Annotated in this window: 50 protein-coding genes, 1 tRNA gene and 2 riboswitches (1 of these 53 only partly in view); of the genes, 23 read left to right on the top strand and 28 right to left on the bottom strand. The window is 39.7% G+C overall.

The annotated features are described in order from the left end of the window. Positions 1 to 51: 51 nt before the first annotated feature. The 3 genes from ABVZ64_RS03490 to deoD form a co-directional block, all read right to left on the bottom strand. Positions 52 to 1254, bottom strand: coding sequence for a class I SAM-dependent rRNA methyltransferase (locus tag ABVZ64_RS03490; RefSeq protein ID WP_352399665.1), 1203 nt, complete (start codon positions 1252 to 1254; stop codon positions 52 to 54). Between the two features lie 246 nt (positions 1255 to 1500). Next, entirely contained in the window at positions 1501 to 2682 is a 1182-nt protein-coding gene (locus ABVZ64_RS03485) for a coenzyme F420-0:L-glutamate ligase (protein WP_352399664.1), read from the bottom strand. A gap of 269 nt (positions 2683 to 2951) precedes the next feature. Then, complete coding sequence (deoD, locus tag ABVZ64_RS03480; RefSeq protein ID WP_352399663.1) at positions 2952 to 3671, bottom strand: purine-nucleoside phosphorylase; 720 nt, start codon at positions 3669 to 3671, stop codon at positions 2952 to 2954. Positions 3672 to 3887: 216 nt separating this feature from the next. Then, positions 3888 to 4056, top strand: a riboswitch (Lysine riboswitch). 241 nt (positions 4057 to 4297) lie between these two features. Between deoD and ABVZ64_RS03475 the strand changes: the two genes are divergently transcribed. Continuing rightward, complete coding sequence (locus tag ABVZ64_RS03475; protein WP_352399662.1) at positions 4298 to 5938, top strand: Na+/H+ antiporter NhaC family protein; 1641 nt, start codon at positions 4298 to 4300, stop codon at positions 5936 to 5938. A 119-nt stretch (positions 5939 to 6057) separates the two neighbouring features. Here the strand turns inward: ABVZ64_RS03475 and ABVZ64_RS03470 are convergent, their stop codons facing one another. Continuing rightward, the gene (locus ABVZ64_RS03470) at positions 6058 to 6465 is read right to left on the bottom strand and encodes a bacteriohemerythrin (protein ID WP_352399661.1); all 408 of its coding nucleotides are present in this window, start codon (positions 6463 to 6465) and stop codon (positions 6058 to 6060) included. Positions 6466 to 6860: 395 nt separating this feature from the next. Here ABVZ64_RS03470 and ABVZ64_RS03465 point away from each other — a divergent pair, with 395 nt between their 5' ends. After that, positions 6861 to 7697: a deoxyribonuclease IV gene (locus tag ABVZ64_RS03465; RefSeq protein ID WP_352399660.1), complete on the top strand. Its 837-nt coding sequence runs from the start codon at positions 6861 to 6863 to the stop codon at positions 7695 to 7697. 2 nt (positions 7698 to 7699) lie between these two features. After that, positions 7700 to 8167, top strand: coding sequence for a methylated-DNA--[protein]-cysteine S-methyltransferase (locus ABVZ64_RS03460; protein WP_352399659.1), 468 nt, complete (start codon positions 7700 to 7702; stop codon positions 8165 to 8167). Between the two features lie 96 nt (positions 8168 to 8263). Here the strand turns inward: ABVZ64_RS03460 and ABVZ64_RS03455 are convergent, their stop codons facing one another. Together ABVZ64_RS03455 and ABVZ64_RS03450 are read right to left on the bottom strand one after the other, a co-directional pair. Next, a complete protein-coding gene (locus ABVZ64_RS03455) occupies positions 8264 to 8776 on the bottom strand; it encodes a folate family ECF transporter S component (protein ID WP_352399658.1) in 513 nt (170 codons plus the stop codon). A gap of 150 nt (positions 8777 to 8926) precedes the next feature. Further along, positions 8927 to 9026, bottom strand: a riboswitch (THF riboswitch). Between the two features lie 65 nt (positions 9027 to 9091). Further along, complete coding sequence (locus ABVZ64_RS03450; RefSeq protein ID WP_352399657.1) at positions 9092 to 9664, bottom strand: hypothetical protein; 573 nt, start codon at positions 9662 to 9664, stop codon at positions 9092 to 9094. A gap of 205 nt (positions 9665 to 9869) precedes the next feature. On the opposite strand from ABVZ64_RS03450, the gene ABVZ64_RS03445 reads away from it, so the two are divergent. The 6 genes from ABVZ64_RS03445 to ABVZ64_RS03420 all read left to right on the top strand — a co-directional run bounded on the left by ABVZ64_RS03445 (position 9870) and on the right by ABVZ64_RS03420 (position 12959). Continuing rightward, positions 9870 to 10595 carry an ABC transporter ATP-binding protein gene (locus ABVZ64_RS03445; RefSeq protein ID WP_352399656.1) on the top strand — a complete coding sequence of 242 codons (726 nt, stop codon included), beginning with the start codon at positions 9870 to 9872 and terminating at the stop codon, positions 10593 to 10595. Then, positions 10585 to 11508 (top strand): SufB/SufD family protein, encoded by a 924-nt coding sequence (locus tag ABVZ64_RS03440; RefSeq protein WP_352399655.1) that lies wholly within the window; start codon positions 10585 to 10587, stop codon positions 11506 to 11508. The genes ABVZ64_RS03445 and ABVZ64_RS03440 overlap by 11 nt, the downstream gene beginning before the upstream one ends. A gap of 20 nt (positions 11509 to 11528) precedes the next feature. Further along, positions 11529 to 12053: a signal peptidase I gene (gene lepB, locus ABVZ64_RS03435; protein WP_352399654.1), complete on the top strand. Its 525-nt coding sequence runs from the start codon at positions 11529 to 11531 to the stop codon at positions 12051 to 12053. Between the two features lie 15 nt (positions 12054 to 12068). Next, positions 12069 to 12446: a hypothetical protein gene (locus ABVZ64_RS03430; protein ID WP_352399653.1), complete on the top strand. Its 378-nt coding sequence runs from the start codon at positions 12069 to 12071 to the stop codon at positions 12444 to 12446. A 12-nt stretch (positions 12447 to 12458) separates the two neighbouring features. Continuing rightward, positions 12459 to 12662 (top strand): PF20097 family protein, encoded by a 204-nt coding sequence (locus tag ABVZ64_RS03425; protein WP_352399652.1) that lies wholly within the window; start codon positions 12459 to 12461, stop codon positions 12660 to 12662. Positions 12663 to 12752: 90 nt separating this feature from the next. Further along, on the top strand, positions 12753 to 12959 hold the full coding sequence (locus tag ABVZ64_RS03420; RefSeq protein ID WP_352399651.1) for a DUF1858 domain-containing protein: 207 nt from the start codon (positions 12753 to 12755) through the stop codon (positions 12957 to 12959). A gap of 131 nt (positions 12960 to 13090) precedes the next feature. On the opposite strand, the gene ABVZ64_RS03415 is transcribed toward ABVZ64_RS03420, so the two are convergent. Further along, a complete protein-coding gene (locus ABVZ64_RS03415) occupies positions 13091 to 13759 on the bottom strand; it encodes a hypothetical protein (protein ID WP_352399650.1) in 669 nt (222 codons plus the stop codon). Between the two features lie 20 nt (positions 13760 to 13779). After that, positions 13780 to 15699 carry an ATP-binding cassette domain-containing protein gene (locus tag ABVZ64_RS03410; RefSeq protein ID WP_352399649.1) on the bottom strand — a complete coding sequence of 640 codons (1920 nt, stop codon included), beginning with the start codon at positions 15697 to 15699 and terminating at the stop codon, positions 13780 to 13782. Between the two features lie 139 nt (positions 15700 to 15838). On the opposite strand from ABVZ64_RS03410, the gene ABVZ64_RS03405 reads away from it, so the two are divergent. The 4 genes from ABVZ64_RS03405 (at position 15839) to ABVZ64_RS03390 (ending at position 19371) form a co-directional block, all read left to right on the top strand. Further along, positions 15839 to 16540: a redox-sensing transcriptional repressor Rex gene (locus ABVZ64_RS03405; protein WP_352399648.1), complete on the top strand. Its 702-nt coding sequence runs from the start codon at positions 15839 to 15841 to the stop codon at positions 16538 to 16540. Positions 16541 to 16601: 61 nt separating this feature from the next. Next, a complete protein-coding gene (locus ABVZ64_RS03400) occupies positions 16602 to 17192 on the top strand; it encodes a LysE family translocator (RefSeq protein ID WP_352399647.1) in 591 nt (196 codons plus the stop codon). A 188-nt stretch (positions 17193 to 17380) separates the two neighbouring features. Further along, the gene (locus ABVZ64_RS03395) at positions 17381 to 18733 is read left to right on the top strand and encodes an MATE family efflux transporter (protein ID WP_352399646.1); all 1353 of its coding nucleotides are present in this window, start codon (positions 17381 to 17383) and stop codon (positions 18731 to 18733) included. Between the two features lie 65 nt (positions 18734 to 18798). After that, positions 18799 to 19371: a helix-turn-helix domain-containing protein gene (locus ABVZ64_RS03390; protein ID WP_352399645.1), complete on the top strand. Its 573-nt coding sequence runs from the start codon at positions 18799 to 18801 to the stop codon at positions 19369 to 19371. Between the two features lie 71 nt (positions 19372 to 19442). On the opposite strand, the gene ABVZ64_RS03385 is transcribed toward ABVZ64_RS03390, so the two are convergent. The 6 genes from ABVZ64_RS03385 to ABVZ64_RS03360 all read right to left on the bottom strand — a co-directional run bounded on the left by ABVZ64_RS03385 (position 19443) and on the right by ABVZ64_RS03360 (position 25379). Beyond that, positions 19443 to 20261, bottom strand: a complete 819-nt coding sequence (locus tag ABVZ64_RS03385; RefSeq protein WP_352399644.1) for a MerR family transcriptional regulator — start codon at positions 20259 to 20261, stop codon at positions 19443 to 19445. Between the two features lie 142 nt (positions 20262 to 20403). Further along, complete coding sequence (locus tag ABVZ64_RS03380; RefSeq protein ID WP_352399676.1) at positions 20404 to 21108, bottom strand: ABC transporter ATP-binding protein; 705 nt, start codon at positions 21106 to 21108, stop codon at positions 20404 to 20406. 1 nt (position 21109) lies between these two features. Further along, positions 21110 to 21970, bottom strand: coding sequence for an ABC transporter ATP-binding protein (locus tag ABVZ64_RS03375; RefSeq protein ID WP_502892578.1), 861 nt, complete (start codon positions 21968 to 21970; stop codon positions 21110 to 21112). Next, positions 21945 to 23033, bottom strand: coding sequence for a branched-chain amino acid ABC transporter permease (locus tag ABVZ64_RS03370; protein WP_352399643.1), 1089 nt, complete (start codon positions 23031 to 23033; stop codon positions 21945 to 21947). The genes ABVZ64_RS03375 and ABVZ64_RS03370 overlap by 26 nt, the downstream gene beginning before the upstream one ends. A 3-nt stretch (positions 23034 to 23036) precedes the next feature. Next, entirely contained in the window at positions 23037 to 23924 is an 888-nt protein-coding gene (locus tag ABVZ64_RS03365; protein WP_352399642.1) for a branched-chain amino acid ABC transporter permease, read from the bottom strand. Positions 23925 to 24146: 222 nt separating this feature from the next. Continuing rightward, positions 24147 to 25379 (bottom strand): ABC transporter substrate-binding protein, encoded by a 1233-nt coding sequence (locus tag ABVZ64_RS03360; RefSeq protein WP_502892576.1) that lies wholly within the window; start codon positions 25377 to 25379, stop codon positions 24147 to 24149. Positions 25380 to 25809: 430 nt separating this feature from the next. Here ABVZ64_RS03360 and thyA point away from each other — a divergent pair, with 430 nt between their 5' ends. Both thyA and ABVZ64_RS03350 read left to right on the top strand, forming a co-directional pair. Further along, a complete protein-coding gene (gene thyA / locus ABVZ64_RS03355; protein WP_352399641.1) occupies positions 25810 to 26640 on the top strand; it encodes a thymidylate synthase in 831 nt (276 codons plus the stop codon). A gap of 13 nt (positions 26641 to 26653) precedes the next feature. Further along, a complete protein-coding gene (locus tag ABVZ64_RS03350; RefSeq protein WP_352399640.1) occupies positions 26654 to 27145 on the top strand; it encodes a dihydrofolate reductase in 492 nt (163 codons plus the stop codon). Between the two features lie 65 nt (positions 27146 to 27210). On the opposite strand, the gene ABVZ64_RS03345 is transcribed toward ABVZ64_RS03350, so the two are convergent. Continuing rightward, positions 27211 to 28416: a CCA tRNA nucleotidyltransferase gene (locus tag ABVZ64_RS03345; protein ID WP_352399639.1), complete on the bottom strand. Its 1206-nt coding sequence runs from the start codon at positions 28414 to 28416 to the stop codon at positions 27211 to 27213. A gap of 382 nt (positions 28417 to 28798) precedes the next feature. Between ABVZ64_RS03345 and ABVZ64_RS03340 the strand changes: the two genes are divergently transcribed. The 4 genes from ABVZ64_RS03340 (at position 28799) to ABVZ64_RS03325 (ending at position 33397) form a co-directional block, all read left to right on the top strand. Beyond that, positions 28799 to 28871: transfer RNA gene (locus ABVZ64_RS03340), tRNA-Lys, on the top strand. Positions 28872 to 29037: 166 nt separating this feature from the next. Beyond that, a complete protein-coding gene (locus ABVZ64_RS03335; RefSeq protein WP_352399638.1) occupies positions 29038 to 30024 on the top strand; it encodes a YutH/CotS family kinase-like spore coat protein in 987 nt (328 codons plus the stop codon). Between the two features lie 197 nt (positions 30025 to 30221). Next, positions 30222 to 31652, top strand: coding sequence for a PEGA domain-containing protein (locus ABVZ64_RS03330; protein ID WP_352399637.1), 1431 nt, complete (start codon positions 30222 to 30224; stop codon positions 31650 to 31652). A 14-nt stretch (positions 31653 to 31666) separates the two neighbouring features. Continuing rightward, positions 31667 to 33397: a phospho-sugar mutase gene (locus tag ABVZ64_RS03325; RefSeq protein WP_352399636.1), complete on the top strand. Its 1731-nt coding sequence runs from the start codon at positions 31667 to 31669 to the stop codon at positions 33395 to 33397. Between the two features lie 153 nt (positions 33398 to 33550). On the opposite strand, the gene putP is transcribed toward ABVZ64_RS03325, so the two are convergent. The 11 genes from putP to ABVZ64_RS03270 form a co-directional block, all read right to left on the bottom strand. Beyond that, positions 33551 to 35101: a sodium/proline symporter PutP gene (gene putP / locus ABVZ64_RS03320; protein WP_352399635.1), complete on the bottom strand. Its 1551-nt coding sequence runs from the start codon at positions 35099 to 35101 to the stop codon at positions 33551 to 33553. A 334-nt stretch (positions 35102 to 35435) separates the two neighbouring features. After that, positions 35436 to 36038, bottom strand: a complete 603-nt coding sequence (locus ABVZ64_RS03315; RefSeq protein WP_352399634.1) for a TetR/AcrR family transcriptional regulator — start codon at positions 36036 to 36038, stop codon at positions 35436 to 35438. Positions 36039 to 36054: 16 nt separating this feature from the next. Next, positions 36055 to 37263: a Card1-like endonuclease domain-containing protein gene (locus ABVZ64_RS03310; protein WP_352399633.1), complete on the bottom strand. Its 1209-nt coding sequence runs from the start codon at positions 37261 to 37263 to the stop codon at positions 36055 to 36057. A gap of 29 nt (positions 37264 to 37292) precedes the next feature. Continuing rightward, on the bottom strand, positions 37293 to 37697 hold the full coding sequence (locus ABVZ64_RS03305) for a GerW family sporulation protein (protein WP_352399632.1): 405 nt from the start codon (positions 37695 to 37697) through the stop codon (positions 37293 to 37295). Continuing rightward, positions 37690 to 38694 (bottom strand): hypothetical protein, encoded by a 1005-nt coding sequence (locus tag ABVZ64_RS03300; RefSeq protein WP_352399631.1) that lies wholly within the window; start codon positions 38692 to 38694, stop codon positions 37690 to 37692. The genes ABVZ64_RS03305 and ABVZ64_RS03300 overlap by 8 nt, the downstream gene beginning before the upstream one ends. A 1-nt stretch (position 38695) precedes the next feature. After that, positions 38696 to 39379, bottom strand: a complete 684-nt coding sequence (locus ABVZ64_RS03295) for a TIGR01906 family membrane protein (protein WP_352399630.1) — start codon at positions 39377 to 39379, stop codon at positions 38696 to 38698. Next, entirely contained in the window at positions 39363 to 39689 is a 327-nt protein-coding gene (locus ABVZ64_RS03290; protein ID WP_352399629.1) for a hypothetical protein, read from the bottom strand. Before ABVZ64_RS03290 ends, ABVZ64_RS03295 begins: the two co-directional genes overlap by 17 nt. A 111-nt stretch (positions 39690 to 39800) precedes the next feature. Beyond that, on the bottom strand, positions 39801 to 39971 hold the full coding sequence (locus ABVZ64_RS03285) for a hypothetical protein (RefSeq protein WP_352399628.1): 171 nt from the start codon (positions 39969 to 39971) through the stop codon (positions 39801 to 39803). A 4-nt stretch (positions 39972 to 39975) separates the two neighbouring features. Further along, positions 39976 to 40341 carry a sulfite exporter TauE/SafE family protein gene (locus ABVZ64_RS03280; protein ID WP_352399627.1) on the bottom strand — a complete coding sequence of 122 codons (366 nt, stop codon included), beginning with the start codon at positions 40339 to 40341 and terminating at the stop codon, positions 39976 to 39978. Next, a complete protein-coding gene (locus ABVZ64_RS03275) occupies positions 40338 to 40691 on the bottom strand; it encodes a TSUP family transporter (RefSeq protein WP_352399626.1) in 354 nt (117 codons plus the stop codon). Before ABVZ64_RS03275 ends, ABVZ64_RS03280 begins: the two co-directional genes overlap by 4 nt. 89 nt (positions 40692 to 40780) lie before the next feature. After that, positions 40781 to 41173 carry a hypothetical protein gene (locus ABVZ64_RS03270; RefSeq protein ID WP_352399625.1) on the bottom strand — a complete coding sequence of 131 codons (393 nt, stop codon included), beginning with the start codon at positions 41171 to 41173 and terminating at the stop codon, positions 40781 to 40783. Between the two features lie 475 nt (positions 41174 to 41648). Here ABVZ64_RS03270 and malQ point away from each other — a divergent pair, with 475 nt between their 5' ends. Together malQ and asnB are read left to right on the top strand one after the other, a co-directional pair. Beyond that, positions 41649 to 43229, top strand: a complete 1581-nt coding sequence (gene malQ, locus ABVZ64_RS03265) for a 4-alpha-glucanotransferase (protein ID WP_352399624.1) — start codon at positions 41649 to 41651, stop codon at positions 43227 to 43229. A gap of 80 nt (positions 43230 to 43309) precedes the next feature. Next, complete coding sequence (asnB, locus tag ABVZ64_RS03260) at positions 43310 to 45139, top strand: asparagine synthase (glutamine-hydrolyzing) (RefSeq protein ID WP_352399623.1); 1830 nt, start codon at positions 43310 to 43312, stop codon at positions 45137 to 45139. Positions 45140 to 45175: 36 nt separating this feature from the next. Here asnB and ABVZ64_RS03255 read toward each other — a convergent pair whose 3' ends face one another. Continuing rightward, a complete protein-coding gene (locus ABVZ64_RS03255; protein ID WP_352399622.1) occupies positions 45176 to 46099 on the bottom strand; it encodes a DMT family transporter in 924 nt (307 codons plus the stop codon). Between the two features lie 376 nt (positions 46100 to 46475). Here ABVZ64_RS03255 and ABVZ64_RS03250 point away from each other — a divergent pair, with 376 nt between their 5' ends. Together ABVZ64_RS03250 and ABVZ64_RS03245 are read left to right on the top strand one after the other, a co-directional pair. After that, positions 46476 to 47645, top strand: coding sequence for an iron-containing alcohol dehydrogenase (locus ABVZ64_RS03250; protein ID WP_352399621.1), 1170 nt, complete (start codon positions 46476 to 46478; stop codon positions 47643 to 47645). 118 nt (positions 47646 to 47763) lie between these two features. Then, positions 47764 to 48135 carry a CPCC family cysteine-rich protein gene (locus tag ABVZ64_RS03245; RefSeq protein ID WP_352399620.1) on the top strand — a complete coding sequence of 124 codons (372 nt, stop codon included), beginning with the start codon at positions 47764 to 47766 and terminating at the stop codon, positions 48133 to 48135. Positions 48136 to 48355: 220 nt separating this feature from the next. Here ABVZ64_RS03245 and ychF read toward each other — a convergent pair whose 3' ends face one another. Beyond that, positions 48356 to 48357, bottom strand: a 2-nt sliver of a protein-coding gene (ychF, locus tag ABVZ64_RS03240) for a redox-regulated ATPase YchF (RefSeq protein ID WP_352399619.1). The gene runs 1096 nt beyond the window's last position; only 2 of the gene's 1098 nt are visible here; the start codon falls outside the window, past its right edge; its stop codon straddles the right edge of the window (only 2 of its three bases are visible, at positions 48356 to 48357).

Below are 48357 nucleotides of genomic sequence, written 5' to 3'. Positions count from 1 at the left end.
TGCACGCATCGCCCGTTCTTTATCCAAATTCAACACTTAAAAGGTATTTACTTAGGGATTTTGGCAAACTTGGAAAATATAAAATTTTAAGTAATAGGATTCGTCCGCTGCCCAAAGAATAGGATGGTCGGGTGATTGTGTACGATATTCTACCTGACGTAAGCGTTTATGCACATTGTTTGCTGCCTGGCCTATGGTTTGGGTGAATAACTCATAGCTCATAAAATGGGAGCAGGAGCAAGTTGCTAAAAAACCTCCATCTTTGATTAGTTTCATGGCTCTAAGATTAATTTCTCGGTAGCCTTTTACGGCATTCTTAATGGAATTTCTGGATTTTGTAAAAGCAGGAGGATCCAAAATAATTACATCAAATTTTCTTCCTTCAGCCTCAAGGCGGGGGAGTAACTCAAAAACGTCCTCGCACTGGAAATGAACCACATCTTCTAGGCCATTTAGCGTTGCATTTTCCGTTGCCTGATCCACAGCAAGTTGAGATGCATCTATACCCAGAACGCTTTTTGCACCTGCAATACCTGCGTTTAAAGCAAAGGAGCCTGTATGGGTAAAGCAGTCTAAAACGTCAGCACCTTTGCAAAGCTTATGAATGGCGGCGCGGTTATATTTTTGGTCGAGGAAAAAGCCTGTTTTTTGTCCATCTGCAACGTCAACAATGTATTTTACACCGTTTTCCACGATTTCTACTTTGGTATCGAAAGGCTGACTTAGGAACCCCTTTGTACGTTCCATGCCTTCTTGAAGGCGAACTTTTGCGTCGCTTCTTTCATAGATGCCTTGGATTTTAACGCCATCTTTTTCTAAGGTTTCAACCAGAAGTGTGATGATCGTATCTTTCATTTTGTCGATTCCTAAAGCCAAGGATTGTACAACTAAAATGCCAGCGAACTTGTCAATAATTAAACCGGGTAGAAAATCTGCTTCGCCAAAAATAAGGCGGCAAGAGGAAGTATCAACGGTTTTTTTGCGGTATTCCCAAGCTGCCTCCACACGGCGACGCAGGAAATCATTATCAATAACGGTATTTTTATCTCGGGTCACCATACGGATGGTTATTTTAGAGTTTTTATTGTAAAATCCTGTTCCCAGGGGATAGCCATCAAAATCCAAGACCGAAACCAATTCACCATTGGTAATATCTTCGCTGGCAGTGGCTATCTCATTGTCGAAAATCCAAAGGCCGCCGGCCTTCAGCATACGACCTTCGCCTTTTTTGATTGTAACTACGGGTATGTTCATGGGGAGGGTCCTCCTTAATCTATATGGTTAAAAAAGGAGTGTATAAAAACACTCCTTTTAGAGTGTCGACAAAGTCAACACATTTTACTCTTTTAAAATACTATTTTCTATTTTTATATTTGGAGGTGGCTTTTGGATAAACAAGGAGACAAGTTTTTTGTCTCTATCCTTTAGGCCATTTCTCAAGGGTTTATTGCTTTTACGAGGGGAAAGGAGTGTTAAAAACACTCCTTTCGTCACAGTCAATCAGTTTGCAAAGTTGTTGAAGTAATTCTGAACCAACACGATAGGTGTACCTTTGTCACCACTACCGCTAGTCAAATCACAAAGGGAACCAATCAGGTCTGTAAGGCGGCGTGGTGTTGTGCCTTCAGAAACCATGTTGCCCTTTAAGTCAGTTTCTTTTTCTTTGATACGATGACGAATTGCTTCTTCTAGCTCCGCGCCGGAAAGATCTGCAAAGTCGTTATCTGCTAAATATTTTAACTTTACTTCATTTGGTAAGCCTAGGAGGCCTTCTGTGTAACCAGCGCCAACAACGGGGTCGGCTAATTCCCAAATTTTACCAACTGGATCTTTGAATGCGCCGTCGCCATAAATCATAGCTTCAACTTTAATGCCTGTGCGTGCAATCAATTCTTTCTGAATCTGTTCTGCAACTTCCTGTGCGTTTTTTGGGAAAAGCTTAACAGTTGTTTCTGTTGCTTTATTGGAGCCCAGTAAGCCGTAAGAAGGGTTGAAACCACTGCCATTTACGGATTCATTCAAAATTTCGCTAAGGGTACATACTTTGTCGCCACCTGCAGCTAAGATACGACGTTTGGAACGTTCTCTTGTATGGATATCACAGCAAAGTACGTTTTTGGTAAACTTCACGATTGCTTCGGGGTGATTAGCAAAAATGATCTCTGCTTCTGCGCCTTCTTCTTCAATCAATTTTTTGTAGTAATCTACATAATCAACGCCTGTGAAAGGGTGCTTGATGTAACCGAATGCGTTTCTGTATGCATCTAATGTCAATATATCTGTGTAAGGATTAATACCGCTATCATCCAAAAGGTCCATATCAAAAAGGTGGTTACCAACTTCATCAGAGGGATAGCTTAACATAAGAACAACTTTTTTTGCTCCTTTTGCAATGCCTCTTAAGCAGATTGCAAAACGGTTTCTGCTGAGGATGGGGAAAACAACACCGATTGTTTCGCCGCCTAATTTTGCTTTTACATCTGCTGCAATGTCTTCTGTGGAAGCGTAGTTGCCATCTGCACGAGCTACCACTGCTTCTGTTACGCATACTACGTCGCGATCCTGAAGTTTGAAGCCGTCAGCAGTTGCTGCAGCTAAAACGGAATCTGCCACGATTTTTACGATATCATCGCCTTGACGAATGATGGGTGCTTTAATACCTCTGGAAATTGTTCCTGCCATTTTGAAAAACCTCCTAAAATTGTTCATTTCAATCTTGTGGGCTTTGCCCAAATTTTATAAAATCCTATGAAATTTGCATAAAAAAATCCCGTAAGACGGGATTGAAGGCAAGTTTCTTTTTTAGTTCGGGTGTGAAGCATTATTTCAATCACCGACAGGAGTCATTTTATCAGACAAAAGGTCGGGTTGTCAATGTTTTCGGGGGTTTTGGTCATTTGGAAATAAAATAGGGGTATCAGTTTTTCTGATACCTCTATTGTTGTATACAATTATTTTTTATCCATCTTGACTGCGGTCTCCAAAGCGATTTCCATCATCTGGGTAAATGTTGTCTGGCGTTCTTCTGGAGTGGTTTCTTCACCAGTTAAAGGCTTATCTGAAATAGTAACCAGAGCCAATGCACGCTTACCTAATCTGGTTGCATTCATGTACAAAGCAGCAGCTTCCATTTCTACGCAGAGAATACCCATCTTTGTCCAATTTTTCATCACGTCGGCACGGTCATCATAGAAGGTATCAGAGGATAAAATATTACCCACTTTTAAGTCCTTCCCAAGTTCCTTGGCACAGTCTACAGCTGCAGTTAACAGGTCGAAGTCTGCCAAATTGCACAGGTTTCCTAGAACTTCATACTGTGCGCCGTAGTTGGAGTTTGTGCTTGCACCCATTCCAGCAACGATGTCACGCAGCTGTAATTTATCGTTAAATGCACCTGCAGAGCCGATGCGAATAATATTTTCTACGTCGTAGAAAGAATACAGCTCATAGCTGTAAATGCCCATGGAGGGCATACCCATGCCACTGGCCATTACGGACACCTTTGTGCCCTTATATGTGCCTGTGTAACCTTGAATTCCTCTAACGTTATTGACTAAAACAGCGTCCTGCAAAAATGTTTCGGCAATGAACTTTGCACGCAAGGGATCACCAGGCATCAAAACGGTTTTTGCAAAATCTCCTTTTTCGGCAGAAATATGTGGTGTTGCCATAAGAAACTACCTCCTTAATTTTCGTTATGATACAGTTTTGCTTTTTTTCTTCTTTACTATACCATTTATTTGGAAATAATGGAATAGTCCTTCCGAAAAAGACGATTTGACAATGAAAAAACATGGGAAATCGGTGTTTTTCATGAAAAAGACTTGACTTTGGGTGGGGGGTATGGTATGTATGAAGGACAGTCGGTTTTAGCCGACGGAAAATTTATGTAAGATAGAGGTGCGTTGCTCATCAGTAGTCCTTCAGCAAACGTCAAGGTGACGGAAGGGGAAAGGGATCATCGCCGAAGTCAAGTTTCTCTGCCTTGGGAGGACTTGGCTGGTGCATTGCAAAAAATGTAATGTGCTGTCACTTATGTGGAGCGCTATCGGAAACTCGGAACATCCAAATGACATTAGGATTATTCTGAAGCCATGCGCCGCATGGCTTTATTTTTTTGCTTCTGGGCAATAATAAGTTTAGAATTCAGGGGTGAAAAACTTGCAATGCTTGCGGATAGAACAGTTGTTGTCGTTCCGTTGGTATGCGGTGATTTTGAAGCACAATCTTGTCTTGAAGTTTCCAAAGCGAAGGGTATTATTCATCTATTTTTATGGTTCCAGAAAGGGGAAGGGATATGAGAAACACAAACAAAAACCCTATGATCAACAAGATCGCAGTGTTTTTGCTTTTAGCAATGGCAATGACATTTACTGTGTTTGCCGGCGAAGCAGAGGCAGGGGAAGTAAGTAACATGTACGCAACATTTTGGTCATTGGTGCCACCGCTTGTAGCAATTATTTTGGCACTGATCACAAAAGAGGTTTATTCCTCATTGTTTGTAGGTATTATCGTGGGTGCGTTATTCCACAGTAATTTCAACCTTAAGCAAGCTTACCTGACAATCTTTACAAATCAAACTGACGGCGGTTTGCTGGCAAAGTTGGCTGATAGCTGGAATGTTGGTATTTTGATTTTCTTGGTCGTATTGGGTATTATGGTATCTTTGATGAACAAAGCAGGTGGTTCTGCGGCTTATGGGGCATGGGCTCGAGATAGAATCAAAACAAGAAAAGGTGCCTTGTTATCCACCTTTATGCTTGGTGTTTTAGTATTCGTGGATGACTACTTCAACTGTTTAACAGTAGGTAGCGTTATGCGCCCTGTAACAGACACACACAAGGTTTCCCGTGCGAAGCTGGCTTATATCATTGATGCAACAGCAGCACCTATTTGTATTATTGCTCCAATTTCCTCTTGGGCTGCAGCAGTTGCAGGTGTGGTTGAGGGTGTAAATGGTTTGGATTTATTTATCCGTGCCATTCCATATAACTTCTACGCACTATTGACAATAGTTGCAATGCTTACATTGACAATTACAAACTTTGACTTTGGTCCTATGCGTTTGCATGAAAAAAATGCCCAGGAAAAGGATGATCTTTACACAACCGATTCCAGACCTTATGCAGACTCTGAAGATAATGTTGTGACAGGTAAGGGCAAGGTTATTGACTTAGTTTTACCCGTTATCGTATTGATTGCTTGTTGTGTAACAGGTATGATTTATACTGGTGGTTTCTTTGAAGGGGAATCTTTCATCAATGCATTTGCTGGCTGTGATGCCTCCGTAGGTTTATTGTTGGGTTCCACTGCAGCGCTGTTGATTACGTTCTTATTGTACATCCCACGTCGTGTATTGTCGTTTACTGAGTTTATGACTTGCTTGCCTGACGGCTTTAAGGCAATGGTACCTGCGATTTTGATTTTGACCTTTGCATGGACATTGAGTGGTATTACTGGATTGTTGGGTGCAAAAGAATTTGTGGCAGGTCTGTTGGCAAGCAATGTTGGAATGCTTCAGATTTTATTACCTGTAATCGTGTTCATGATCGCAGTTTTCTTGGCGTTTGCAACAGGTACATCTTGGGGTACTTTTGGTATCCTCTTACCAATCGTAGTTCCTATTTTGGATCCTACAAGCGAATTATTGATTATTACAGTGGCTGCAACATTGGCTGGCGCAGTATGTGGTGATCACTGCTCACCTATCTCTGATACAACAATTATGGCATCGACAGGTGCTCAGTGTGATCATATTAACCATGTTTCCACACAGTTACCTTACGCTTTAACAGTTGCTGTGGTTTCAGCAATTAACTATATTTTGGCAGCAGCAATTCAGAACTGGATGATTAACTTGCCTATCGCAATCATTTCTATGATTGCAACAATCTTAATCATCAAAAAAATATATGATGCGAAAGAAAAGAGAGTATAAGTCAAGTTCTCTCTATCAGAAAAAGCAGATGGATCAACCATCTGCTTTTTTATAACATAAAATAAAAGGACGTGAAGGAGTTATTTGAAAAACCCGTAGCGTCCTTTTGTTTATGTATCTTAGCCTTTTTGTTCTAATATATGTTTGGCAACCTTCACGTCTTCCCGTTTTATGTGGTTGATGAGCCACCCTCCCAATTGCATATTAATTTCTCCAACCAATTGGATGGTGGGCCCGTTGGCTTTCAAACGGTTGGTAATGTCATCTACTACTTTGATAAATCCCTCGTGATATTTTTTGTGATTTTCAAAGTCGGGATATTTATATTTTTGCTGCAAAACCTGTTCGTGGGCAAAGTGGGTTTTGGTGTAGTGATTTAAAAAGTCCATAGTATTGGCAATTTCATTTCGTCCTTTTCCAGAGGAACATGCCTCTAAGAGGTTGTTAATTGCCTGAATTAACTCTTTGTGTTCGGTATCAATCTGTGTATTTCCTGTTTCCAAGTCTTTTGTCCATGTGAAAGCCATGATGTACCTCCTTTTATTTTTAAATAAATTATTTTTATAAATATGAAAAAGATTCCAATTTATCTTTTGTTTATATCCTACCACATTTACATCCATCTGCAAAGGGTTTAAATGAAGTAATTTATAATAATTATTATATAATAGTATTATTTTATAAATTGTAAAGTTTAACTAGAAAAGATCACAAGATAGCCTCAGAATGCTTGCGAAAACCCATCCTTTCCAGTAATATAAAAAAAAACAACAAAAAACCCACCATTTTTTGTTAAAGGTCTTGAATATAGCTATATTTGCGTTGCATTTGCAAAAAAGGACCATACTATTGTTTGGAGGCACCTATGAAATTTGAATTTTGTGCAACGTGTTTGATTTTATTGAATTAGGAGGAATGAGATATGTTTTGGTTAGGTTGTCATTTGTCAGCATCCAATGGATATCTGGCTATGGGAAAAGAGGCGGAAAAGATTGGGGCAAATGTGTTTCAGTTTTTTAGCAGGAATCCCAGAGGAGGAAGTGTGAAGGCCTTGGATAAAGGAGATATTGATGCTTATATTACTTTTGCTAAAGAAAAAGGCTATGGCACGTTGTTGGCTCATGCGCCCTATACCATGAACCCTTGCTCCGCAGATCCAGGGCTTAGAGCTTTTGCCAGACGGGTAATGGAGGAGGATTTGGAGAGGCTAGAGCTTTTGCCAGATGTTTTATATAACTTTCATCCTGGTAGTCATGTGAAGCAGGGAGTAGATGTAGGTATAAAAATGATCTCAGATTTGCTAAATGAGGTTCTGAAAAACGGAGAGAAAACCCCCATTTTATTGGAAACCATGGCTGGAAAAGGCAGTGAGATAGGTAGAAGTTTTCAGGAAATTAGAGAGATTTTAGACCAGGTTGGTGGTCACCAACGCATGGGTGTTTGCTTGGATACTTGCCATGTCTTTGATGGTGGTTATGACATAGTGGGAAATTTGGATGGCGTTTTGGAGGAGTTTGACAAGGTGATTGGTTTGGAACGACTCCGTGCAATTCATTTAAATGACAGCAAAAACCCCATGGGAAGCCATAAGGATCGTCATGAAAAAATCGGAGAAGGCTCTTTAGGGTTGGTGGGGATTGCAAAAATTATAAACCACCCTAAGCTTTTGCACTTACCGTTTTACTTAGAAACGCCCAATGAACTGGATGGGTATGGGGCGGAGATATCATTGTTAAGGGGAATTAGAAAAGAGGGGTAGCATTGGAGAGGATATGTTTTTACCACAGCCCAATTGGCATTTTAACTTTGGCAGAGGAAGGTGGATTCCTTACCAGGCTAATTTATCAACAGGCAGTAGTAACACCTCACATCGTGGAGAAAACACCATTGTTGAGGCAAGCGGAGGGCCAGTTGGAGGCTTATTTCAAGGGGGAGAGAAAAGAGTTTGACTTACCCCTTAACCCAAGGGGCACGGAATTTCAACAGAGGGTATGGCAGGCACTTTTACAAATTCCCTATGGAAAAACCGTTACTTATGGTGATATTGCAAAGCAAATCGCAAATCCTAAAGGGTGTAGAGCTGTTGGTAGTGCTAACAACAAAAATCCCATATCCATTATCATTCCCTGCCATAGGGTGATTGGAACCAATGGTAAGCTGGTGGGATATGGTGGTGGGTTGAATAATAAAACTTTCCTATTAAATTTAGAGGCAAAAAATTCACAATAAAATAGCTGTTGGTAAGGGGGAGCCTTTTGCCAACAGCTATTATTATGGTTTTTATGTTGAGTAGAAATACTTTTGAAAGTTATTATTGCTTTATGCCTAAGCTTTTTGTGTTTTGTAAATTTTTGGTGCATAGCATGCCATAATACGGATAACAATAATTTCTACTACGGTCATGAAGCATACTTGCATAATTCGGGTTGGTAACAATGCCCAGAAAGGTGTTCCGTATAACATTGAAATCCAAAAGGTATTTAGCAGCAAAGATCCAAGAATCTGGGTAATGACTGCCGATAAAACAACACTTTTCATGTCAGCTTTTTTATAGAGAAAAATGCCGTATAACAAGCCGTTTAAAAATGCAGTCAGGGTAAATCCAGGGAAAAACTGACCGATAGGGAATAGAATTGCCCCTAGAAAATCCGCAACAGCTGCAACAATAGCAGCGGGAATGGGGCCTAAAATCATGCCGGCTAGGGCTACGGGAACAAAGGCAAAACCTATTTTTAAGTTCCAAGCGGCAATAGAGAGAAAACGTGATAGAATAATGGAGATTGCTACCAAAAGAGCCATAATAACCAGGCGATGGGTTTTAGAAAAATTTTGTTGCATGAAAAAAAGACCTCCTTTTGTGGTTTCGGGGTCTTTTGTGAAATAAAAAACCCCTTCATTATCATTGAATAATTGGCAAATACTCCCAAACAGAATACAAAATTCTGGGGTTGCTGTGATAATAAAGAGGTTATGGCTTCTTCAATATTTAACAGCGGGATGCGGGTTCTGTACCGCAAGGATAATCCTTTTCGTTCTCGTGGCAACTCCCCGTCCACAAGACACTTAACGCACAAAGCCCTACTCTGTATTTGCACATGGTTTCCCATGCAAGAATATTTTATCACCCTTTTTGGAATTGGTAAATAGGCTATTTTACAGAACGAAAGCCCGTGTAAAGCTAAAATTTGAGTCAAATGTACCCGCTAATAAAACTTTACCCATATCCAAACCATATTCTTTTGTTAGTTTCACAAAAAGTCGGTCGCTTTCCATAAAGCCGCCATTGGAAAAGCAAAAGCACATAGCAAAAGACTCCTTTGGAATTTCTCCAAACTGGTCTTCAGCGATAGAAACGATTTGCCGTCCATTTTCCTCTGAAAGTTTATCTTTTAGTTCGGAAAGTTCAAAGTCTAGGTGTAAAAATCCCTGGGATGCATAATAGATTGCGGTGATAAAGTCAGCTAAGTCTGCATCTGAACGAAAAGGAAGCGTATTCTTTGTTGGGCGTGTAAAATCACCAACGGTGCAAACAAACCAAGGGGCTTCTCCTGCGGAGAAGGATGGAGCGTATAGCTTTTTTTCTAGTATATTTGGTTCATTTATTGCAAATACCAAAGTGTTGCCAGTAATGTTAGATACCAGGGGAAGCTTTTTTTGTTTTAAAAGAGAATTTAGGTTAGCGGAACTACCGAAAAGGTATATACCGTCTGTATGAAAACCGAGCATAGGGAGCCCTCCTTTTTGATTTTGTGATAATTCTATTGTAATATAGAGTGGTAAAAATGAAAAGATTGTTTTTATACAGGAAAAACGCTAAAAAAATCGAAAAATATTGACAGTCTATTTGGAAAATTGTTATAATTTAGGATAGCTTTTTTATATGATTTTGCGAAAGATAAAGACGTCAGTCTTTGAAACGGAGGATAGGAAAATGTTAGAATTGAAAAATGTCTCTTTTTCGGCCGATGGGAAGGAGATCTTGAAAGATATTAATTTGATCATCGAGGATGAAAAATTTGTGGTTATTACAGGCCCAAATGGCGGAGGTAAATCTACTTTGGCCAAAATTATAGCAGGAATTGAAAAACCTGAAAGCGGCCAAATTTTTTTAGATGGGCAGGATATTACTCAATGGGGTATCACTGAACGTGCAAACGCTGGTGTGAGCTTTGCATTTCAGCAACCTGTACGCTTTAAAGGCGTAACTGTTAAGGATTTGGTCACCCTTGCCAGTGGCAAAGACTTAAGTACCGCAGCGGCTTGTGAGTATCTGGCGGCTGTTGGACTTTGCGCCAAAGACTATATTGACCGAGAGGTGAATGGAAGCCTTTCCGGCGGTGAATTAAAACGCATTGAGATTGCAACAGTTATGGCAAGGAAGACAAAACTTACTTTATTTGATGAACCGGAAGCGGGCATTGACTTATGGAGTTTTAAAAACTTGATTGATGTGTTTGAAAAGATGCATGAAGAAATCAAAGGTTCTATTTTGATTATTTCCCATCAAGAACGAATTTTGAATATTGCTGATCAAGTAGTTGTGATTAGTGGTGGACAAGTTGCCAAGGTTGGCACAAAAGAGGAAGTTTTGCCCGGACTGTTTGGCGTAGATTCCGGTTGCAGATATTTTAAGGAGGCACAGCACCATGTTGAATGATGTGATCAAAAATTTGCTTGCCGAGGTGGCAGGTATTGCAAATATTCCCGCTGTTGGGGCATTTAATATTCGTAGTAACGGCAAAAGCGCAGGGAGAAACTCCACAGAAACCATTCAGATTGTTTCTAAAGAGGATGGTTCAGGAATTGATATCATTATTAAGCCTGGCACAAAAAACGAAAGTGTACACATTCCTGCATTGATTTCAGAAACAGATATGCATGATGTGGTTTATAATGATTTTCACATTGGTGAGGATGCAGATGTAACCATTGTAGCCGGCTGTGGCATCCATAACTGTGGTAGTGGTGTATCGCAGCATGATGGCATCCATCGTTTCTTTGTTGGAAAGAATGCAAAAATCAAATATATTGAAAAGCATATTGGCGAAGGGGATGGCAATGGCCAGAATATAATTAACCCCCAAACTCATATTATTGCAGAGGAAAACAGTTATATTGAGATGGACACTGTTCAGTTAAAGGGTGTTGATTCTACTAAGCGTATTTCCAGCGCAAAGCTAGCAGAGGGTGCAACTGTTATTATTAAAGAAAAAATTATGACCCATGGTGAGCAGTATGCAGAAACATCTTTTGATGTTGATTTAGACGGAGAAGGCAGTAGTGCAAAGTTGATTTCCCGTTCTGTTGCCAGAGATGACTCTAAGCAATTGTTCCGCTCTAAACTTTGTGGAAACAATGCTTGTTACGGTCATTCTGAATGTGATGCGATTATCATGGATAATGGCATTGTAGCAGCTGAGCCAGAAATTATTGCCAACAATGTGGATGCAACCCTCATTCATGAGGCGGCTATTGGTAAAATCGCAGGGGAGCAGCTGACAAAACTGATGACTTTGGGTTTAACTGAAAAAGAGGCAGAATCTCAAATTATAAATGGGTTTCTAAAATAGATCCCAAAGGAGATGGGCATGTGAGCAGTACGGTAAAAAAGGAAATTTTCAGCTGGATTAAGACAATCCTTTTGGCGGTAGTATTGGCTGGCTTGGTGAACACATTTTTGATTGTGAATGCACAAGTTCCTACAGGTTCAATGGAAAACACCATTATGACTGGTGACCGCATTTTGGCCCTTCGTACATCATATTGGTTTGATGAGCCCCAAAGGGGAGATGTTATTGTATTTCGTTATCCCGATGATCCAGAGGGGAAAACTCTATACGTAAAACGCATTATTGGCATGGGTGGCGACGTGGTTGAGGTAGAGAATGGTAATGTTTATATCAACGGCAGCGCTTTGGAAGAGCCATATATAAAAGAAATAACCCAGGGGAATTTTGGCCCTTATGAGGTGCCGGAAGGTAGTTATTTCATGATGGGGGACAACAGAAATAGATCTTTGGATTCCCGCTATTGGGAAAATCAGTATGTAGAGCCAGACGCGATTTTAGGCAAGGTTGTATTGCGCTACTTCAGGGGCTTCAAATGGATTTCATAATAGGGGGCAAAAAGTATGAATAAAAAGGACAAGTTACTATTAGCCTTTCTAGGATTCTTGGTGGTTGCGGCATTTGGAGGTGGCTTAATTTGGAACAACAGCAAAACATTTACCACGGAAAAGTGGGTAAACTATGAGGACAATAGTCGTCAGGCTATTGTAAAAAACTTTTTGGACAGAACTGTTATTGATGGCCTACCGGAAGAAGAACTGATTGGCTATCTTGGAGTGCCTGATGACAAAAAAGGAGAAGATTTCATTTACTATTTGGGTGAGCCGAAAGGTTTATTTGGATCCAAAGATGGTGAAGAAGAATATCTGATTTTTACTTTTGCAGATGGAAAGGCCGTAGACGTAAAAAAGGTTTTAGCGACTGCCTTGGCGTTAGAGTAGGAGATGACCGGCATGAAATGCCCCTTTTGTGGAGAAGAAATGACTGAGGGTTCCTTAGAATCCGGTAGATGTTTTATGTGGAAAGCAGAAGATGAACGTGGCAAAAAAAAGGAGTACCTATTGACCAAGAACTACATGGGTGGCGCAAAGCTGAGGGGTGAAATCTGCCCTTATTGCCGTAAGTTGGTTTTAGAAATTCCTGAAAACCACTACTAAGAGATTTTTTACCTTTGAAATAATTATTAAAAACCTCTTATTTGTGGCAGGATACATAACAGAGATTAATTATAAAAGGAGGAGTTAGATATGAAAGCAACAAAAGATATGACAATTGGTGAACTTTTAATGATGGATAGAGGTGCAGGTGAAATTTTGATGGAAAATGGTATGCATTGTGTTGGGTGTCCTTCTGCGGCAGGAGAAACACTGGAAGAAGCAAGCATGGTACATGGCATGGAGATTGACAAACTTTTAGCTGATATTAACGCTTATTTAGAAAACAAAGGTGAATAAGATTAATTTTGTGTTTGGCTTACTTTATTTGTTATGACTCCAATAGGGCAAGTCAATGCACAAAAGCTTGAAATGAGAAGTATAATTTATCTAAAAAAGGCTGTAATGGAGTTTTCCATTACAGCCTTTTATTATGCTTGTATTTCTGGATTGTTATTATGGGTTTGAAGCTGTTTTTCTAAAATGGTATAGTCAACACCGGTGACTTTGTTTGGCCAGTTTTCCTTTACTGCTTTCATCTGCTCATTAGCAGCGTCCCATCTGCCTTCTTGGATAGCCTCAAAAATTTGTACAAAGGCATTCAGTCGGGGTAAATTTCCACCCATAGGAAGGCTTAGAAAACGTTTTTTATATTTTTTAATTAGATCAAGAGCTTGCTCATTTTCACCCAAATGGATCATGACATAAGCAAGGTTTAAGAAATAAACAGCACCATTGGCTTTTTTTAATGCACCACCATTGATACCTCTCAGTTTCTGCTTTGCTGTTACATAGTCGCCCTTTTCCATATAAGCAACAGCAATGTTCATGGTGAGCATGGAACGGATGTTGTTGGGGCGTTTCCCCGCCAACAATTTCTCTGTTTCAGCAATATAAGCATCAGGATCCGTTTCCATAAGCGGTAAAATGGCATTTACCTTTTGCGCAAATTTTTTAAACCAATGGGCATAGTATGCAAGGCATAAGCCCATTGCAAACATAATCAGGTAAAAAACAATTTGCCCATTGTTGCCCAAAATACTGCCTGCCCCTAAAAGAACAAACATTGCAAATAACGCTAATACATACAACTTCTTCATTTCTAACTTCCTCCTTTGTTCTACTGTAATTCCTCCCATTGGGAGTAGAGCAGTTCCAACTTCTCCTCAAGTTTTGTTTTTTCCTCGAAGATCTGCTGAGCTTTTGTATAGTCTGCACTGGCAGCTGCCATATCCTCGTCTGCTTTTTGAATTGCACCTTCGGTTTCTTCAATTTCTTGCTCTAAACGAGAGATTTTTGCTGCCATTTTTCGCTCTGCCGCTTGCTGTTCTTTTTGCTTTAACCAGTCCGCTTTGGTTTCGCTAGTGTTCACAGGTTGGGTAGAGGTGGAAACGGTCCCCATTTCTTTCGCCTTTTCCGCTTCATTTCGTGCTTGCTCAGTCTTTTTTTCCAAATAGTAATCGTAGTTTCCCGCATATTGCAACACGCCGCCTGGTGTTAATTCTAGGATTTTTTCTGCGGTTTTATTGATAAAATAACGGTCGTGGGAAATATATACTACAGTTCCTTCATAGCAGTTTAGTGCGTTTTCCAGAATTTCTTTTGAAAACATATCCAAATGGTTGGTAGGCTCGTCCAGCATCAGCAAGTTTGCTTTAGAAAGCATAATTTTTGCTAAAGAGACACGTCCTTTTTCACCGCCGCTTAGGGCTGAGATTGGTTTGAATACATCATCATTCGTGAAAACAAAGGCAGCCAAAACATTTCTGATTTGCCCTGCGGTTAAGTTGGGGTAGGTGTCAGAAATTTCATCAAAAATAGATTTTGACTCATCAAGCTTTTGCTGTTCCTGATCGTAATAGCCAACATGAACATTTGTGCCAAAGCGGATGATTCCGGAATCACTTGAAACTTCTCGTAGGAGCATCTTAAATAACGTTGATTTTCCTACGCCATTGGGCCCGATGATTGCGGCCTTTTCTCCACGTTTTACATCAAACCCGACATTTTGAAATACTTTGTTACCGCCATAAGACTTGGAAAGGTCTTCTGCATGAAGCACATCATTACCACTTGTAATAAGTGGTGTTAAAACCAGTCGCATATGGTCAGGCAAAGACTCGGGGCGATCAACACGATGGATTTTGTCCAACGCTTTTTCTCTGCTCTCCGCCCGCTTTATGGACTTTTCTCGGTTAAAGGCACGGAGGGTGCGAATAACTTCTTCTTGGTGCTTAATTTCCTTTTGTTGATTGTCAAAAGCTTTTTTCTGAACCACAAGATTTATTTCTTTTTGTTGCGTATAGAAACTATAATTTCCGTTATAAACATTTGATTTTTTATTTTCAATTTCTACGACTTTTGTCACAATCCTGTCTAAGAAATAGCGGTCATGAGAAATAATAAGCACGGCACCTTCATAACCTCTTAAGAAATCCTCCAACCATTCAATAGAGGCAATGTCTAGGTGGTTTGTAGGCTCGTCCAGAAGCAGGATATCTGGCTTTGATAACAAGAGTTTGCCAAGGTAGATACGGGTTTTCTGTCCTCCGGAGAGCTGTGTTAGAGGCCGGTTAAAATCTCCCTCACTAAAGCCAAGGCCTTTCAAGACGCCTTTCAGGCGGCTTTGATAACTGTACCCGTCATTTTGCTCAAAAAAATGTTGTAACCGAGAATATTCCTCCATCTTGTCGGACAATTGTTGTCCCGCCAAATTCCCCATTTCGTTTTCCATTTCACGAAGAAGATTTTCAGTTTCCAATATCTTTTCAAAAACGGATAGCATTTCCTGATATATGGTACGGTTGCTTTCCACCTGTTGGTTTTGGGCCATATACCCAAGGGAAGCATCTTTTTTGATATAAAATTCACCGCCATCAGCAGAAGTTTCTCCTGTTAATACACGGAACAAAGTTGTTTTGCCTGCGCCATTAACACCAACAATGGCGGCTTTTTCTTTTTCTTCCAAATGGAAGGTGATTTTGTCTAATATTACATCAATGCCATAAGCTTTGTGTAATTGCTTGCATGCTAGTATCATCTTTTTCTCCTCCGTTTTTTCTGGGGATACAAGTACAATCATATCAGAAAAACGCCTATAATAAAAGAGTTATTGTTGACAATAAAATAACAGGAGTGCTATACTAATTTTAAGTTGACACGGAGAGGATTTGGATATAATGGATAGTGAGAAGAGAATTTCGCCGGCGGTGATTAATCGGCTTCCAAGATATTACCGCTATTTGGGGGATCTTTTGGAAAGCGATATTACCAGGATTTCATCAAAAGAATTAAGTGCAAAAATGAACATCACTGCGTCACAAATTCGTCAGGATTTAAATAATTTTGGTGGCTTTGGGCAGCAGGGCTACGGTTACAATGTTGAGTATCTTCATAACGAAATCAAGAAGATTCTTGGGTTGGACAGGTTATATAATATGATTGTGGTTGGCGGGGGCAATATTGGCCAGGCTTTGGTAAATTACACTAACTTTGAAAAAAGAGGCTTTGTGATTAAAGCCGTTTTTGATACAAACCCTCGTTTAATCGGTATGACCATCCGTGGTGTAGAGGTTTATGACGTTGATCAGATGGAGCAATACGTTAAAAACAATAGCGTAGATGTTGCCATCCTTACTTTGCCTCGTTCCAAGGCTGTGAAAGTTGCTAACGATTTAGCAAAATGGGGCGTAAAAGGGATGTGGAACTTTAGCCATGTGGATTTGCAGGTGCCGGATGATGTTTTGGTAGAAAATGTGCATCTTACAGACAGCTTAATGACTTTGCTTTATAAGATAAATGAGATGTATAGTGAAGAAAGTGAACTGAATCACCTTGCAAATGGGTTGCCCATTAAGCCAATGCTTGATTTAGAAGATTAATATTGAAAAAACTGCTCTCTTTGGGGCAGTTTTTATTTTATATAAAAAAGGACGTGAATTTGTGGTTCATATATTTGCTTTCATATCATATGTTTTTGTATCTTGTATCACGCCTGGTCCCAATAATATTATGAGTATGAACAATGGTGCTAGGTATGGTGTTAAGAAAAGCTTGCCTTTTTGCGCAGGGGTAGGAACAGGATTTTCATTGGTTTTAATCGGCTGTATCTTATGTAATCTATTTCTAAATCGATATATCCCAAGGATTGTGGATGTAATGACAGTGCTGGGCGCTGGATATATCCTATATTTGGCTTGGGTTGTTTGGAAGGATAAGACCAAGGGAGAAAAGAAAAAACCTCGTCAGTTAGACACAAGAGCTTTTGGCACTGCGGTTATACTACAGTTTGTAAACCCTAAAGGGCTTTTGTTCGGCATGACTTTAATCACGAATTTTGTTTTTCCTTATGATCAGTCTATTGAGGCTTTTATAATGGTGTTGGCTTTCAATTGGGTGGTAGTCTTTCTAAGTTGTGGGTGCTGGGTTCTCTTTGGTTCTGTCTTTAGGAGTTTTTTTGATAAGTATAGAAAGGTTCTGAACGGGGTTATGGCACTGCTTCTTGTTTATTGTGCAGCATCTTTGTTTATGTAAACTAGAGTGATTGATGTGTATATTTTTTGGTGGATTTATATGATTTGAAAAATGACCATTGCTCATAGGACATTAACAAATTAATAACAATTTGAGTTGGTTACATAAATCAAAAGTCTATTAGTATTGTGTATGCATTTTTATAGAAAAGGATAAGAAATGGGTTCTCGTTTCTGGTGTGCAAAATTATGGTTCAAACAAAGGAAAAGAAAAGCTATATGTTTTCGAATAGAGATTTAAAAAGGCTAATCATACCCATGGTCATTGAGCAGCTATTGGCAATTTTAGTTGGGCTATCGGATTCGATTATGGTTGCCAGCGTTGGGGAGTACGCTGTTTCTGGCGTTTCTTTAGTGGATAATATATTTGTATTGCTGATTTATTTGTTTGGTGCCCTTGCTACGGGGGGCGCAGTGGTTGCAGGTCAATTTTTAGGGCAAAATAAACGGGAAAAAGCTTGCCAAGCCACAAATCAGCTTGTACTTTTTACGGCTATTTCCTCTGTTGTGATTACAGGGGGGATATACTTAGCAAGAAATTTTATTTTACATAATGTATTTGGCCGAATTGAAGCAAATGTAATGGGCAGTGCAAAAACCTATTTAATGATTGTTTCTGCTTCTATCCCTTTCATTGCTCTTTATAATGCAGGGGCGGCTATCTTCCGATCAATGGGTAATTCAAAGGTGCCAATGTATCTTTCCTTGCTGATGAATGCCATAAATGTAGGTGGCAATGCCGTTTTAATTTTTGGCTTTGGTATGGGGGTAAAAGGGGCAGCCATTTCCACCCTGGCTTCTCGTATCATTGCGGGGGTGGGGATTATACTACTCCTTCGTGGTCAAGAGCATACCCTACACCTGTCCAAGCCATTTTCTTTTCGCCTAGACAAAGGCATGCTAAAGAAGATAGCATATATTGGTATTCCCAATGGGCTGGAAAATAGCATGTTTCAATTGGGCAAGATCTTAGTTCTAAGTATGGTAACGAGCTTTGGCACAGCAGCAATCGCAGCAAATGCCGTGGGCAATATCATTGCTACATTTCAGATTATGCCAGGTATGGCTGTAAGCATGGCGTTAGTAACGGTATGCTCTCGCTGTGTTGGTGCGGGGGACTATGAAATGGCAAGGTTCTATACCATAAAAATTTTAAAGCTCATTCATTTTTTGATTATTATTTTCAACTTTATTATTCTGCTTGTGTTGCCGGGTATTCTGGCGCTGTATCAGCTATCTCCAGAGGCAACCAGGTTGGCTACACAGATTTCATGGCTTCACGGTATTTTTGCAATTATCATTTGGCCAGAGGCCTTCTCGTTGGCAAATACACTCCGGGCTGCTAATGATGTGAAGTTTTGTATGGTTTGGTCTATTTTCTCCATGTGGTTATTCCGAATTGTTTTTAGTTATATCTTAGGGGTACATTCTGGACTAGGGTTGTTTGGTATTTGGATTGCCATGATCATTGATTGGTGTGTGCGAGCCATATTCTTTGTTTTCCGTTACCGTGGCACAAAGTGGCAACGACATAAAATCTAGGTACGATAGGTTGCAACACCCGGTTGCGGTGATGCAAAGGGGACTTGCTTGTGTCTTAGGGGGAGTTGCGTTATGATGGGGGGAAAACACAGGAGGAGGTTGGGATTACACTAGGAGAGAAAATACAACAGCTTAGAAGAGCCAGTGGGATTTCTCAAGATCAGTTGGCGGAACAACTCAATGTTTCTCGTCAGTCTGTTTCGAAATGGGAGTTGAATCAGGCTGTTCCAGAAATAAACAAAGTGATAATGATAAGTGAATTGTTCTCCATTAGCACGGACGAGTTATTGACAGAAAAAAGTGTGAGTCAATCAGAAGGGGTCAGCAAACCAGCGGATACAATTACCTTGGAGGAAATCGCGAAAATAAATTTGGCCAATAGACAAATAATCATTGGTGTAAAAACCTTGGTTTTAGGGCTTGTAATGGTGGTTTTAGAATTTTTGTTTTTGCCAGTTTTTGGGATGATTCAGAAGGAACATGTAAATGGTCAGGGGTTTTATACAGAGTTTATGAGATATGCTTCTATGCAGCCAATGCCAATGGTATTTTCAATTACTATTGTCATTGGTTTGATTGGAACGCTATGCCTATTAAAAGGCTATTTTTATCGGAAAAGTAATAGAACGAATCCATAATAAAAAGGTGCCATTTAATGAATGGCACCTAAATTAATGTCTTTCTACAGCTCCTTCAGGGGGCTGTAATTTTATTTCTTTTTTACTGGATAGCAAACCTCGGTTACCCATTCATCGCTGTTAGAGGTTTCATGGGGACTTACATGGTAGATGCAAAAGGAAAGGCCATTAAACTCATATCCATTATCCTTTACCCAATTTGCAACGGCTTCATTTACTTCCCCAACTTTATCATAATTGCCTTGATAGGTGGCGGAAGCAATGAGTGTTGCATCCACAGTTTTAAAGGTAACGTGCTGTGTATCGGGATACGTTCCTTTTACTGATTTTTGTACCTCTACATCTACATCAGATTCTTTATGCTCCCCATCATGGAAGATAGCTAGGGTGTAACAAGGATCTCCATCTTGCATCTGCAAGGGGGCAGTCTCCTGCATTAAAATTCCCCAAAGGAGTCCCTCTTGATTATAAGAAGGGATAATTTGCCTTACACTTGCGACATATCTTTTAGGTAGTTCTTTCAAAGAAATACTATATGGCATAGCTTTTCCATCCTTTCTGAGTTTGGCGATAGTGCTTTCCAAAAGGAGTAGACGCCTTTGGATATCTGCTGATTCTTCCAAAACCTCAGCCTTTTTTACTGATAGGAGATGGGAAAGGGAGTCAGAGTCCTCAAAATTCTCTATAATTTCTTTAATAGTCGCTAAAGAAAAACCCATGTTTTTTAGGGCGGTAATTCTTTCGGCAACGGGAAGTTGCCCTTCGCTGTAATAACGATATCCGCTGAAGGAATCTATGGTTTGTGGCTCTAACAGGCCGATCTCATCGTAGTGACGCAGCATCCTGATACTAATCCTTGATAATTTTGAAAATACACCTATCTTTAGCATTTTATCACCTCACGCGTGGTTTTAATTGAGCTCAAAGTCAGTATATAGTATCACATAGTGTAAGAGTCAATGGGTATTTTTTAAGAATTTTAATAAAAATCCCCCTGGTGATTTTGTTAGAATCAATCAAGGGGGATATGCTTTATTTTGTTTTACCTAAATATGCTTGCTTGATTTCCTCGTTCGCCAAAAGTTCTTCACCAGTGCCTTCCATGGTTATGGTGCCTGTTTCGATAACGTAAGCTTTATGAGCAATTTTCAATGCCATATTTGCATTTTGTTCAATCAACAGCACGGTGATACCCTCTTTGTTGATTGTTTGGATGATTTTAAAGATGTCCTTTACAACCAAAGGAGCAAGGCCTAATGAAGGTTCATCCATCATAATTACCGTTGGTCTGCCCATTAAGGCACGACCAACGGCTAGCATTTGTTGCTCACCACCAGAAAGGGTGCCGGCCATTTGCCATTCTCTTTCTTTTAGGCGTGGGAATAACGAAAAGACATACTCCAAGTCGTCTTTTAAGTTATCTTTTCTTAAGTAAGCACCAATCTTTAGGTTTTCCATTACTGTTAAATTGGAGAAAACCCTTCTTCCCTCGGGTACTAAGGTAATTCCTTCAGATACAATAAAATCTGGTGAATGGCCAACTATTTCTTTGCCCTTATAAAGAATAGAGGCTTGTTTTGGCTTAACCAGACCTGAAATTGATTTTAAGGTCGTGGATTTACCGGCGCCGTTGGCGCCAATAAGGGTTACAATTTCCCCTTCGGGCACCGTTAGATTAATCCCTTTAACGGCTTCGATTCCGCCGTAGGATACAACTAAATCCTTAATTTCTAAAATATTACTCATCGTCAGCCACCCCCAAATATGCATCGATTACCTTCTGGTTGTTTTGAATTTCATTGGGTGTGCCGTTTGCAATCATTTTACCAAAGTCGATTACATAAATACGATCTGAAATATCCATTACCAGGTTCATATGATGCTCAATCATAAATACTGTAAGGTGGAACTGGTCTCTGATTTTTTTGATAAAATTCGTTAATTCATCTGTTTCCTGTGGGTTTAATCCTGCAGCAGGCTCATCCAACAAAAGAAGGGATGGGTCAGTTGCCAAAGCACGGGCGATTTCCAGGTGACGCTGTTTACCATAGGGTAATGAGCTGGATTTTTCATCTTTTAGTTCGTATAAGTCTAAGATGCGTAAAAGCTCAAAAGCATCCTCTTTCATCTTTTTTTCTTCTTTCCAACTAAGCAGGAAAGTATCGGCAAAGACATTGGCTTTCATCCTCATGTGCTTTGCAATTAATACGTTTTCCAAAACGGTCAGTTCTTTAAATAAACGAATATTTTGGAACGTACGGGCGATGCCCAATTTCGTAATTTTATCGGGTGTTGGTTCTAACACTTTTTTATATTTGCCCTTGTTTTCCCCAGCATAGAGTTTTTCCATTTTACCCTTGGGATAGTTGGAAATGATATTTTTTCCTCCAAATTCAACAGCACCGTTGGTAGGTGCATAAACGCCGGTAATTACGTTGAAAGCCGTCGTTTTACCGGCACCATTGGGCCCGATCAGAGAAACGATTTCTCCGTTATGTACTTCTAGGCTGAGGTTGTTTACTGCAACAACACCACCGAATTGCATGGTTACATCTTGCACGGAAAGTACTTTCTTACTCACAGGTTTCACCTCCCGTATTTTTCTTTTTATCCAACCGTTTTAGAATAAAGTTCCAATTGAGCTCTTTCATACCCATAATACCACGACGGAAGAATAAAACAACAAACATTAAAATCAAAGAAAATACAACCATACGGAAACCGTTTTTTAACAGAGGCACCTTGAAATTTCCGATAAAAGTTTCCATATCTAAGAAGCGTAGCCACCATTCTCTGGCTGCAATAACTAGGAAAGATGAGATAATACTTCCTGAGATAGACCCCATACCACCAATTACAACAATCAGCAGAATATTATAGGTTAAAGTGATGTTAAAGGTTGTGGAGGTAATAGCCCCCAAATACATACCCATTAATGCCCCGCCAACGCCAGCAAAAAAAGAGCTTATAATAAAAGATAGTTGTTTGTGACTAGCAAGGTTGATACCCATTGCTTCTGCTGCAATTTCATCCTCCCGAATTGCTTTAAAGGCGCGGCCATAGGATGAACGAATCAGAAGGGCAATGATTAAAATACAAATCCCTACAACAATAAAAGGAAAGTAAAAGCTGGGAAATTTGGGAATCAACTTTAATCCCAGAGAGCCATTTGTAATTTTATTCATTGGTGAACTACCAACGATGATACGAACAATTTCTGCAAAGCCTAAGGTGGCAATGGCAAAGTAATCACTTTTCAATCGCAAAACGGGTGCACCGATGATTGCTGCAAGAATTGCGGCAACGAGACCCGCTAAGATGAGTCCAACCCAAATGGGCACCTGCATATTTGAGAGCCAATCGGCAACACCATAAAGATAATAAACACCGCTACGGCTTTGGACAGGGATGGTAAAGATGGCAAAGGTGTAAGCACCAACTGCCATAAATCCTGCCTGGCCTAAGGAAAACAGCCCAGTAAAGCCATTTAATAAGTTCATTGAGACTGCCACAAGTGCGTAAATGGAACCTAATTGCATTACCGTACGAAGCATAAAGTTAGGTCGTGTATAATTATTTACATAAAATAAAATACCTGCACATACCAAAAGGGCAATCACGGAAAAAAGGATATTTAATTGGGTTTTCTTTTTTTCTGTCATGTTTTACACCTTCTCAGTTATTTTTTCGCCGAACAGACCTGTTGGCTTAATCAGTAGGATAACGATAAGTAATATGAACGTAAATACATCGCTGAATTCGGAATAGCCGGCAGCTTTAATAAATGTTTCGGACAAGCCAATAATGAATCCCCCTAATACTGCACCAGGAATGGAGCCAATACCACCGAATACTGCTGCAATAAAGCATTTTAATCCTGGCAACGAACCAGCCAGTGGATAGACGGAAGGTCGTGGCGTGAAATACAGTATGGAGCCGATAGCCGCCAATAAACAGCCAATAACGAAGGTAAAACTGATGACGCGGTTGATTTTTATACCCATCAGCTGAGAGGTCTCAAAGTCTTTGGAAACGGCTCTCATAGCCATACCGATTTTGGTGTGGTTAATAAGCTGCATCAATACGAAAACAAATACCAAAGTTAAGATGGGTGTGATAAAGGTTACCACAGAGGTGGAAATTCCCCCGATTGTAATGATCTTTGTTAAAAAACCAATGGTGGGGTAGGGCTTAGGTAAAGCCGAGAATAGATATGTAGCCACATTTTGCAAAAAGTAGGACACACCTATTGCAGAAATCATAATGGACATACGAGGTGCACTTCTTAAGGGTTTATAGGCAATTTTTTCGATTACAACCCCGAGAACAACAGTTGCGGTGATAACAACGATAATTGCGATATACCAAGGCAAAGCAAAGTTTACCATGGAAAAAATCATGAAATAAGCCGCCATCATAAAAATATCGCCGTGGGCGAAGTTGATTAAGCGCAGAATACCATATACCATGGTATAGCCGATGGCGATCAAGGCATATATGCCGCCAATAGAGATGCCTGTTAGACAGTATTGTAAAAAAGCGTTTGTTGTCATGGTTTCTACCTCCAGACAAAAAATAGTTGGATTAGCAGCTTGGAAAGGTTTAAAAAGGGAAAGCACCTTTTGTAATTTAAAAAAATCCTTTGTTTCCTTTGCAAACCTTTGCAAGCCGCGCTTACAGAAAAAGTGCCGGGAGGCTAACTTCTCCCGGCGAATTATTTGAATAAATGAGCCAAGGGAAACGTGTCCCTATTCCATATGATTCAGTGAACCGAATTATTCAGCAGACTGAGTTTTTAAGAAGTTAAACTTCCCATCTTTAATCTGTTTGATGTAAGCAACGTTTTTAACTGCGTCACCGTTTTCATCAAAGGAGATTGCACCGGTTACACCGTTGAAGGATACTGTTTTTAATGCATCACGCAGAGTAACAGAGTCAAGTGTTTCAGCACCGTCCATTACTTTTAATGCTTCATAAATGGACATATAAGCATCGTAGCCCAAAGCGGAAACAGCTGCAACACCATCGGAACCGCCGTTTAATGTGAGGTTCTGGGGATTGCTGTTTAAGTAAGCCTTGAAGCCTTCAACAAACTCTTTTGCAACGGGGTTTGTTTCATCGTGTTCATCAAAGAAGGTGGAAAGTGCAACGCCTTCAGCTGCGGAGCCAGCAGCTGAAATGATGGTTTCATTTTCCCATGTATCACTTGCGATGATCTGTGCTGTAACACCGTTTGCTTGAGCCTGAGGCAACAACAATGTAGCAGTAGCAATAGAGGAAGGAGCAAAGATACAATCGGGCTCTGCAGCCTTGATGGATGTCAAGATGGCGTTGAAGTCAGATTCATTTGTCTGGTAAGTTTCGTTTGCAACGATGGTACCCCCCATTCCTTCAAATGCCTGTTGGAAGAATGCAGCAAGGCCTGTGGAATAGTCATCACCATTCTGGCTGATAAGAGCAGCTTTTGTGTAGCCCTGTTCAATTGCATAAGAAGCCATAACTGTTCCCTGGAAAGGATCCAAGAAGCAAGTACGGAAATAGAAGTCATTGCCCAATGTTACCTGAGGGTTTGTGCAAGAAGCACCCATAGCAGGAACCTGTGCATCAGCAAATGTTTGGCCGGCAGCAATGGAAACACCAGAGCCATAAGAGCCCAGAACTGCAACAACACCAGAGCTAATCAAAGACTGAGCCGCTGTTACTGCCGCTGTTTTATCAGATTGGTTATCTACTTCTACTAACTGAATGTTGTATGTAGTGCCATTAATGTCAACGGTGGGATTTACCTGGTTTGCATAGCGCATACCCAATACTTCCTGCATACCGCCGCCGCCGTTCTCTCCTGTTGTAGGTTCGAAAACACCGATTTTGATAGTGTCGCCTTCGATAGCAATGCCTCCTGTTGCAGGTGTGTCACTTGCTGCACTATCATCAGCGGAGCTGCTGCCGCAAGCTGCCAGTGATAACATCAGTACAGCTGACATAGTCAAAGCCAAAAACTTTTTCATAATAATACGACCTCCCTAGTCCTTTTTTCGTCCCCTCGAGGACAAAACATTGTTTGTGTCGATGCGTGTCCTTTGTGAGAGGACATATGCTTTTTGCATCGTTGACATGAGTGTACCACAATTTGCATTATTAGGCAATAATTACAAAAATTTTTTCGCAAAAATAAATACAAGTGTCCACGTAGGGGTTTACAAGTACATGCTATTTTTTTTTGTGAAAGAGGTAGAAAATAAAGCCTTCTTCCTTTATAATAAAATGCAGACTGAAAACCAGAATAGCGAATGGGATTCACTCCTTTCCCTTTTAGGAAAAGGCTGCAACCTTCCCGTGAATGCAACCACCTTTGTACTTAGGTGCTTGGTTAGGGTTTTAAATCCATAGGGAAACTGGACAATTTGTTAGTATAAAACAGAACTGGAGGAGAAAAACTTGAGTAAAGCCGATGATATTTTTATTAAAAACTGTAAGGAAATCCTTGAAAATGGCTTTTCTACCGAAAACGAAAAGGTTCGTCCTCACTGGGAGGATGGGCAACAAGCATATACAATCAAAACTTTTGGTGTTGTAAATCGTTATGATCTCTCAGAGGAATTTCCACTTTTAACTTTAAGGTTCATTAATTGGAAGGCAGCTATTGATGAAATCCTATGGATCTGGCAGAAAAAGTCCAACAATATTAACGACTTAAACAGCAAAATTTGGAATTCATGGGCAGATGAAAACGGTTCCATTGGAAAGGCCTATGGATACCAACTTGGGGTGCCCTATCAATTTAAGCATGGCAATATGGATCAGGTGGATAATGTTTTATGGCAATTGAAAAACACGCCTTATTCCCGACGTATTATGACTAATATTTATAACTTTGCGGATCTGACAGAAATGGGCTTGGAGCCATGTGCATACAGCATGACATTTAACGTTGTAGGAGACAAGCTGAATGCAATTTTAAATCAGCGTTCACAAGATACTTTGGCGGCCAATAACTGGAATGTAGTTCAGTATTCAGCCTTGTTGATGATGTTTGCCCAGGCCAGTGGGTTACAGGCTGGAGAACTAGTTCATGTTATTAGTGATATGCATATTTATGATAGACATATTCCTATGATCGAAGAATTAATTCAAAGAGAGAAATTTCCTGCGCCAAGGGTGCGTCTGAATCCGGATGTAAAGAATTTTTATGAATTTACTGTGGATGATTTTATTGTTGAGGATTATCAGCATGGAAAGCCCATAGGGCGAGTGCCTGTGGCAATATGATAGGGGTGTTTAAATGAACTTAATGGTAGCAGTGGATGAACAATGGGGAATAGGGAAAGATGGGGACTTATTGCGCCGTATTCCAACGGACATGAAGCGTTTTCGTGCTATGACAATGGGAAATGTTTTGATTTTAGGACGGAAAACGTTAGAATCCTTTCCCAATAAAAAACCTTTGCCCAATCGGGAGCATATTGTATTGACCCAAAACTTAGCATATCATGGGGAGGGAGTGACCCTTTGTCATGACATAGATGATTTGACTCAACTGCTAAAAAAATTTGATGGCAAAGAAGTTTTTGTGGCAGGGGGCGGAAGTGTTTACCAACAGCTTTTGCCGCTGTGCCAAAATGCGTATATTACTAAAATCCATGATATCTATCCGGCGGATACCTTTTTTCCAAATTTAGATGAACTTCCTGATTGGGAGATTGTGGACGAGGGAGAAGTATTGGAAGACGAAGGTGTTAAATTTTCATTTGTGCTTTATCAGAGAAAGAAATGAATGGGGAGCTTTACTTGAGCTGTCAAAAAGGGATGTCCATGGACATCCCTTTTTTTTAACGCCCGTTAAAGAAGGGATTTTGCCTTCTCCAGAAGAAGTTGTGTTTGGTTCATTTGGGGGTTTTGGTGTACAATATCTAAAAGCAGCCCTAACAGATTCCCTACTTCTTTTCCCTTGGGCACCCCTAAATCCATCAGCATTTGCCCATCCACAGCTAGTTCCTTCAAGCTGAGGCAGTCGTCGTCAGATATGATTTTTTCTAAGCACTGGGCTGATTGTTGATGGGATGAGTTGGGACGCAAAATGGATTGGAGGGTAATCAGCTGCCAAATGGAATGAACTCCAAGCCTTCCAGCCAATGTCCTCATCCCATAACCTTGGATGGGTAAGTCCTGCTTTATATTTTCCACTAAAATGCAAATTTGCTTTAGGCTGTCGTTATCAAATTTTAGCTTTTTTAGAAAAGCCTTGGCTTCTTGTAACGTGTAGTCCTGCAAAACCATGGTCCAACGCAGGATTGAATCCTTGGGCGTTTGCTGTAGTTGAGATACAAAGGTGCCTTCTCTTTCTGCCAACCTTGTAGCAAGAAGAGGATCTATTTGGGTTAGCAATCCGCTTGTCCAAAGAAGTGGCATTCTATCATAATGTTCGCATAGCCAAAGTTTATCCATTTCATCATGAATACGTTCCACACTAATTTTTTGGATTAATTTAGTGTTTTCGCATAGGGCTTTGTATGTTTCATCTTCTACGGAAAAGCCCAATTGTGCGGCAAAGCGCACACAGCGCAACATGCGTAGGGCATCTTCTTGAAAGCGTAGGGGAGGGTCCCCTACACCCCGTATGGTTTTGGTTTGAATATCCTCCATACCGTGAAAAGGGTCTTGGTAGCCTTCTTTTGGGTGATAGGCGATGGCATTCATAGTAAAGTCCCGACGGAGCAAATCTTCCCTTAAGTTTTTTGTAAAAGCAACACTGCTTGGTCGGCGACAGTCTTCGTATTTGCCCTCCACACGATACGTAGTAATTTCGTAATTTGTATGATTTAATACCACGGTGATGGTACCGTGCTGAATACCTGTGTCAAAGGTGCGAGAAAATAATTTTTTTGTTTCTTGTGGTGGGGCGGATGTGGTGATGTCCCAGTCCTTTGGGTGTGTATTTAATATAGTATCCCGAACACAACCTCCCACAATATAGGCCTCATGGCCCCCTTCATTTAGAGTGTTTAGAATATATAAAACATCTTTGGGCAACGGGTATGTAAACATATGCATTCTCCTTTTGGTTGGATAAGAGTAAATCTTCAAAACCATAATTTTATTTAAAGGAAGATCTCATAGGAAATATAAATAAGACCAATTCTTTTGTTTTGATCATTTTCATTATAAAAAATATTTTTTTGAATTGTTCTATATATAAAAAAAGCCAAGCTTGCCATTCAACCTTTTTAATGATTAGAATATTATAACATATATTCTAAAATTAAAATAATAAGTTGACGCAGTTTTTTTAAAAAGGGCAATATTTCGTTTATGAGGGATTATTGTGTAGAAAAAGAATTTATATTAAGATATTTTTAAAAAAGTTTTTGGAAAGTGGTTGACAAATTGTCTAAGGAGTGCTAATATATTTTTTGCAGTCAACAAGTGCGCGCCCTTAGCTCAGTTGGTAGAGCAACTGACTCTTAATCAGTGGGTCCAGAGTTCGAGTCTCTGAGGGCGCATATACAAAGCAGAGTGGCTTAGAGGAATTCTAGGTTGTTCTGCTTTTCTTTTGTATTTTTTTACTCCCTAATTTTGGGAGTTTTTCTTTTTTTACGGATATTTTGGTGAGTAACTCCATAGAATGGTACAGAAATGTTTTGTCCGTAATCGGCAGGGGGAATGGATATGGAGGACATGTACGAAAAAATATTGTGGGAGGGCTATGGACTGCGGTTTTATAGCGGAACACGCACTCGAACAGGTCTTGTCTGCAAGACGGACAAAGGACTCAGAGAGTTGAAAAAGGCGAGGGAACGAATGAATAACATTCGGTATGCTCATGATGTAAAGGAATGTCTATATCGAAATGGATTTACTGTCATCAGTAGGTTTTATAATACGATGGACGGACAGCCTTGCTTTGCCAAGGATGGAACTTTATACGTTTTGGAAGAACTTTTACCATCTACGCCACTGGACGAAGATGGAAAGGATTCATTTGTAAAAGGGGCAGAAACCTTGGGCAAGATGCATCAGTGTGCAAAGGGGTTAGAAAGTACGTTTATTCAGTGGGACAAAGAACGGTTGCCAGGACAGTTTTCAAAGCGAAGGGTAGAGCTAGCAAAAATAAAGCGTCGCATTCAGCGACAGGGTGGTTATGATTCTATAGACTTGTTGGTAATGGATAATTTTAATACATATATGGAGCAGACCATTCAGGCCGAAGAATTTTTGCAAAGAGCACAGTATAAAGATTTGGTTGAACGGGCTGAAAGGGAAGGCGCTTTTTGTCACCACAGCTTTAAGGGAGAAAACCTTAGAGTGAGCGATGATGGGAGATTATATGTAGGTGGTTTCGAAGGTTGCAATAGTGATATTCCATTATTGGACTTAGCAGCATACCTAAAGCGGTATATGAAGAAAACGGATGGGGACAAAGATGGTGTTTTCCAAATACTTGAGGCATACCAAAAAAATAACCCCTTGGAAGACAAAGAGAGAGTGTTATTGCAGGCACTGACTATTTATCCGGAGAAGTTTTTAAGGCTAGTGAATGAGTATTACAACAAAAGAAGGGCCTGTGTTTCTCCAGCCATGCAAGAGCGGTTAGCGTTGGCAGTGGAAGAAGAAGGACGGGCGAGAGAATTATTTCATTATATTCAGGAAGTCTAATCATGGCCACGCCAAAACAAAGGTCCTTTACTTCATAGGCGCAAGATTACATCTATGGAGAGAGGACTTTTCGTTTTTTCCCGTTTTTACAGGGGATATGGAGAATAAGCTTTGTCATTTCTTCTTGCAACTTAGAAGGGAAACGTATAAAATGTATTATAGGTACGTCTGAAAATTCCCCAAAGGAGGAGAAGCTGATGAAAGACTATCACTTTGAAAGAGATGACCATGAATTTGATCAAACCATTCGATTAGATGATATAAATGAAGAATTGAAAAAGCTGGAAAAAGAAAAGGAACAGGTTGAGGATGATTTGGGGGATAAAGATGCATTTTTGGATGCTTTCGAATCGGAAAAATTTGACATGAAACCAGTGGGTAGTGAACCCGAGATAGCCAAAAGTACAGATGGGAAAGTTCCTCCTAATGATGGGGACGAGCCCTTCCTTAATAAAAAAACGGTGGCAATTGTGACTGCCGTGGCAGTTGTGGTGGCGATTGCATGTTTTGCGTTGGTGCGGGGGATGTTTCCATCGGGCAATAAAGATAAGGCTTTAGCCCAAAATGAGATGCCTATGCTGATCCAAGGCGTATTGGATGGTGGTGAGCTGATTGTTTATGATATTAAGCAAGATGTGAATAAGAGTATTGCCATTACGGAGGAAACTGTATTGACCAATGAGCAAGGCCAAATCTCACCAGAGATGCAATTTAACGCTGGAGACCTTGTTTTGATTGGATTAGATAAAGACGGAAAGAACATAATAAATATAAGTTTAGGTGGAGAAATTCATACTATCGAAGAAACCGGGTTAACTGCGGATACAGCCGCGAAACAACTGGTGGCAGAAGGGAAAAAATACAGCTATAGAGAACAAACTATGTTTTTATATAATCAAGAAGAAGTGAATCCCAAAGAACTGGAAGCTTGCGATGTGCTGGTTTTAAAAAGTTATGACAATATAGTATGGTCTGTGGATGTAGCTGAATATCATGGGTATATTTCAGTTGAAAATAAGGACAATATTGTAAATGGGAAGTTTAAGCTGGATGAAGAGGAAGAAGTTGCACTTGTTGAGGTGGAGCGTATTCCCGTGAAAGAGGGAACCCATACCATTACTGTTTCTGGTGATAACATTGAAAAAAGAACAGACAGCGTCTTTGTGGAAACGGGAGAGGTATATGTTTATGACCTTTCCAAGGCACAAGAAAAAGTTGGCGTTTTAATTATTAATGCCAATGTGACGGATTATAAGCTTTATATTAATGGAACCTTGGTAGATAGCACAGTTCCATCCGTATTACCTTTGGGTGAATATGATGTTGTGATTTTAAAAAACGGTTACACCGAATGGAGCCAACATATTAAATTGGATTCGGACACCTTATCCATTGATGCAGAGCTACAAAAAGATATACAATTTGGGACGGTTGTAATCTCATCTAATGTGGATGGGGCACAACTATATATTGATGGTAAAGAGATGGGGGTCTCCCCTTTAGAAATGAGTTTGCCTTATGGAAGTTACAATCTTGAGGTATACAAAAGTGGATATGAGCCGTTTAGCACTACCGTTTGGGTAAACAGCAGCTCCACTCATGTAAAGGTTGAATTGGAAAGAGAGTAAGAGGAGGCGGGTTTATGGATCATATGAAAAGATACCAACAATGGTTAGAGGATCCTACTATTGATGAAGAAACAAAGGCAGAGTTACGTCATATTTCTCAGAATGAAAAAGAGATTAAAGAACGCTTTTATAAAGATTTAGAATTTGGCACAGGTGGTTTGCGTGGTATTATTGGCATGGGTAGCAATCGGTTGAATTCCTATACTGTGGGAAAGGCAACACAAGGCCTGGCAAACTATATTCAAAACGAGGGAACAGCAGCAAAAGGGGTAGCAATTGCATATGACTCCAGGCACATGTCTCCAGAGTTTGCAGAAATTGCAGGGTTAGTTTTGGCAGCCAATGGGATATGTGCCTATGTATTCCCTTCTTTGAGGCCTACACCCATGCTTTCTTTTGCCGTAAGGCATTTGGGCTGTACCGCTGGTATCGTTATCACAGCCAGCCACAACCCCCCAGAATACAATGGGTATAAAGTGTATTGGAAAGATGGTGCGCAGGTGGTTGCCCCCAGAGACAAGGGCATTATAGATGAAGTAAATGCTGTTGTCGAGTATGGCCAGATTCGAAGAATAGAACGGGATGAAGCCGTAGAGAAGGGTCTGTATAAAATCATTAGCCAGGAAGTTGATGACTGTTATGATGAGCAGGTGTTGGCCCAGCGCATTTGCCCAGAGGTTGTAGAATACATGGGAGATAAAATATCCATTGTGTATACACCAATTCATGGTTCGGGGAATTTACCTGTACGACGCATTTTAGAAAAGGCGGGTTATAAAAACGTATTTGTGGTGCCAGAACAAGAGATGCCGGATTCTGATTTTGCCACAGTTGGTTATCCAAACCCTGAGGATCCTAATGTCTTTACATTGGCCAAAAAATTGGCGGAAGAAAAGATGGGCGACGTTATCGTTGGTACCGATCCCGATTGTGATCGTGTAGGGGCTATGGTAAAGAACTATAAAGGCGAATATGTTGTTTTGACAGGGAATATGATTGGTGCATTACTTACAGAATATATTCTATCACAAAAAACTGAAAAGGGCGTATTACCCAAAAATGGCGCAGTGATTAAAACCATTGTAAGCACAGAAATGATTCAGGCCATTTGCGATTATTATGGTGTAGAAAAAATGGATGTTTTGACAGGGTTCAAATTCATTGGAGAGAAGATTAAAGAGTTTGAGGAAACAGGTTCCCATGAGTTCCTTTTTGGTTTTGAGGAAAGCTATGGGTGTTTAGCGGGAACTTATGCCAGAGATAAGGACGCAGTTGTTGCTACGTTGCTTATTTGCGAAATGGCTGCCTACTATAAGCAAAAAGGTATGACCCTTTACGATGGTTTGCAAAAGCTATATGAAAAATACGGCTATTACCTGGATGGTGTTAAGGCCATTACATTAAAAGGGCTTGATGGAGTGGAGCGTATTCAAAAAATCATGGCAACTTTACGCCAAGACACACCAAAAACTTTTGCCGGAAAGGCTGTTGTGTGGGCAAAGGATTATAAAACCCGGATTTTCAAGAATTTACAGACGGTAGTGGAACAGACCAGCCCAATGCCCCCCTCTGATGTTTTATACTATACCCTGCAGGATGGAACATGGCTTTGCGTGAGACCTTCAGGAACAGAACCTAAGCTGAAATTCTATATGGGGGTTAAATCAGATACCCTTGAAACTGCAAACGAAATGTTGCGCCAGGTAGAGAAGGATTTAGATGAAAAGGTGGCAGCAATTCAATAAAAACGGAAAAAATACACCCTCATCCTTTGGATGGGGGTGTATTTTGAGTTCTTGAAAAATTTTAATAATTTAAATGATTTTATTAATGAGATACTATGGCTAAAAAAAGACATAATTTATCATTATGTCTTTTTATGTTTAGTGAACAGGAAATTACTTCTTACCACCGATGCAGATTTCTTTTACATAATCAAATTCATCGGTGATTTCCTTATTTGGAGCCTTTGTCAAAAGGCTGACAATAATAATTGTAATAAAGGAAAGCAAGAATGCAGGCAGTAATTCGTATATATTCCATACCCCGCCCAAAGGTCTGATCATATATTTCCAAATGAATACCATTGCACCGCCAACAAGCATTCCAGCTAGGGCACCCTGTTTATTGGACCGTCTCCAGAACAATGCAGATAAAACCACAGGGCCGAATGCGGCACCAAAACCTGCCCAAGCAAAGGAAACAATACCAAATACGGAACTGTTGGGGTCACGTGCGATAAAGGCAGCGATAACGGAGATAATAATAACAGAGCATCTAGCAACACTCATAGCCTTTTTCTCAGACATTTTTACTCCGAAGAAACTTTGCAAAAGGTTATGGGAAACACTTGAGGATGCCGCCAAAAGTTGAGAGTCAGCGGTGGACATAGTAGCGGCCAGTATGCCAGCCAAGATAATACCTGCCAGTAGGGCAACAGCTACGCCGTTCTGACTTAACAAACCTGCAATCTGTACGATGATGGTTTCTGAACCAGAACCCTCCAAAACTGGAAGGGCACCAACTTTAGACATACTATAACCAACAATACCAATAAAGATAGCTACGGTCATGGAAATGACTACCCAAATTGTTGCAATACGGCGAGAAAGAGATAATTTTTCTTTATCTTCAATGGCCATAAAACGAAGCAGGATATGGGGCATACCGAAATAGCCTAAGCCCCAAGCTAATGTGGAACAAATGGTCAGGAAATTATAGGGCTTAGCAGCATGATCCGCAACGCTATATAATTCGTTCATGCTTAAGTATCCAGGCAGTGCTCTGGCATTTTCCATTACGGTGTCAAAGCCGCCGGAAACCTTAATTCCAAAGATTACAACTACAAATAATGCGATTGTCATTACAATACTTTGTATTAAGTCTGTAGTACTGGCAGCAGAGAAACCGCCTGTTGCTGTGTAGGCCACAATTACAATTGCACTAATGATCATTGCTGTATGATAGTTTACACCGAAGATACTGCTAAAGAGCTTGCCGCAAGCAGCAAAACCAGAAGCGGTATAGGGAATAAAGAAGATGATGATAACCACGGCTGCAATACACATTAGGATGTTTTTATCATCTCTGTATCTTCTGGAGAAGAAATCAGGTAATGTGATAGAGTTTTCAGCCACATGAGAGTAAATACGGATACGCTTTGCCACGATGAGCCAGTTGATATAAGTGCCAACAGCTAAACCAATTGCTGTCCACGTTGCATCTGCGATGCCTGAGAGGTAAGCGACCCCGGGTAGACCCATTAAAAGCCAGCTACTCATGTCTGATGCTTCTGCACTCATGGCTGTTACAAATGGACCTAGCTTTCTACCTCCTAAATAAAAATCCCCTACGTTTTCGTTCTTTCTAGACCAATAGATGCCGATAGCTACCATTGCCATCAAATAAATTGTGATAGCAATCATGATAGATATTTGTGCTGATGTCATAATTTCAAACCCTTCCTTATTTAAGTTCTAAAGTTCTTCTGAAAACACAAGAATCATATCTAATGTTATAGTTCTATTTTTACCAAAAAAGTTTTATCGATGGTAGAATCATTTGTGGGCTTTTTGGAAAAATTATAAAGAAATTCATCATGATGAGTTTTCAAAAAGTTCTAGTTGCTTATAAAATTATAACATAATCTTAACAAGACTGAAATACAGAATAAAGTATAGAATGAATACTATACTAAAAATAAAAAATAGCCAAAAAACCTTTGTATAATTGGTTTTTTGACTAGACGAAATTTAATATATTTTTTTGTGCAAAAAATATTAGTTACAAATTACAATCTTTTTTGTTACGGAATCCAGCTAAAAAGAGGGGCATCATAAGTTTAGCATACTGGCAAAGGGAGTATTCCCCGTTACAGATGCACCAGTCGTAGATTAAGGCTCTCTCACATAAAGCATATGCTTTTACAAACTCGTTGACGGAAACATCACAACGCAAGTCTCCTTTTTGTTGGCCTTCTGCCGTAATCTGCCTTAGTAGTTTATAATACACCCGATTATGGTCTAGTAAGTGTTTTTGTCCGCTGGTAATAAGCTGAGAGGAATATAACCTTGCCAACAAATCCATTGACACACTGTTATCAATCATGCGGAATAATTCTTGATTTAAAAACATGAGTTTATCAAAGCTATCCATTTCACCATCAAGCTGGGGCATTATTTCTTGATATTTGTTATCAAAGAGTTCAGAAAGAGTTCCCAAAAGGGCATCTTTCCCACCGAAATAGTGATAAAAAGATCCTTTTGATGTGCCGGAAGCCTCTACAATTTCTTCAATTGTGGTATCATCATAGCCTTGCTCATAAAAAAGCCTCCATGCTGCCGCAATAATTTTATTTTTCGTATTGCGGTTGTTCTTCTTACCCATGCTATCCTCCTAGTCTTTAAACTCTTTTCCATTTTAAACTGATCAAATCTAGCTCTCTGATGGTTTTTACTAATCTCTGGCTAAAGTCTTCCGCCATAATATCAGTTGCATCCAAAAGCTCTAGTCCCAGTTCCTGGGCACGTTTATAGGTTCCTGTATGGATTTTCTTCTCCTTGCCATAGGTAACGATAATACCTTTTGAAAACCAGCCACCTAAGCGTTTCTTTGCAATCAAAAGTTCGTTGAGTGCTGCTGTATCTGCGTCTCGCAGTTTACAGGATATGAACACAGGCAGGGAGTCATCCATTAAAAGCACATCAATCTCGTTTCCTGCAACTGAAACATTATCGTAGGCATTCCAATCTATCATAGTGCCCAATTTTACGTCATTAAACACGCCGGCTTCTTTGGCTGCAATAAAAACGTAAAGTTCTAACCAAACGCCAAAACTGATACAGTACTGCCGATCCTCAATGGAGGCAAAAGTAAACTGAACATACTCGCCCTCAATTGACAAATTTTCAATAAATCCCATGGATTGGAATTTTTCCAAAATTTCTTGGTCGGGGTAAACAGCTTTACCGTTTTTCATATGTATGTTCCATTTACTTTGCATGAAAAGCTCGTGAGGCAAGGTTCTTGCTGCCACGGTTTGTATGAAGCTACATGTGAATTTCCATTGAGAAAGACGTTCAAACAAAAAACGAGCCATTTCTTTAATATCTGAATAACGATCCTCAGAGGGTGGTCGATGGGATTCTCCCATAAAGCAAGCCCCCTTTGCATCGACAAAGTCCTCTAAGGTTAGCGCAACCGTTTTTGCCACTATGCTGTCGTCAATTAGATTGGTAATTTGTTTATTGACAAGGTCTGTATGCAAAAGGGGGATATTTAAAGCAGTACCCGCCCGATAACCGGCAAGGAGCATTAATTCGCTACCGCCTGTTAAATCCAAAGCGCAATTTTCGATGCCGTTTCGATCAATAATCCTACTAACCTGACGAAATATTTTATCAACAGAGGTGATATCTATGGGGTAATACTCTATTTTTATTTTAGGAATGTTTCGATCCAAACATTTTTTTAGAGCAGTAAAAACCGTGATGTCTTGCATCCCGCGATCATAAAAATAAATGACCTTTTTGGGACGTAGGGTTAATGGTGCAACGATGTTTTTTAAAACATCCTTATCGTAAAACTCTATGAGAAGTTCCAGTGGAATCATCTCCCTTCAAAGCTTTTTATTGCTAGAGATTATTTCTCAAATTCTTCTACGATAACCTCTTCTTCAAATTTAATATCATCTCTAGGTTCTGATTTGTCTCTGTTGCCAAAAACTGAGCCAAAGTTCAACTTGTTTACCACACCGGGAGCCATATCAATCAGTTTGCTTACAGCATCTTGATTTTTTACATTAATGGTTTGCACGCTGCCGTTTTGAATTACCAGTATTGCAGAAGGGGTAATTCTAGCACCAACACCACCTGCTGCATTTATATTTTCTTTTGCACCTGCACCTGCACCAACTGCCACTTCAATTAATGGCAGTAAGGTTATGTCTCCAATGACAATTGCCTCACCAACAACAGTTTTTGTGGAAACCAAGTCTTCTACTTTATTAAACAGTACATTTACCGATTCGTTAAAGTCTTTACCCATTCTTTTTTCTTCCTTTCCAAAGTTTAATTAAAATCCTACGCACAGATTTTGTGCAAATAAAAGCCAAAAGAGAATAGGCAAAATAGCCAATCACTATTTTCCCTTTTAATTTTAATTCTATATCCTCCGCTACAAGGCGAGTGAAATCACCTTTTACTTGGATATTCTTTCCGAATTTTGCAGTCAAAATACCTACTAGTCCCATAAGATACCCTGTATACACTGGGTCCCCCAAACCAAGGACGGCCTTAACGGAGAGGTGATTGGGCAGAATACCCTTTATAAGACGCTTAAGCAGGGCTTTCATCGCAAAAAAGATCTCCTTTTTATCTTCAATTTGTTGGAATTTATCCCAATAGGAGTGAAGCTTGTCCATGTTTGAGTTGTGGTTTTCATTGTGTTCTAGTTCACCGGTAAAGAAATCTTTGGTTTCTTTTTCTATCCGTTCTAATGGAACTTCTATGGGGCTTTCTTGAATATCAGCAACCTTTACCCGACGAACTTTTGGTTTTGGTGGTAAGGGATCTTCTTTTGCCAGAGCATCAGGTGCTGTTTCTTCCTTTAGCGGTTCAGACTGTTTTGGTTCTTCTTTTAGAGAAGAAGGCTCAGCCATATATATCCCTTCAGAGGGTTTTGTGACAGTAGATGTTTTTTCTCGGGCGACCATCGTACCTTCTTGCGTCATACGCTGGGGTACAGGTTTTGCTTTTCGTCTGGGCTTCCTCTTTTTTTCTTTTTTTTCTTTAAAAAGTGTAAACCATAGTACTTTTACAGTGATTTCAGGCTCGTTTCCAGAGATATATCTTCCGTTTACACGAATGAGTCCCAAAAGCCACTGCAATGAAAAATCACCCCGAATATCCTCTTTTTTTTCTCCTGACAGATGATATTTTAGGGGGCTGACTAAAACAACCGTAATCATTATAATGATCAGCAGAAGAATACTAAAAAGCAAGAACCCTATGAACTTTAATATAGCCAATAGTATGCCTAACATATCATTCCCCTGTCTTCATTCGTTTTGCCAAAAACCATGATAATACCCAAATAACAAAAGCACTGACTAAAAATATTCCTGAAATCCAAAAAGCAGTATCTTGAAAAAATCCCTCAGGCACAATGTTTATTAATAAGTCTGTTTTGGGATTTAGGATCCAATCATCATTACTAAAAAAAACATGGTGAAACATGATGAAATAACGGTTGAAATTTTGCATCATAAGGACAACCAGAACCCCTGTTAACAAGAAGAAGGTGGAGATACCCCATTGGATTCCCTGAAATAAGTAATATCCTTTTTTAAGATAAAGTAATACTCCCATGGCGAGGATGGAGAAAAGAAGGGCAAAGCGCCGAAGTTGAATTGCTTGGATAAAGATTTTTTGCACATCTACCATATGTCTTTTTTCTTTGGCGTTAAAAAACTCTCGCTCTTCGCCAGCAATTTTTGTAAAAATGATTAGATCATCTCGGTCATCCCTTAAGTAGTCCATCATTTCATGGGTAACGAGCATTAGATCGCTTATTTCGATGTTAATCGCCTTGGTAACGTTGTATTTTCTATACTCCTTTTCGAAATACCCATCCATATAGCATATCACATATTCAGCGGAGCTAATAATGAAAACAATCATAAGCGCGAGACCAGTAAAAAAGCCGATACTTTTATACATGAAACCCATTGTGTACCCCTTCTACCCAAGAACTTGGATTTGCAATATCTTTACCTTCTCTTAAAGCTTCCTCTACCATAAAAACAACAAGGTCATAGGCTTGGCGCCTGCCATTGGCAACGCCTACAATCACACCTGTGTTTTGTGAAAACCTTCCCCTGCACAACTCCCAGGAAGAAGTTGTTTCATACCGATTTTTATCCGGGTTGTAAAAGATGCAGTAAAGGCGTGGCATAGGAATGTTTCGCTTTAGGGCATAAACAACTGTTTCTAAATCTGTAACGTTTTCAGATACAAATAAATTTTCTGCTAACTGCATTAACCATTGCCACCTTTCCTGTAAATTCTTAGCATTATTATAGCAGATTAAACTAGAAAAAGAAAATAAAATATGTAATAAACAGCACCCTAAGGAAGGGTGCTGTTGTTATCATTGCAGTGCTGCTTCTAGTTTGTTTAGTTGGCGAAAGGGGTAGTGTTGCAACAGCTCCTTATATTGAGGGGCAGTTAAACCGGGTGTTTGTGTGTAGATTGCAATTTTTTCGTTTAAATCCGCCTGTATAAATTTAAGTTTCAGTTTAGAAAATTCATCCTTTTCCAAGTCATCAAGTCCTCTCTTGTTTTTTCTTTTTAAATATTTCGCTAAGTCCCATTAAAAACAGAAAACCACCAAAAATTTTTCGTAATAAGTCTGCATCTAATGATACTGCTAAAAAGGAACCAGCTGCCGCCCCAGCTAGGCCTAATAGGGCTAAGGGTTTGGCTGTTTTCCAAAGCACATTTTTATTTTTTGAATGTGTGATTAAAGCCACAACGGCAGTGGGGATAAAATAGATTAAATTTATGCCCTGTGCCTGGTGTTGGTTTAAACCTAAGATAATAATTAAAGCAGGAATGAGGATGGTGCCGCCGCCAATACCCATCCCGCTGATAATGCCAGAAAAAAAACCAATGATTACAACCCAAATCATAATATCATCCTCACTGAAGCAGCTATCATAAAAAGACCAAAAATCCGATGTAACCAAATCCCACTGATTTTAGATAATAATTTAGCGCCTACTAAGCCACCTACAACTCCGCCAGCAGATGCCCATAATGCAATGGACCAGGCCACGTCGGTTTTCCAGCAATAAATAACTAAAGACAGCAAGGATAAGGGCAAAATAATACCAATTGCGGTGGCATGGGCCTTATGTTCTTCTACTCCTAGAAAGCGTTCCATAGCAGGAACAACAATAGTGCCACCTCCTGAACCAAAAAGACCGTTTGCAAAACCAGTTATGAGGCCTATGGCTAATTGTTTTCCGTGTTTTACCATGGGGTTGTCACCACCTTTCCTTTCCTAGTATTGCAAAAAACACCTAAAATATGTATGGCATCGAAAGAAACCTTTCGATGCCGTTTGATTTAACTAGCAACCTTTGCTGTGTTGCCATCAAAAACGTTTTCAACGCCATTTACTACATCTCTGCCGGCATTGGAAATGCCTCTGCCCATATCTCTTACGTCATTGCCTAAAGTGCTGCCAACGGTACTATTGTCTGTCATGGGTCTGCCACTATTAATGCCGTAACCATCCCAATATGCTGCGCCGCCGCTGCTGGTATATGTTCCTGCATTATATCCGGTTGTACCATCATAGTAACCGGTTCCGGTGCCATCGTAGTTGTTATAACCATAGCTATTGTTGTCATAGCCATAGCCATCAGTTGCACCACCTAAATTGTTAGCAGAAGTACCACAGCCGCCAAGGGCCAGCATCATAGTTGCTACCATTGCAATGAATCCACTTTTTTTCATAATAAATACCCTCCTTAAGCAAAAAAATTCTTTGCTCTAATATTGTCTGACGGAAACCAAAAAAAAATCCTTCATTTTCGTTGGTATTATGGGTATTTTTTGGCAGTAATGTGGATAGAACCACAGAGAAAAAACTGTTAAAATGAACGGTATTATTTTAAAATGGAAGATGGAATGTTGATTGTAGAAGCTTTTGTTAAGATTTTTTTCTTCCATACAAATTGAAAAAAATGTAACGTAAGAAAAAATTATTATAAAAATATAGAGTTTATATTTTTAAATGGTTTGTACAAAGATAAAGGGGAGGGAATTAAACCCAGGTACTTATTTAAATCATTATTGATACAGCCTTATATTAAATGTTTGCCATAACCTAGAACAATTGTAAGGGTTATCTTTTATTCAAGGTAATTAATTTTTTTGTTTATATAAATTGATATTTTTTAAAGCAGTAACAAAAAAAGGAGATGGTGTCATGTTTAGCAATCGGAAAAGTGGGATTTTACTACATTTATCGTCTATCCCTTCTCCCTTTGGTATTGGCGATTTTGGCAAGGATGCCTATCGTTTTGTTGAGAAATTGCTGGAGGCAAATCAGACTTTGTGGCAGATATTACCCCTTTGTCCTGTGGATGAAAGTGGTTCTCCATATCAAAGTACATCTGCATTTGCAGGGGAACCTCTGTACATTAGTTTAGATTTATTGGTTCAAGATGATTTGCTTTTATTAGATGAGGTTGAAGGGGTAAAGCATTCTATATCTACTCATACCAACTACAAAAAGGCAAGGGAATTAAAAGTTCCCTTGTTGTACAAGGCATTTCAAAACTTTCAAAACAAAATTATGCCAACGGATTATAAAGATTTTTTAGAAAAAAACAAGTTTTGGCTGGAAGATTATGCCCTTTTTATGGCAGTGAAATCTAACCTTGTGTTGCAAAGAAAGAATGATAAAAAAGGGCAGAGGGCGTTTTTAGAAGAAACAAAAGAACTTTTATCACCACAGGCAGGAAAAGTGTACTATGACTGTGCTTGTTGGTGTAGTTTTCCTAAGGATTTAAGGCAGAGAAAGCCTCAAGCGTTAAAAGAATGGGCAACTGCTATGCATGATGAAATTCAATGGCAATATTTTTTACAATATGTGTTTTACAAGCAATGGCATCAACTAAAGCATTTTGCCAATGAAAGTGGAGTTAAAATTATTGGGGACACCCCAATTTTTGTGTCATATGATAGTGCTGACGTTTGGGCAAACCAAAATGCCTTTCAGTTAGATGGGTTCGGTTTTCCTGAGGTGGTGGCAGGTGTGCCTCCAGATTATTTCAGCGAAACAGGGCAACTGTGGGGCAATCCGCTGTACCAATGGAAATTCCATGAAAAAACAGCTTTTCAGTGGTGGATTTCCCGTATACGCAAGGCTTTGGAGGATGTGGATTTTTTGCGGATTGACCATTTTCGTGGTTTTGAGTCTTATTGGGAAATTCCTTTTGGGGCAGAGGATGCCCGCAGTGGTAAATGGATGAAAGGCCCAGGAATTAAGCTGTTTCGAAAAATAGAAAAAGTGCTTGGAACGTTGCCCTTGATTGCAGAAGATCTAGGCATTATCACTGAGGCGGTGCAAGATTTGCGGGAAAAAACGGGGTTCCCGGGGATGCGTATTTTGCAGTTTGCTTTTGGCAATGATATGAATCATGGATATTTACCCCATTCCTATGATAAAAACACAGTGGTTTATACCGGAACCCATGACAATAACACAACCATTGGCTGGTATCAAAATGCAACAGAAAAGGAAAAAGATCATCTTCGACGATATATGAATACCACTGGCGAATCCCCAAATTGGGATTTTATTCGCCTTGCCTTTTCATCTACAGCCCAAATAGCAATCATCCCTTTACAGGATGTGTTGGGATTGGGTGAGGAATATCGTATGAATTTGCCTGGAACGACTCAAGGAAATTGGTCCTTTGTTTTTCAGTGGGATATGTGGAATGAAGGATGCATAGAGGGTCTTCGTTATCTTTCCCTTTTGTTCGGCAGAAACCTTGGTTAGAATTGCTTTCTTGGCAAATTTATGCTAAAGTTAAGCCTGAACTAAGAAATAGAACCCTATTATTTAGGAGGAAATAAATTATGTGTGGTATTTGCGGTTTTACAGGCCGTTTGGCTAATTCCGAAGAGATTTTGGAGAATATGAAAAATAAAATTATTCACCGTGGACCTGATAGTGGCGGATCTTATATTCACGCTGGTGTTTCCATGGGCTTTCGCCGTTTGAGTATTATTGATTTGGAGGGTGGACATCAGCCTATCTATAATGAAACAGGGGATATGGTAATTACCTTCAACGGGGAAATTTATAATTATCAAGAGATAAGAGAAGATTTGATTGCAAAAGGTCATGTGATGGGCAGTAATGCAGACACGGAGGTTCTTTTGCATGGGTATGAGGAGTATGGCGAAGATTTGTTGCCAAAACTTCGTGGGATGTTTACTTTTGTCATTTGGGATGTAAAAAACCAAACTTTGTTTGGAGCAAGAGATTTTTTTGGCATTAAACCCTTTTATTATGCATTGCAGGATGGGCAGTTGATTTATGGCTCTGAAATCAAAAGTATTTTAGAATATCCAAACTTTGAACGGGAAGTAAATAAAGATGCACTAGAAAATTATCTAACCTTCCAGTATAGCATTTTACCTGAAACTTTTTTTAAAGGAGTTTTTCGTTTAATGCCAGCCCATTGTTTTTCTTTTAAAAATGGAAAACTAAAAATCAAACGTTATTGGGAGCCTACATTTCAGAATAATGAAAATAAATCATTGGATGAGTTTATTGAAGAAATTGATGCTGCAATGCAGGATTCTGTAAAAAAACATAAAATCAGTGACGTTGAAGTGGGATCTTTCCTGTCCAGTGGGGTGGATAGCTCCTATGTGGCTGCCTCTTTTCAGGGGGATAAGACCTTCACCGTGGGCTTTGATTATGAAAAATATAATGAAATAGATTACGCCAAGGCATTATCCCAAAAGATTGGTATAGAGAATCATAGTAAACTGATTACAACAGAAGAATATTGGGACACTTTAGGCAAGGTACAATATCATATGGATGAGCCTTTGGCAGACCCCTCTGCCATTGCGCTTTACTTTGTAAGCCAAACGGCAGCAAAGCATGTTAAAGTAGCATTAAGTGGCGAAGGTGCGGATGAGTTTTTTGGGGGATACAACATTTACCGTGAACCCCATGACTTACTCCCCATAACTCGTTTGCCCAAACCCATTCGTAGAGGATTGGGTGCCGTTGCAAAACGTTTGCCTAAAATGAAAGGGAAGAATTACCTCATTCGTGGAAGCAAAGACTTGCAGGAGCGTTTTATTGGCAATGCCTTCATGTTGTCTGAGGAGGAGAGAGAACGTATTTTAAAAAACCCTTCGGGGCGTTACCACCATACACAGCTGACAAAGCCATATTATGACAAGGTAAAGGATCAGGATGATGTAACAAAGATGCAATACATTGACATTCATTTCTGGTTGATTGGAGATATTTTGTTAAAGGCGGATAAAATGAGTATGGCTCATTCATTAGAAGTGCGTGTGCCATTTTTGGATAGAGTGGTATTTGATGTTGCCCGCACGGTGCCTACAAAATATAAAGTAAATCAGGAGAACACCAAGTATGCCATGCGTCAGGCAGCACACCGCTACTTGCCAGATATGGTTGCAGAAAAGAAAAAGCTGGGCTTTCCAGTACCCATTCGTATTTGGCTAAAAGAAGAAAAATATTATAATATCGTAAAGGATGCTTTTACCTCCAAAGCGGCCAGTGAATTCTTTAAGACAGAAGAAATTTTAAAATACTTGGATGATCACCGTGAGGGGAAGGCGGATAACAGCCGTAAGATTTGGACAATCTATATGTTCTTAGTATGGCATAAACAATATTTTGAAGAAGTGGCATGAATTTAAAAAAACCAAGACAAACTAGTCTTGGTTTTTTTATCTATTTTTTTCTTGGGTTTGAGGGGGACAAGCCTCTGTTTCTGGTGTTTCCTTAGGACGCTTTTTCCACCTGACCTCAGAAATGATAACTGCGGAAAATACAATGAGTCCGCCAATGAGAATTTGGGGCGTAAAAGGATCACCATAAAAGCATACTCCAAAAATAAAAGCAAATAGACTTTCTGTGGAAAGCAAAATTGCAGTGTGGGTGTCAGTTGTGTACTTTTGAGCTACATTTTGTAGTGTATAGGCAACGGCAGTATTTATAATTGCCAAGTATACTAAGGAGATTACGCCAGCGGGTGGGAATACTTTTGGAACATCCTCAAATATTAGAGCGGCGCATAACGAAAAAACACCTGTGGATAAATAGGAGAAAAAGGACAGTCCAAGGGGGTTGCATTTGCCCGCAAAAATCCCTGTTAAAACGACGAATACTGCATAGCAAAAAGAGAAACCTAGAGAAAGACCATCTCCCAATTCAATGGACATTGAGCTGTTTAATGAAATTAGGCCAATACCGATCATTACCAGAATGCCTGCAACAAAAGCATTTATTTTTGGACGGTTTTTGAGTACAATCCAAGAGATAAAGGGAACCATTGCCGCATACCCAGCCAATAAGAAAGCCTGTTTTGAAGGTGTGGTATATTTGAGGGCAATGACCTGTAATGGCATAACCAAGAAAAATAGGGTGCCTAGAATAAAACCCGACTTTATCTCCGCTTTGCCACAACGGCGAATGATTCTGCCAAAAAAAAGGAACATAATCAATGCGGCAGCTAAAAAACGAATGGCTAATATATAAAATGTGCTAAAATGTTGCACTGCAATATCACCGGCAATAAAACCACCACCCCAGCAAATAGCCGCTAAAACCAAAGCACAATCTGCAAGAAAGGCTTTCTTTTTATCGTTCATGGTTTACTTCAACTCCCCTTGTTTTTATGCGATACCACCCACTATATCACCCAAAATGGTATATTTCAATAAATATTTCCATTTAAAATGAACCTCGTGGAAAGTCATATTTTGTTTCAACATTTTAGGTTTTTTTTGTGATTATTGCCTTCTTTTAGGGGAATTGTTTATAGAAGAAAAATAATAGGTGTGATATACTAAAAAATAAAAATTTTATAAAATATTGCCCTAAGGTGTATAACAATGATTGGTTTTATTAGGATAACATGAGATAGACTAGATCTATGTTTTGGGTAGGAAATTGAAGAAAAAGTGCTAGTTGATTAAAGAATTTAAAATATTTGTATGATACCATAATCAAAGAGGAGGTTTTTTAATGAAATTTCAGTATTACATCCCCACAAGGATTCTTTTCGGTTGCGGGCAATTAAGTAAACTTCACAAACAGGAACTACCTGGCAAAAAAGCTCTAATTGTTATCTCCAGTGGCACGTCGGTTAAAAAGTTTGGCTATTTGGCTAGGGTGCAAGAACAATTAGACAAAGCAGAGGTTGGGTATGCCATATTTGATAAAATACTTCCCAATCCTATTCAAGCCCATATTATGGAAGGGTCAGCCTTCGCCAAAAAAGAAGGATGCGATTTTGTAATTGGCTTAGGTGGTGGCTCCGTTATTGATTCAGCCAAGGCAATTGCTGTCATGGCTACCAATGAGGGGGATTTTTGGGACTATATCTTCGGCGGTACAGGCGGTAAAAATATGCCAACCAATGAGCCACTTCCAATTGTTGCAATTACTACCACAGCAGGCACAGGCACAGAGGCTGACCCTTGGGCAGTCATTACCCACCAAGATAGAAATGAAAAAATTGGCTTCGGATATGATAAGTCATTCGCAGTGCTTTCTATTGTAGACCCTGAATTGATGGTATCCGTTCCGGAAAAATTGACGGCATACCAAGGTTTTGATGCGTTATTTCACAGCACAGAAGGGTATTTGAATAAAAACAGGAGTCCAATCAATGATATGTATACATTAAAGGCCATAGAGTTAATTGGAAAGTATTTACCCACAGCTGTGAAGGATGGTAAAAATTTGGAGGCGAGGGAGAACGTTGCTTTGGCAAATACCCTGGCTGGCATGTCTGAAAGTATTGCAGGATGTATTTCTGAGCATGCCATGGAACATCCTTTAAGTGGTCACAATCCTAAACTTGAGCATGGCGCAGGGCTGATTATGATTTGTCAGGCATATTATGCTTACTGGGCACAGAGTGGGGTTGTGGATCAACGAATGATAGATATGGCAAAGGCCTTAGGAAAAGGGGATGCCACAAAACCACAGGATTTTGTAACAGCCTTGCAAGATCTGATGGTTGCTTGTGGAGTGGGTGACTTAAAAATGTCTGATTACGGAATTCAAGAAGACCACCTTGAAATGTATACAAAAGCTGCATATGAAACCATGGGAGGTCTGTTCACCGTTGACCCGGCACCAATGCCTTTTGAAGATTGCCTCAAAATTTATGAAGAATCATACAAGTAAAGAAATTTAAAAAATCAGGGTAATCGCTATGGGTAAAAAATAAAGGGTGTTTACCCCTATTTTTTACCGCTAGTTTCTATGAAAAGATAGTGCATCCCAGAGGGAGAAAGGACTTAAGGTGGAAGATTATAAATTTTTGCCCACGGTAAATAATGATTCTATGGGTAATAGGCAAGTAGAAGCAAACAGGAAGGAAGCATTTGCGGATGGGACTTGCCCTTGCTGTGGCTATATTACGATACCCAATCAAGGGGATGCGGTGGCATACATTTGCCCTATTTGTTTTTGGGAGATTGATTTATTCATAAATTCAGAAAGTGAACCCAGTGATCAGAACAATGGGTTAACGCTAAAGCAGGCCAGAGATAACTTTGCGGCTTTTGGTGCGGTTTCTCCCTGGTTGAAGCAGTGTTGTAGGGCAGCAAAAGCTGAGGAAATACCAAAAGGAAAGAGAGATAGAGCAGGATTCAATAAAAATGTGGATGTTTAAAAAGGTCAAGGCCACAACTAAATACTCATTTAGGGCAGCATGGGAGATAAGCGCCATGTTGTCCCAATTTATCTTTCATTCATAATTAGCTGGTATTACCCTAAGTTAATCATATAGAAGTTGGGAAAACTAAAAAAGAGATCACCATATTCGTTAAATGGTTATCTCTTTTGAAGGTATCTTTTTTTATTATAGGTCTTTGACCAACAGAATTTTTTAATT

This window comes from Anaerotignum sp. (genome assembly GCF_040307045.1).
Classification (GTDB): Bacteria; Bacillota; Clostridia; order Lachnospirales; family Anaerotignaceae; genus Chakrabartyella.
The sequence above is the reverse complement of the archived record's forward strand: the minus strand, read 5'-3'. Positions and strand labels throughout refer to the sequence as shown.

What these genes read in the sequence shown, in the direction of transcription:
- ABVZ64_RS03325 (WP_352399636.1), top strand. Translation starts at nt 31,667, where the DNA reads ATGGATCATATGAAAAGATACCAACAATGGTTAGAGGATCCTACTATT.
- ABVZ64_RS03440 (WP_352399655.1), top strand. Translation starts at nt 10,585, where the DNA reads ATGTTGAATGATGTGATCAAAAATTTGCTTGCCGAGGTGGCAGGTATT.
- ABVZ64_RS03420 (WP_352399651.1), top strand. Translation starts at nt 12,753, where the DNA reads ATGAAAGCAACAAAAGATATGACAATTGGTGAACTTTTAATGATGGAT.
- ABVZ64_RS03430 (WP_352399653.1), top strand. Translation starts at nt 12,069, where the DNA reads ATGAATAAAAAGGACAAGTTACTATTAGCCTTTCTAGGATTCTTGGTG.
- ABVZ64_RS03255 (WP_352399622.1), bottom strand. Translation starts at nt 46,099, where the DNA reads ATGAACGATAAAAAGAAAGCCTTTCTTGCAGATTGTGCTTTGGTTTTA.
- ABVZ64_RS03470 (WP_352399661.1), bottom strand. Translation starts at nt 6,465, where the DNA reads ATGGCTTTCACATGGACAAAAGACTTGGAAACAGGAAATACACAGATT.
- ABVZ64_RS03370 (WP_352399643.1), bottom strand. Translation starts at nt 23,033, where the DNA reads ATGACAGAAAAAAAGAAAACCCAATTAAATATCCTTTTTTCCGTGATT.
- ABVZ64_RS03395 (WP_352399646.1), top strand. Translation starts at nt 17,381, where the DNA reads ATGGTTCAAACAAAGGAAAAGAAAAGCTATATGTTTTCGAATAGAGAT.
- ABVZ64_RS03450 (WP_352399657.1), bottom strand. Translation starts at nt 9,664, where the DNA reads ATGCTCGGTTTTCATACAGACGGTATATACCTTTTCGGTAGTTCCGCT.
- asnB (WP_352399623.1), top strand. Translation starts at nt 43,310, where the DNA reads ATGTGTGGTATTTGCGGTTTTACAGGCCGTTTGGCTAATTCCGAAGAG.
- ABVZ64_RS03405 (WP_352399648.1), top strand. Translation starts at nt 15,839, where the DNA reads ATGGATAGTGAGAAGAGAATTTCGCCGGCGGTGATTAATCGGCTTCCA.
- ABVZ64_RS03360 (WP_502892576.1), bottom strand. Translation starts at nt 25,379, where the DNA reads ATGAAAAAGTTTTTGGCTTTGACTATGTCAGCTGTACTGATGTTATCA.
- ABVZ64_RS03365 (WP_352399642.1), bottom strand. Translation starts at nt 23,924, where the DNA reads ATGACAACAAACGCTTTTTTACAATACTGTCTAACAGGCATCTCTATT.
- ABVZ64_RS03270 (WP_352399625.1), bottom strand. Translation starts at nt 41,173, where the DNA reads ATGAAAAAAAGTGGATTCATTGCAATGGTAGCAACTATGATGCTGGCC.
- ABVZ64_RS03425 (WP_352399652.1), top strand. Translation starts at nt 12,459, where the DNA reads ATGAAATGCCCCTTTTGTGGAGAAGAAATGACTGAGGGTTCCTTAGAA.
- ABVZ64_RS03295 (WP_352399630.1), bottom strand. Translation starts at nt 39,379, where the DNA reads ATGGGTTTCATGTATAAAAGTATCGGCTTTTTTACTGGTCTCGCGCTT.
- ABVZ64_RS03275 (WP_352399626.1), bottom strand. Translation starts at nt 40,691, where the DNA reads ATGGTAAAACACGGAAAACAATTAGCCATAGGCCTCATAACTGGTTTT.
- ABVZ64_RS03475 (WP_352399662.1), top strand. Translation starts at nt 4,298, where the DNA reads ATGAGAAACACAAACAAAAACCCTATGATCAACAAGATCGCAGTGTTT.
- ABVZ64_RS03280 (WP_352399627.1), bottom strand. Translation starts at nt 40,341, where the DNA reads ATGATTTGGGTTGTAATCATTGGTTTTTTTTCTGGCATTATCAGCGGG.
- ABVZ64_RS03415 (WP_352399650.1), bottom strand. Translation starts at nt 13,759, where the DNA reads ATGAAGAAGTTGTATGTATTAGCGTTATTTGCAATGTTTGTTCTTTTA.
- ABVZ64_RS03350 (WP_352399640.1), top strand. Translation starts at nt 26,654, where the DNA reads ATGAACTTAATGGTAGCAGTGGATGAACAATGGGGAATAGGGAAAGAT.
- ABVZ64_RS03465 (WP_352399660.1), top strand. Translation starts at nt 6,861, where the DNA reads ATGTTTTGGTTAGGTTGTCATTTGTCAGCATCCAATGGATATCTGGCT.
- ABVZ64_RS03385 (WP_352399644.1), bottom strand. Translation starts at nt 20,261, where the DNA reads ATGCTAAAGATAGGTGTATTTTCAAAATTATCAAGGATTAGTATCAGG.
- ABVZ64_RS03305 (WP_352399632.1), bottom strand. Translation starts at nt 37,697, where the DNA reads ATGGGTAAAGACTTTAACGAATCGGTAAATGTACTGTTTAATAAAGTA.
- putP (WP_352399635.1), bottom strand. Translation starts at nt 35,101, where the DNA reads ATGACATCAGCACAAATATCTATCATGATTGCTATCACAATTTATTTG.
- deoD (WP_352399663.1), bottom strand. Translation starts at nt 3,671, where the DNA reads ATGGCAACACCACATATTTCTGCCGAAAAAGGAGATTTTGCAAAAACC.
- ABVZ64_RS03445 (WP_352399656.1), top strand. Translation starts at nt 9,870, where the DNA reads ATGTTAGAATTGAAAAATGTCTCTTTTTCGGCCGATGGGAAGGAGATC.
- ABVZ64_RS03250 (WP_352399621.1), top strand. Translation starts at nt 46,476, where the DNA reads ATGAAATTTCAGTATTACATCCCCACAAGGATTCTTTTCGGTTGCGGG.
- ABVZ64_RS03490 (WP_352399665.1), bottom strand. Translation starts at nt 1,254, where the DNA reads ATGAACATACCCGTAGTTACAATCAAAAAAGGCGAAGGTCGTATGCTG.
- ABVZ64_RS03455 (WP_352399658.1), bottom strand. Translation starts at nt 8,776, where the DNA reads ATGCAACAAAATTTTTCTAAAACCCATCGCCTGGTTATTATGGCTCTT.
- ABVZ64_RS03330 (WP_352399637.1), top strand. Translation starts at nt 30,222, where the DNA reads ATGAAAGACTATCACTTTGAAAGAGATGACCATGAATTTGATCAAACC.
- ABVZ64_RS03310 (WP_352399633.1), bottom strand. Translation starts at nt 37,263, where the DNA reads ATGATTCCACTGGAACTTCTCATAGAGTTTTACGATAAGGATGTTTTA.
- malQ (WP_352399624.1), top strand. Translation starts at nt 41,649, where the DNA reads ATGTTTAGCAATCGGAAAAGTGGGATTTTACTACATTTATCGTCTATC.
- ABVZ64_RS03290 (WP_352399629.1), bottom strand. Translation starts at nt 39,689, where the DNA reads ATGCAGTTAGCAGAAAATTTATTTGTATCTGAAAACGTTACAGATTTA.
- ABVZ64_RS03410 (WP_352399649.1), bottom strand. Translation starts at nt 15,699, where the DNA reads ATGATACTAGCATGCAAGCAATTACACAAAGCTTATGGCATTGATGTA.
- ABVZ64_RS03345 (WP_352399639.1), bottom strand. Translation starts at nt 28,416, where the DNA reads ATGTTTACATACCCGTTGCCCAAAGATGTTTTATATATTCTAAACACT.
- ABVZ64_RS03335 (WP_352399638.1), top strand. Translation starts at nt 29,038, where the DNA reads ATGGAGGACATGTACGAAAAAATATTGTGGGAGGGCTATGGACTGCGG.
- ABVZ64_RS03485 (WP_352399664.1), bottom strand. Translation starts at nt 2,682, where the DNA reads ATGGCAGGAACAATTTCCAGAGGTATTAAAGCACCCATCATTCGTCAA.
- ABVZ64_RS03315 (WP_352399634.1), bottom strand. Translation starts at nt 36,038, where the DNA reads ATGGGTAAGAAGAACAACCGCAATACGAAAAATAAAATTATTGCGGCA.
- ABVZ64_RS03300 (WP_352399631.1), bottom strand. Translation starts at nt 38,694, where the DNA reads ATGTTAGGCATACTATTGGCTATATTAAAGTTCATAGGGTTCTTGCTT.